Origin of the sequence: Nostoc sp. DedQUE07 (assembly GCF_034530975.2) — a bacterium.
In the GTDB taxonomy this organism is placed as follows: Bacteria; Cyanobacteriota; Cyanobacteriia; order Cyanobacteriales; family Nostocaceae; genus Nostoc.
Window position 1 is genome coordinate 1 of the sequence record NZ_JAVRCC020000062.1, and the last position, 42278, is coordinate 42278.

Annotated in this window: 16 protein-coding genes; 12 read left to right on the top strand and 4 right to left on the bottom strand. The window is 45.0% G+C overall.

Going from position 1 to position 42278, the window contains the following annotated elements; translation table 11 throughout:
- Positions 1-164: 164 nt before the first annotated feature.
- From RMZ95_RS29660 to RMZ95_RS29675, 4 genes are all read right to left on the bottom strand, one after another.
- Positions 165-5006, bottom strand: coding sequence for a thioester reductase domain-containing protein (locus RMZ95_RS29660; RefSeq protein WP_322686929.1), 4842 nt, complete (start codon positions 5004-5006; stop codon positions 165-167).
- Complete coding sequence (locus RMZ95_RS29665) at positions 5003-15898, bottom strand: SDR family NAD(P)-dependent oxidoreductase (protein ID WP_322686930.1); 10896 nt, start codon at positions 15896-15898, stop codon at positions 5003-5005. The genes RMZ95_RS29660 and RMZ95_RS29665 overlap by 4 nt, the downstream gene beginning before the upstream one ends.
- Positions 15899-16410: 512 nt before the next feature.
- Positions 16411-16842, bottom strand: a complete 432-nt coding sequence (locus RMZ95_RS29670; RefSeq protein WP_322686931.1) for an ATP-binding protein — start codon at positions 16840-16842, stop codon at positions 16411-16413.
- A 36-nt stretch (positions 16843-16878) separates the two neighbouring features.
- The gene (locus RMZ95_RS29675) at positions 16879-18336 is read right to left on the bottom strand and encodes a GAF domain-containing SpoIIE family protein phosphatase (protein WP_322686932.1); all 1458 of its coding nucleotides are present in this window, start codon (positions 18334-18336) and stop codon (positions 16879-16881) included.
- A 545-nt stretch (positions 18337-18881) separates the two neighbouring features.
- Here RMZ95_RS29675 and RMZ95_RS29680 point away from each other — a divergent pair.
- The 12 genes from RMZ95_RS29680 to RMZ95_RS29735 all read left to right on the top strand — a co-directional run bounded on the left by RMZ95_RS29680 (position 18882) and on the right by RMZ95_RS29735 (position 42102).
- Positions 18882-25331: a polyketide synthase gene (locus RMZ95_RS29680; RefSeq protein WP_322686933.1), complete on the top strand. Its 6450-nt coding sequence runs from the start codon at positions 18882-18884 to the stop codon at positions 25329-25331.
- Positions 25328-28063 carry a type I polyketide synthase gene (locus tag RMZ95_RS29685; protein WP_322686934.1) on the top strand — a complete coding sequence of 912 codons (2736 nt, stop codon included), beginning with the start codon at positions 25328-25330 and terminating at the stop codon, positions 28061-28063. Before RMZ95_RS29680 ends, RMZ95_RS29685 begins: the two co-directional genes overlap by 4 nt.
- 191 nt (positions 28064-28254) lie before the next feature.
- Complete coding sequence (locus RMZ95_RS29690) at positions 28255-29475, top strand: hydroxymethylglutaryl-CoA synthase family protein (protein ID WP_322686935.1); 1221 nt, start codon at positions 28255-28257, stop codon at positions 29473-29475.
- Positions 29466-30266: an enoyl-CoA hydratase/isomerase family protein gene (locus RMZ95_RS29695; protein WP_322686936.1), complete on the top strand. Its 801-nt coding sequence runs from the start codon at positions 29466-29468 to the stop codon at positions 30264-30266. The genes RMZ95_RS29690 and RMZ95_RS29695 overlap by 10 nt, the downstream gene beginning before the upstream one ends.
- Complete coding sequence (locus RMZ95_RS29700) at positions 30259-31002, top strand: polyketide synthase (protein WP_322686937.1); 744 nt, start codon at positions 30259-30261, stop codon at positions 31000-31002. Before RMZ95_RS29695 ends, RMZ95_RS29700 begins: the two co-directional genes overlap by 8 nt.
- A gap of 39 nt (positions 31003-31041) precedes the next feature.
- Positions 31042-31314, top strand: a complete 273-nt coding sequence (locus tag RMZ95_RS29705; protein WP_322686938.1) for a phosphopantetheine-binding protein — start codon at positions 31042-31044, stop codon at positions 31312-31314.
- Positions 31315-31643: 329 nt separating this feature from the next.
- Positions 31644-32756: a radical SAM protein gene (locus RMZ95_RS29710; protein ID WP_322686939.1), complete on the top strand. Its 1113-nt coding sequence runs from the start codon at positions 31644-31646 to the stop codon at positions 32754-32756.
- Between the two features lie 188 nt (positions 32757-32944).
- Positions 32945-34048, top strand: coding sequence for a hypothetical protein (locus RMZ95_RS29715; RefSeq protein ID WP_322686940.1), 1104 nt, complete (start codon positions 32945-32947; stop codon positions 34046-34048).
- The gene (locus tag RMZ95_RS29720; protein ID WP_322686941.1) at positions 34045-36240 is read left to right on the top strand and encodes a type I polyketide synthase; all 2196 of its coding nucleotides are present in this window, start codon (positions 34045-34047) and stop codon (positions 36238-36240) included. Before RMZ95_RS29715 ends, RMZ95_RS29720 begins: the two co-directional genes overlap by 4 nt.
- Before the next feature lie 62 nt (positions 36241-36302).
- On the top strand, positions 36303-39227 hold the full coding sequence (locus tag RMZ95_RS29725; protein WP_322686942.1) for an AMP-binding protein: 2925 nt from the start codon (positions 36303-36305) through the stop codon (positions 39225-39227).
- A 282-nt stretch (positions 39228-39509) separates the two neighbouring features.
- Positions 39510-40928, top strand: a complete 1419-nt coding sequence (locus RMZ95_RS29730; RefSeq protein WP_322672817.1) for a lipase family protein — start codon at positions 39510-39512, stop codon at positions 40926-40928.
- Positions 40929-40950: 22 nt separating this feature from the next.
- Positions 40951-42102 (top strand): efflux RND transporter periplasmic adaptor subunit, encoded by a 1152-nt coding sequence (locus RMZ95_RS29735; protein ID WP_322686943.1) that lies wholly within the window; start codon positions 40951-40953, stop codon positions 42100-42102.
- Positions 42103-42278 lie beyond the last annotated feature (176 nt).

Consider the following 42278-nt stretch of genomic DNA (forward strand, 5'->3'; position numbering starts at 1 on the left):
TTGGTGGATTAACATCGGAGCTTAATCGTAAGTGATTTACCGGACATGATATAATTTCTTACCACGTAAAAAACAACCAGAATCTACTTAACATTGCCAACTTTCATGCCTGAAGCCTGCTTATTTTCAACTCAGCATTCCTGCGTTGTTTTTTGCTGCTTAGTCTAAACTCCGCTGAAAAATCCACTTTTCTTGAAGTAGGCAAAGTAGATATTGAGTAATTCGGTGTTTATAGTTGGATAAATAATATTGGTGTCAGCAAGTCCAGTCAATGTATTTTGGCAATCAAATGCTGGTAACTGCACGTTTTTTAATAATTGTTCGTCTAACAATGGCAGGAAAGCATGTAAAGCATTTGGAATATTGTGTTTCGCATTGTGTAGCAATTTAGCATACCACTCATGGTAAGAAACTTGCTCTAGCGAATAGCCTAAAGACCGAACTAAGTCACACCATTTACCCCAAGACAGACAATCAGGAGAAACAAGGTGAAATGCCTTGGCGAAGGAGTCAGGGTTTTGAGAGAGGTGGACGATCGCTCTGCTACCATAATCAACTGGGGTCAGATCGAGGGGGAATTCCAAATCCGGCACCATACCTAGTTCGATACAGCCTTTAGTCAGGCTGCAAAAGAAGTCATCCACATTGGCGATTCCCGTTTGGCTGTGTCCTGAGATTGCACCAGGTCTGTAGATGCATACAGGAAGTCCGCGATCGCGTGCTTGCATAACTAGCTTTTCTGCTACCCATTTACTCTGTAAATAACCCCCTTGCAACCCTTGAAATTCTCCTAATTCATCGGATTCTTGAATGTAGTTCGCATTTGCATAAGCAGGAGCAGAGAAGATGCCCAGCGTCGAAACAAAATGCACGGGTTTGACTTTCGTTTGAGCGCCTAGACGCAAAATCGCCTGAGTTCCCAAGACATTGGCTGCTTTGAGTTTGGCGTAGGGATAAAGAAAATTGACGACAGCACCATTGTGATAGATGACATCAATTTCCTCGCTAAGTTGATGGAATTGTGACTCGTTCAGACCTAAGTTGGGTAACGCCAAATCACCAATGATTGGAACGATCCGGGAGCGAAACTTTTCTTGCCAAAGTCCGTATGCTTGTAAATGGCTTTGGATACGTTGGATTCCTTGTTTTACATCCTGCGCTCGCACTAAGCAATAAATATTAGCTGTGGTCTGTTGCAGGAGTTCGTCTACTAAATACGCACCGAGAAAACCGGTTGCTCCAGTTAAGAAAATCGCCTGGGGTTGAGCGATAAACTTGAATGGTGTAGTTGGACGAATTGCCGGATCTAAGACAGCTTCTGCTGCCAAATCGATCGCTAAATTGGCAGCCATTCCTGTCTGAGCGATCGCTTCAATTACTTGAGCCACTCCCGCAATTGTTGGGACTTCTAATAATTGATGAATGGGTATGGTTACATGGAAGCTTTCTCGCAACCGAGACAGCAGTTGCACTGCCAACAAAGAATTGCCTCCCAAGTCGAAGAAGTTATCGTAGATGCTGAGTGGGGATCTGTGAAGTAAGTTTTGCCACAGGTCAGCTAAGTGTTTCTCTGTTTCAGTGCGAGGTGCAACAAATGTCTGATGCTGTTGGTATTGAACTTGAGACTCTTCCATATACTGGAGAATCTGCTCTGGTGTATGCCAATCTGAAGCAATTTTTTGGAATAAGGCGGTGTAATTGGCGGATTGTTGGGGTATTGCCCGATCGCTTGGGGTTAAATTCCCTTCAGATGCCGAATGTATTGCTTCTTTGTCTAATCGTTCAGAAGCAATAGCGATCGCTCGACAATCATCTGCTGATAACTTATAACAATAGCTTTCTGCTAAACGTTCCTTGTCAATTGCTGTCAACTGTTCGAGAAAATCGCCAACAGGCTGGTTTTTGGAACTGGGTTTGTAAATAATATCGATTTGCTTTAGTCCGCGTGCCAGGGCAATTTTACCCAGGAAGTTGAGCATTTGATATTCAACTCCTCTGCCCAACACTCGACAACTGAGTAATAAAGTATCTACCACCAGGGCTGATGCTGTGGCCTGTACCATCATCATACCCACCAAACCATAATTACCAAAGCGGTCTTTTACATCCACAACATAGCAAGTATGAGTATCTAACAGGCAAAAGGTTTTGATTTCAGCCGACGTTCTGCGTAAGGTGGTGGTATTAAATTGATTTGTTCGCTGCGTTAGTTGAGCAACACGATCTACCTGGGAGGGCTGCATTTCCATAATATCCACTTGCAGATTGAGGCTATTGAGGAAATCTCGCAACGTGAGAGATTCGTTTGCCGCTTGCTGACGTTGGCGATTTTGCTGGTAAACAATCGTTCGCTGTCGATCCTCTACAGTGATCTTGAGACGATCGAATGCCCAGATATGAGCCAGGAATTCGGGAATTTCAGTGGCATTTGTGGGCAATTGCAGGGTTAAAACTTCTGGACAGTGATAGCGGACTTGTGCGCATTCGATCGGATTGTCATCAATAAAGATGAAGCTATCTAAACTCAGCCCTAGTTCTTGAGACAGCAATTTCAAGTTTTCTGATTTAGTCTGCCAATTAATTTGCCAAGCCGCCAAATGGTGACGCTTTAGCCGCATATCGGAGCGTTGATCTAATACAGCAAAGACATCTGCTTGATTATTTTTGCTGCACAAACATAGCAACATCCCGCGATCGCACTGCTGAATCATAAATTCTTGCAATGCTTGATAGGATGAATCTATGACAATACCTTCAACTCCATCCTCGCCACAAACACCTTGCCATAAGGTTTGATCGCAGTCTAAGACAATTACTTTATAAGGCGGTCTATGTAGGCAGTGAATTTTTCTCGCCAATATTGTTCCTAATGCTGTGAAGAATGCTGGTGTAAATGGAATATGTCCGATTTCATCGCTATAAGCATCATAGAAGTTAGCTACTGGGTAGCTTGTTGCTAACTCCTGATAATTAATAATATGCAGTCCACTAATATCGGCAAGTTCTGTTAATAACTTTGCTTCAATTTGTTGCAAAAAAGTTGCCATTTCTGCATCAGCAATTATTGAATTACTTGGCAACAAACAAAGCAAATGGGGAATTTGAGTTTGTTCGCATGATTGACGTAATGCTATAACTAAATCCTGAGTATTGCGCTCAAGGGAATTCTTTTGTTCGTTACAAGATAACTCTTGTGAATCCTGTAACCTAATCCAATCTTCTAATCGCACTAGAACAATATTGACTCCCGTTTCATTTTGCGATAACAGACTATCAGCAGTCAGCAGTTGTTGAAAAACCTGGTTATAGGGAGCAAAGGTAATTTCTGAGGGTAAATTGAGTTGCTGCATCCAGAATTTTAGAGAATCTGCAACCGAATCGGCGGTAAAAGTAGCTGCGATCGCCAACTTTTGCTTTTGATATCGGCTCCTAGCTAATCTTGCTTTTCTATCAAGGTCTATTGGTAGTCTCAATTCATTGAGGCGAATATCTTTTGATTCAACCCATTGTTCTAAAATTTGGAATAAAGCATTACCAAAAGCGTCGATTGTTTCACTTTCAAATATGTCGGTGTTATATGCAATTCCTATTTGTAAATCCGCTCCGACTTCGTAAATATAAGTATATAAATCTAAATCAGTCGGCCCCCAAATTCCCTCATCAATCAATGAAAACGTCAGATTGGGTAAATTTGTCAGGTCGCTCGGTAGTTGGCTGTTGACATAGCTTAATCCGGTGCGAAATGTTTGAAAAAAGGGAGTATCTTGGGCAACCCGACTCGACCCCATGACTTCAACGACTTTACCAAAGGGGACATTTTGGTGAGCATAAGCAGATAACAACACCGATCGCACTCGGCTAAGTACTTCGGTAAAAGTGGGATTGCCAGACAAATCTGTACGCAGCAACAAAGGATAGCCAAAAAAACCAATCAGAGATTCTACTTGCGGATGAACTCGACCAGAGGCGGTAAAGCCAATTAAAATGTCTTCCTGCTGAGAGCATAGGTAAATCAAAGCCTTAAACGCTGCTACGAAAGTCATAAAGGAAGTAATTCCCATTTGTTCGTGACTTCGTTGTTTGATTGCAGCCCACAAAAGAGGATCGAGTTTAAAAAACTTTCGCCGACCCTGGAAATTCTGGAGTGGCGGTCGGGGATGGTCGATGGGCAATTTTAATTCAAATGATGCCCCCTCTAGTTGCTGTTTCCAGTAAGCTAGTTCGCTTTTGAGTGCATCATTGTTGAGCCACTGGCGCTGCCATACGGCAAAATCTCGATATTGGATGGAAGGTTCTGGCAGTGGAGAAGGCTGTCCCTTGTAAAAATGACTGTAGACTGTCGCCAGTTCTCGAATCCATAAACCCATCGAGATCATATCGCTGATAATGTGATGAATGACGAGCAAGAGAATGTGCTCGCGTGCATTTAAGCGAATGAGTTTAATCCGCCATAAAGGAGCGATCGCCAAATCAAAGGGAGCTTCGGCTGCTTCATCGGCAATTTGCCAGAAAGTTTTTAATTGTTCGGTTGCATCTAAATGCTCAAGATTTAAAACAGATAATTTAAACAGTTCTGGTGCAGTGATATTTTGCACGGGATTCCCTTCCCACACCCCAAATGTTGTCCCAAAGACATCGTGGCGACGGAAAATTTCATTAAGACTTTTTTCTAGGCAGTTTAAATCTAAATCGCCATTCAGCCGCAAGGCTTGAGCAATATTATGAGCAGATTCTACAGCAGCTAACTGAGCCAAAATCCACAGGCGTTCCTGCTGGAAAGATACCGGCACGTTTTGCGTTTGTGAAAGCGGAACCAAAGGGATGGAAGCAGCCCCGATTTTGTTCTGATGTAGTAACCGGATTAGCTCTACTTTATTGTTAGCTAAAGCATTTCGGAGATCGGGAGTGATAACTCCTTTAGGTGCTTGAATGCGGAGTTGTTCTCCATCAACTAATAATTTCACTCCCCGGTCTGAAAGTTCGGCTAAAAGGGCATTTAGGTTCATAGTATTATTTCTTCCACATCCTCAGTAATTTCCATCGCCGAATTTTCGTTGAGTCCCTGTAAAGCTAGCTGTTTTAATAACAAGTCTGCTAGTTGGTTGATGCTGGAACCTTCAACAAACTTTTCTAAAGAAAGGTCAATTTTCAGTTCTGTGATGATCCGATTGCGGATTTCGATCGCCATCAAAGAATCTAGTCCGGCTTTGCTCAGTGCTTGATTAGCATCGACTCGATCCACAGAACAACCCAACACTTTGGCAATCTTTTCTTTCAGGTAAATGGTTAAAATCTGCAAGCGATCGCCAAAGTCATGAGTTTGCAATTGTTGCTGAATTTCCATCGGCGGTGGTGATGCCGATTGAGTAACCGCCAGTTGAGAAAACTCTGCCAAATATGCCGGACAATTCCCCTGTGAGAATTGCTGCATAAATGTCAGCCAATTGAGCGGCATCACACCTACTTGAGCAACCTCCCAAAAAAAGCTCTGCTCTAAAGCCTGTAAACCTTGGGATGGCGATATCATTTCCATTCCCTGATGTTGGAGTTGCTTACCGAACTGACGCTCGGCTGCTGCACCAATTTCAGCCCAAGCTCCCCAGTTAATACTCAATCCCGGTAATCCCAATTGATGACGATAATGTGCTAGAGCGTCTAAAAAGGCATTGGCAGCACAGTGGTTAGCTTGACCGGCAGAACCCAAAACAGAAGCAGCCGAAGAAAACAAGATGAAGAAATCGAGCGGTAGGGCTTGGGTTAATGCGTGCAGATTCCAAGCACCTTGTACTTTCGGTGCCATGACTTGATGAAAGCGCTCCCAAGTTTGCTGGAGTAAAACACCGTCATTCAAAACTCCGGCTGCATGGATAATGCCGTGTAGAGGCGGGTGGCTGCGGTCAATTTCTGCCAATACCTTTGCCACTTGTGACTGCACAGACACATCAGCTTGCATTACCATCACCGATACACCTTGTGCCTGAAGCTGTTGAATCTGGCGATCGCTCTGTTCGCTTGTCCCTTTGCGTCCCATGAGAACTAAGTGCTTTGCCCCACGTTCTACTAACCAATGGGCAATTAGCAGTCCCAGTCCCCCTAATCCACCAGTAATTAAGTAAGTACTATCTGAATGGATGGGGATATCTGCTCGATTATGAGAGTTACGATAAGGAACCAGTCTTGCCACTTGACGCATCCCATTACGGAATGCAATTTGGTTCTCTCGATCTGGTGATGTCAACTCTGCAAATAGTGCATCAAGGGGGTTTTGACTTAGCCGATAATTTTCTTGGAGGTCTAAATCTATCAAGCGAAGCTGGAGTTCTGGGTGTTCTTTGACGATCGCCTTCCCCATTCCCCATAGGGGTGATTGAACTAATCCAGCTTTATCGGCAACTGCTCCTTTAGTTATTACCCATAACTGAGGTGGTGTTATACCCATCTTTTTAACTAGCGCTTGCACCAAGTACAGAGTACTGCCACAGCCAATACGGGTTGCTGCTTGCAAATCTTCGACGCTTAAGGTTGGTGCAGTTTCTCCACTCTCTAGGCTCCACAAATGTACCACCCCTGAGAGACGCGATCGCTTGCTAAGTATGTGCGAAACCAACCGCTGAAAATCTTCCGGTTTCTGAGGATTAATCCTGAACTCGAACTCGCTCAACAGTTCGTATTCCTGTCCGGGAAAAACTAGAGTACAAGTATCTCCTCGTTCTTGAAACCGTCGAGCAAGTTTCTGACTGATACCTTGACTATCTGCTAAAATTAGCCAGTTTTGTGGTATATGGCTCTCGGTTCCTTTTTGGGCAACGATCGCAGCCTGAGCCAGGGAACCGATGATTTTGTTTTTAGGTGCGATCGCCACCGCCGATGTAAATCCATTCGCTTGCAACACATCTTGCCACTCGGCACTACTTAAGAGCGGGTAATTCGGTCGCAACCAGCGATCGGCAAACAACCACCAACCTGGGGTCAAGCCAAAGCTCAGATCCAGCCAACAATGGCGATCGGTGACTTCTAACATCACCAGAATTCCGCCTGGTGCTAATAAGCTGTGGACGTGGGCCAATGTTTGTTGTAAATCTGGTGTCGCGTGCAGGACATTGGCTGCCAGAATCACATCATATTGTTGCCCTTCCAAGCCTTGAGTCGCTGGATCTCGGCTGATATCTAAAGATTGATAGCGGACAAATGGGTAATCCCGAAACTTCTCCCGTGCTTTGGCTGCAAACAGCGGTGAAATGTCTGTGAAAGTGTATTCAGCTTGATAATTATTCAATTGCGGCAGAATGTAAGCGGTTGTGCTGCCAGTTCCCGCTCCAATTTCTAGCAAGCGGATCTTGCTTTTCTGTGGTACTCGCAGCAGTGCTGCGGAAACTGCCTTTTGCACCAATGTATTCATCACTCTAGCAGCTGGGGCATCTTGATACAGTTGCGTCAGCAGGGTGAAATCACCATTGGGAAATAGTAATTGTAGCGGGTCAAGTTTTCCCTGAAGTACCTCTGGTAAGCTGGCACCACAGCGTTCTACTAGGGCGATCTCAGTATCTCCGGTAGGGAATCGGGCTAACAATCGCTCTGGTTGCGGCGTTTGGCGATCGAGGGCGCTAATTACTTCCCAGTGATGTCTGCCGTTAGCACAATCAAGAGGTCTGAGCCACCCTGCTTCAGTCAAAATATCCAGAAACCGATGTAGCAGTTGGTGATACTGGCTAATCACCCCCAACTGTTCTGCTATTTCTGTAAAGGAAAACTGCAATCCGAGTTGAAAGTCCCATCCTAGTTGTTGTAAGGCACTGATTACATAAGACACACTGAGGGCTTCGAGTTGGGGTAAAAATTCCTCGTTTGATGAGGTTGTTGTTAAAAGTTCGGCCAATTGAGGAATCAGGTTTTGGCTGATGTCCTTGGGATTGAGCAGGTAATCCGGTGAGAGCGATCGCCCCATTTGGGCTTGAGGTCGCCACTCGATTTGATACAACCAATCTGGCGGAACTTGAGGAGAAGCTGTCAATGTTCCCGAAGCGACCCTTTGAAGTTGCAGACCTTCAACAACCGCTATCATCTCACCATCATCTGTAATTAATTGCAAATCGCTAATGAGTGTTTTGTTACTGTTCTGGCTAGGATGTACTTTGGCGATGCTCCATAGTCGGTTGCTGGGGCGATCGCAAACTTGCAATCGCTTGATGGCGATCGGCACATAAGCCTCTTTGCTACTATCTTGTGGGAATTTAGCTTGCAAAACCTGAAAACAAGCATCCAAAAATGCTGGATGAAACTGATAAACATCTGTTTCTAAAACGCATATTTGGGGTAACTCAATTTCCCCTGTCACTACTTCTGAATTCAACCACAACTGTTTAACTCCCCGAAAACTAGCACCATAATCAACTCCCCGTTGAAGAAACTGTTGGTAATGTTCGGTTTGGCTGTGGGAAGCTACTTGATTGGGGAGCCAGTGCGTTGCAGAAAGTTCCAGCGATGGTTTGAGATTGGATGCGGTGACATTTCCAGAAACATGCAGCATCCAAGATGGTGAATCTTCCTCATCTAATTCACAACTAAAAATTTCAAAGTAATATCCTTGTTGTTCTGTTGGCTGAAGAATTAGCTGGAGCGTCTTAATTTCATTTTCTGATAGAATTAATGCCCGTTTATATAGGACATTTTCTAAAATTAAATTTTTGGATTTCAAAACCTTCGCTGCTGCCCCTAAAACCATCTCTAGATAAGCCGTTCCTGGCACGATTACTTTGCCGTAAACGCGATGGTCAGCTAAAAAAGCGGGGAAATTAGAATTGATTTCGGTCTGGAAACGAATTTCTTTCGAGTCTGCCAAGTGCAATCTAGAACCGAGCAGAGGATGAGAAGATTTGAGATTTGCAGAAGGGATTTGAAAATTTTTGTGGCTACTGTCTTTGTTTGGTTCAACCCAAAAACGCGATCGCTCAAAGGGATAATTCGGCAATACTACGCGCCGATGCTCAGATCCCCGATGAAACTCCAACCAGTTCACCGATATTCCCTGCTCATACAACGCCGCTAAACTGGTCAACATCTGCTGCCAATCTGATTCTTGCGATTTGAGACTTGCCAGCCACAGATGTCCTGATTCTGGGATACACTGACGACCCATGCTTACCAAAATTGGGTGCGGCCCCACTTCCAAACAAGCCAAATTTCCTAACGCTGACAGGCTGACAATACTGTTAGCAAATTGCACTGGCTGCAACACGTGCTGCACCCAATATTCAGGCGTGCTAATCTCCACTCCTGCCAATTGCCCTGTGATATTGGAAATAAAGCGAATATTCGGGTTTGGTGTACGGTAGCTCACTTGCTGGGCAATCTGCCCAAACTCTGCCACCATTGGTTGCATCAACGGCGAATGAAAAGCATGGGAAACTTTCAGTGACTTTGTTTGCACTCCTGTTGCTTCTAAGATAGCCACAGCTGATGCGATCGCCCCGGCTGCACCAGAGATCGTGATTTGCCTTGGTGCGTTGATTGCAGCAATCGTTACCTCCGGCAATGAATCGATCGCTGCACAGACTTGCGCCAAATCAGTAAATACCGCTACCATTGCCCCTGTTTGCGGTAGTGCTTGCATCAATTTACCCCGTGCAGCAATGAGTTTCAATCCATCTTCCAGACTGAATACACCTGCAACAGTTGCAGCAACATATTCGCCCACACTATGACCCATAACAACACTAGGCTTGATACCCCAAGATTGCCATAGCTGGGACAATGCATATTCCAGAGCAAATAAGACAGGTTGGGTATAGCCCGTCTCATCCAGAATATGACCCCCTAAGTTCTTTTCCCTTTCCCCTTTCCCCTTTTCCCTTTCCCCTAATGGATACAGCACTTCTAACAATGGTTGCTCTAATAGTGAGTCCAGTATTTGGGCACAGCGTTCGAGGGCTTGCCGAAAAACAGGTTGGGTTTCGTAAAGTTCTCGTCCCATACCGATATACTGCGAACCTTGTCCAGTGAATAGGAAAGCTACCCCTGAAGCCTGAAAGCGAGTGCGCGAATTTTCGGCAATAAATGTTGTGAGTTGATTTCTCAATTGTGCAGGTGAATCGGCAACCAAAGCCAGCCGATAGTCAAAATGCGATCGCCCCACATTACTCGTATAACAAATATCCCTCAAACATACTTCTTTCTGAGACTCCAAAAACCCCACATACCGCCGAGCTAATTCCCGTAACGCTGTCTCAGTTTTTGCCGAAACCGTCAATAGGGATTTTGGATTGTCATCAGCATCATCCAATCTAAAATCTAAAATCGGCAATCTAAAATCGGAGGGTGCTTCCTCTAGAACAACATGAACATTCGTACCGCCAACACCCAAAGAAGTTACGCCAGCCCGCCGAGGTGTTTGGTCTGTTTGCCAGTCTGATAGAGTTGTATTTACATAAAATGGGCTGTTAGCAAAATCAATCTTGGGATTGGGATGTTTAAAATTTAGGCTAGGCGGTAGCAATCCGTGCTTGAGTGCCAAAACTGTTTTAATCAATCCTGCTATGCCTGAAGCTGTATCTAAATGTCCGATGTTAGTCTTTACAGAACCAATGGCACAAAATTGTTGCTTCTGTGTTTTGCTACGAAATGCCTGGGTTAATGCTGCAATTTCAATCGGATCGCCGAGAGTCGTTCCGGTTCCGTGGGTTTCGATGTAAGTAATAGTTTCTGGATTAATATCTGCGATCGCTTGGGCTTGGGCAATCATTGCTGCCTGTCTCTGAACGCTGGGAGCCGTATAGCTAATTTTTTGAGAGCCATCGTTATTAATCGCAGAACCCTTAATGACGGCGTAAATATGATCTCCATCGGCGATCGCATCTGCCAATCGTTTCAACATCACAATCCCAACGCCATTTCCGCCAACGGTTCCTTGGGAGTTAGCGTCAAATGCTCGGCAGTGACCATCGGGTGAAAGAATCATTCCTGACTGATAGCGATAACCAGATTTTTGAGGTACAGCGATCGCCGCAGCACCAGCCAGAGCCATATCGCATTCTCCCTGAATCAAACTCCGACACGCTTGATGCACTGCAACTAAGGAAGTCGAGCAAGCGGTTTGGACGTTGACGCTGGGCCCTTGCAAGTTGAATTTGTATGAAACCCGCGTGGGCAGAAAATCTGTACCATTGGCGATCGCTAGTTGCGAGTCGTCAACGTGTTCTAGGCGATCGCGATTTGGGTAAAGATTGTGATTCCAGTAGGTTCGACCTGCATAAAGATTCATCCCCATGCCTGCATAAACCCCGATTAACCCTGTATAAGTTGCAGGATCGTAACCAGCATTTTCGAGTGTTTCCCAAGCGCACTCTAGGAACAAGCGATGCTGCGGGTCGAGGATTTGAGCTTCTTTGGGCGAGATATCGAAAAATGCAGCATCAAATAAATCTATGTCAGATAAGATACCACTAGCTTTTACATAATTGGCATCATTCAAAGATGAAGAATCGATTCCAGCTAACTCCAGTTCTTCATCGCTGAAGAATGAAATCGATTCCACGCCATTACAGCAATTTTCCCAGAATTCATCGAGTGTTTTGGCTCCTGGAAAACGCCCAGACATACCGATGATGGCAATTTCTAATTGCTGGGTATCTTTCATCTTACCCACGCGATCCGATGGCGATAATTGCGATCGCTCCGGCAATGGCATTTGAGCTTGATTCAGAAACTCTGCTAAAGTCTGAATCGTTGGATATTGGAACAAGTCAATCAGTGACAGATGTTGCCCAAATTGTTTTTGTAAGCGATCGTGAACCCGAACCAAGGTGAGGGAACTGCCACCTAATTCAAAAAAGTTGCGATCGATACTCACTGAAGAAATGCCGAGTACGTCTTGCCATATTTGAGCTATCTGGCGTTGAATGTCAGTTTGCGGCAAAACGACTTGCCAAGGTTGGTTGTGCTTTTGATTGCTGCCAATAATTTTGGCAATGTCTATCGTACCCGTTTGTGTTAAGGGCATTTTTGCAAGGTGTACAATTTCACAATGGCTAGGAGTCCCAAAGCGATCGCTAACTCTCATTTGCTCCCAACCATCCAACCCTGCACCATCCACAGTGGTAATATAAGCGGTTAATTTCTCGACGTTATCGGCTTCTGTCTTCAGATATCGACGAATATGGGGATTACTGCCATCTAAACCGACAATCAACTGCGGTTGATGGCGCGATAAACCTGCCAGTAAGGAACGCCAACCCTGTTCTTGAGTAATACTCTGATACCCCAAGCGATGAGCTGCTTCCCGGCTGTGCATCGGGTTTCCTTCGCTCATACCAACATCATCCCACTGGCTCCAGTTAAAGCAGTAAGTCTCAGGATGGTAATGGTATTGCTGATACTGACAACAACCATCTAAAAAACTGTTGGCAGCAGCATAGGCACTAAAGGTTGCTCCGCCAAACACACTATTTACAGAAGAAAAGCCGATGAAAAGGGCATCTGGCCGATTCTGAATCAGTTGAAAAAGCGTCCAAGTGCCCTGAACTTTCGGACGTAGCATGGTACGAAAACTTTCTAGTGTAGCCACAGCTATCCAGTGATTTTCCATCACCGTCCAGTGGTGTTTGAGATCGCCTTCACCTGCGAGATGAATAATTCCTGCCAGAGGTTGATTCCATCTCAGCTCTGCCTCTGTGACAGCCTGTTGCAAGCAAGTTAAATCGCAGATATCAACAGATTTGTATAATAAATCACCACCTGTTGCTACAAGCGATCGATAATTTTTCAGTCGCTTGACGATCGCTGTATTCTGTTCGAGATGCTGCGACCATTCTGTTTCTGGTGGCAAATTTGTTCTGCCAACAATCAGCAATCGCACACCAAATTGCTTAAGTAAATATTGGCAAACTGAAGCCCCAATTCCACCCAATCCGCCTGTTACCAGATAAGTCTGTCCTGCTTTAATTGGTATTTCCTGGGTTGGACTAGCAAGCATATCGACTTTGGCGAGTGATGAGACTAGCCGTTGACCTTGACGATAAGCAATTTCACTATCACCTTTGGTAACATTTAGTTCTATTAAAATATAATTGGCATTTGTTTCCAGTGACCCAACTTCTAAGTCAATGTGGCGACAGTGCAACCAAGATAGTTCTAAAGGAATTGTTTTCAGTAATCCGATAAGTGTGGATTTTTCATAAGCGAGCGCATCATCGCTGCTAGTTAACTGGACGTTGTTAGAAATGACTTGTAACTGAATGTCTACATCTAGTAGTTGGTGTTTTTCCTTGGCATTTGCTAAGGCTTGCACTAAAAATAGAATGCTATATAGTCCTAAGTATTGAGCGCGTTCTAGTTCCTCTAGGCTAGAAACTTGACCCCTAAACTCGTTGTATGTCCATAAATGCAAAATCTGAGTGGGAATATCCGATGCCAAAGACTCTAGTAACTGCCGATAGTGATCGGGATTTTCGGGATTGATGGTAAAGCGATCGCCTTGCTCAGATTTGATAAAATCCGTACCTGCTGTAACGCAGATATAAGATTGATTATTGCGTTCGAGTTCTGTACACAGGTAATTTCCTAAACCTAAATCATCGAGAAACACGAGGAATTTCTGAGTCGGAAGTTTAACTGACTCCAAATGCTTGTGATTTAACTGCTTAACACACCAAATTCGGCGATAAAACCAGTCGGGTATTGTGTTGGCATTGCCAATCAGGATATCAAACTGACGCAGGATAGGTTTAAATTCACCTGATTCAAAGCGTTTAACCAATTGCGATCGCTGGATCTTGCCAATGGCCGTTTTTGGAATCGCAGCTTTTTCAACTGGAATTACATAGCTGGGATTGATCCCGCAACGTTGGACAATTTTTTGGCGAATGGTTTGCATCAACGTTGCAATTTCGATTTCATCCGCGCCATCTGCATGGAAGAAGATAGCTAGCTTTTCTGAACTTTCTCCATCGCGGACTGCAACTGCGGCAGTGTAGGAAACAACTACACCTGCAATCTCTTCAACAACTGCTTCGATTTCATGACTATAGTAATTTAAGCCGTTGACGATAATAACGTCTTTCTCTCTGCCCGTAATTGTTAAACGTCCTTGTCGTAAGAAAGCTAAATCTCCCGTCTTCAACCAGCCATCTTCTGTAAAAACCTCTGAATTCAGTTCTGGTTGACCAAAATAACCTGATGTTACTGTCAATCCTTTTACTTGCAGCCTTCCAATAGCTTCTTCTTCAACGAGCTGGTCTTGAGCATCAACTATCCGCAGAGAAAATCCGGGAATCGGCGCTCCAACTTCCACGAATGCATCTTCATCCGTGGTTGATTCTCTAGAAAAGTTGTGAGAGTAAGTCACTCCCGAACAAGTTTCAGCCATTCCCCAAACGGGATGTATTGCCGTAGTCGGGAGTCCGTGCGCTGTCAGCAATTCGAGAAATCTTCTTGCAGTTTTGCCGACAATGGCTTCTGCTCCGTTCAAGATGTATCGCACTGATGATAAATCCCAATGCCCCTGAGAAAGTTCTGCTTCGGCTGCATTGATTAGCCCATACGCAAAATTCGGTGCAAAGGTGACACTCACGCGATAATCAGACATCCAATCAAGCCATTTCAGGGGTTGTTGCAACACCCAATCGGTGACGGCATGAATTTGCTGACAACTTATATAGACATCCCGAATATGAAAATACACTAATCCGGCAACGTGATCGAGTGGCATCCAGTTTAAGGAAACATCTTCTTGGGTAAACCCGTTCATTTGGACACTCGCAGCCGATCGACAGATGAGACTGCGATGGCTTTGCATAACTGCTTTCGGCGTACCTGTACTGCCAGAAGTTAAAAATAGCACTGCCAAATCATCGGCCCCCGGAACATACCAGTTAGGATCAAGATGGTAAGATTGCAACTCATTGAGGGTAGCGATCGCCAAATTGCCAAGTGGCAAATCTGTCAGGGAACGTCTCAGTTCAGGTGCTAATCGCTCGCTAGTCAGGACTAAGCTTGGTTCTAGTCTTTCCCAGATTTGAGCTAATTTATTAACGAAACCATCAGAGCGATCGTAACTCTGAGGAACGGATAAAGGAATTGGGATAAATCCGCCCAAAATACAGCCCCAGAAGGCAGGAATGAAGTCTTGAGGCCGGTCAAATTGAAAAAGAATTCTATCTTGAGGTACGAGTCCTAATTTTCTTAAACCCGCCAAAATCCGTTGAGCTGCGTCTAATAAATCTTCGTAGGATTGGTTTTGGCAAGTATCATCGGGTTGGATGTAAGTAATTCCTTTTGAAGTTTGTAACGCTGCCCTTTGGAGTAGTTCGGCTAAGTTAGTGGTTGCGTCTGTTTCCAGTTGTAAAGGTTCGCCATGACTAATTGCTTTGGCTTTTCGCTGGGAAATCTGAGATTTTGAAGGCTCAATTTGTTGATTTACGCCAGAATCCTCTAATTGAAAATTGAGCTTTGTTGTTTGAGTATCCGCTAGTAAATCCCAAACGTGTAATGGTGGCAGTTGTTTTGTCTGGTCTTGTACGATAACTGCGACTTGCTCGATCGAGGGGAGCGATCGCAAAGACGACTCCCAGCGATCGACCAAATCTATGTCAATCACGGCTAAATCAGTTAGACGGCGATCGTCAATCAGTCCCTCACTAGTAAGCGGCAATCTGGATAACCAAACGTAGGATTGAGGCAGGATAGTGTTTGGCAAATGAACCTGCAAATATGCATTTAGCTGTGCCAACGAACATTTTCCTGATGCAACTACGTAGGCTACTAACCACATATCTGCGGTTTCTGTTTCTCGGATTAATACCCGACACTCTTCAATTTCTGGATGGTTCAGGAGCGCAGTTTCCAGTGCTGCTTGGTCTGCTAAGTTTGCCTGAAAACCATTGAGGGTATTAATTTTCTCCAACATCTATAAGCTCCAAACTAACTTAGACACGTTTGCTGTTGCGGGATGTCTTTACTTCTACAAGCAACCCTATTAGTTGGTGGTTTGATATAACAGGCAACAGCTAATAGGCAATAGGCTTAAAAGTTTTTGGTGTCGGGGTTTGACGATCGGTTGATGTCCTAACCTACCAAGGCAACTGCTATATATGCTTTTTTTGGCCGTTTTTGACATATTTGCTGTTTAAGGTCGCTACCTTGTGAATATTGAGAATACATGAAATTTTTTTGTAGTTACTAACTTCGTGACCATTTGTAACAAGTAACCTGAAAAGAGAATCTGGAAAAATTGGACTTAAAGGTTTGTAAATATTTGCTAGCAAGTTTTAGGAAGATTTTTGTCCAAAAATCATTCAGTTTTAAGTGCAACGGTGTCGAAAAACAAAACTATGTAAATAAAAATCAATTAACTTGTAAATTTTGTTGTATCTAGTTAAATTCATTGTTTTTTTATAATTTATATTCCTGCAAATTGACTTAACTGATTCCCAATCCGTCGTCACGATTTACAATTAAAATATTACAATTTTGGTTTCCGTCTTGTTGGTAAATAAACCGATCTACACTGTTAAGAGCTAGATAAACTCCCAAACCGCCAATCTGTCGTTGTTGTAGCGACTTGTTCAAATCATTTGGAGTTAACTTCTGGGTAGGATTGAAGGGAACACCAGTATCTTTAATCGTAATGCTCAAGGAGCGATCGTCAAAATCGGCTTTTAAAATCAATATGCCTTCGCGATTTGCTGCCTGATAACCGTAATTAATGATGTTTGTAGCGATTTCATCAACCGCCAAACGCAGTCTATAGGAGGTTTTTTTATGCAAACCTGCTTCCATTGCTGCTGCCATCACATATTCTGCGATCGCCTTTAAAGAGTCCAGTGTTCCAGGCACAGTTAAAGGTTCCATATTTTACAGATTGGGGGTAAGTGAAAGGATGAAACTTTAGTCTGATGCCTTTCTCTGCACAATCAGCATTGTGATGTCATCATACTGAGGTGCGTTGCTGATGTGAGCGAACAAATCAGTTGTAATGCGCTCTAGCAGGGGAGATGGCAAAAGTGCAGATCGATCTAGGAGCGATCGCAGTCGCTTTTCAGTAAAAAACTTACCGCTGGGACTACGTGCCTCAGTTACTCCATCGGTATAGCCAATTAAGATATCGCCTGGTTCCAACTGTACTTGTTGAATTTTAAATTTCATATTAGGCATCATCCCTACTGCTGGCCCGGTTGAGTTGAGACTGGCTTTGATACCAGTCTCACCGACAACAAACAGAGTTTCGTGTCCACCATTGATGTATGTGAGAATGCCAGTTGCCGGATCTAGCACGCCAAAAAACAGCGTAGCAAACATACTCATCTGCGCGTGCTGCTGGGCGATGTAATTATTCGTGAGCGCTACTGCTTTCAGGGGGTTAATTTGGTATAAATTGGTTGCCATCTCTGACTCCAGCAAAATCGATAATTCCGCCTCATTGGCAATAATAGAGAGTCCGCCCAAACTAATTTGTCCCGAAAAAATACGGATTAAGCTTCGGAACAAAGCCATAAATAAGGCAGCGCCTACACCTTTGTCGGCGACATCAGCAATAACTAGTCCCAAGTAGTCGCCAGGTAGCATAAAAACGTCGTAGAAGTCGCCAGCAACTTGACGCGCAGGAGAGAAAAACGTGGCAATCTCTAAATTAGGTAGCTGTGGGATTTCGTTGGGTAGAAAATCTCTCTGGATTTGCCGCCCTTTTTCTAATTCGTAGTTGAGCGCTTTGGAATAAGTTTCAATTTTCCCATAGAGCTGGGCATTTTCTAAAACTATAGCGATTTGGTCAGCAGTGAGCTGCATCAGATGGGCAATTTCTGGGCTAAAGTGCCCCGGTTCTGGGTGTAGTAAGGTAAGAATACCTAGAACCTCTTCATTCCTGAGAATGGGAACAGCTAATGCTGAACGTACAGTGTAAGGCTGATTGGGCAACTGCAACCAACGATCGTCGGTTTCAGTGTCTACGATCAATCCTATCTGGCGCTGTCTGTATACCCAACCAGCAAGCCCCTGTGCTAAAACGCAACCAATCAGGCGATCGCGCTCCGCTAGTGCTGTCTCCCTTTGCGTGAGGATACTATCGGTGACAGCACCCTGGCGATCTAGTAAAAATAGACTGCCTTTTTGGGCACCAGTAAGCTGACTACAAACATCTAACGTGTCTTGTAAAGTAGCTTTCAACATCTCTTCTTCGGGTGAAGCGCGGATGATTGTTGCTACTGAATGCTCCAGCAGCTTTTTTTGAGCTTGGAAAGCAGCTTTTTCTGTTTTTAATTCAGCTACCTCTCGCCGCAGGGCCTTCAGTTCCTCAATTAGCTGTTGATTCTCTGCTATGCCATTCTCTTCATAAGATCGTTGGATCATAAAATAGACCTGTCGCTTTATTATTGGGGTAAGATTCAGGACGGCGATCGCTTCACTAAATTGAATGCATCTGCTAATTTAAATAGAAATTCCACAATTCTCCTGCGATAACTCTTAAGTTATTTTGATATAAAAGTCATCCCTTAAATAGTTGAGAATTTATAAAATTTGTGCATAAAGAGTGAAATCTTGGTATTCTAAACAATACCAAGATTTTCTCGGAGAACACTAAGATTTTTTGGAGAACACCAAACCAAGATTTTCTCGGAGAACACCAAAATTTGTCAAAACTGATGGCTTCATCAGTCTGATAAATTTTTAATACCTTCATTAGACCTCTTGCATAAATCAAAAATAAGAAAGAACCCCACCCCGCCAAAGCTACGCTTTGTCTCCCCTCCCGAAGAGCGGGGAGGGGTTGGGGGTGGGGTGTTAGAGACTTTTGCAAGAGAAGAGGTCTATTTACTCGCAGATGTTGACTTTGCTTGTCAATTTGCCAGAGATTAGCGTTCTGAACAATTTCCAGGTTTTAGGAGTAGCCGTGCATGGAAAAACAACATACTAGTCAGACGCTAGTAGACGTATTGCGCTACAGAGCTATTGGGCAACCTCAGACGCTAGGCTATACCTTTTTGGTAGATGGTGAATCTGAGGGAAGTAGACTCACGTATGGAGCATTGGATCGAGAGGCAAGAGCGATCGCTACCTACTTGCAAACATTTGCAAAGTCAGGCGATCGCGTACTCCTGCTCTACCCACCTGGTTTAGAATTTATTACTGCCTTTTTCGGCTGCTTATATGCTGGTACGATCGCGATTCCTGCCTATCCCCCTCGGCAAAATCAGTCAATTGCTAGGTTGGGTGCGATCGTTTCCGACGCCCAAGCAACTGCCATCCTGACAACAACAGCACTATTGCCGCTCGTTAAGAACTACTTTGCAGACAATCCAGAACTAGCATCTCTAAAAGTCTTGGCCAGCGATGGGATTTCTGAGGCAATCGCACAGGAATGGCAAGCACCTAATATTGATGGAAATACTTTAGCGTTCCTGCAATACACCTCCGGTTCTACGGGAATGCCTAAAGGAGTCATGGTTAGCCACAGCAATCTACTGCACAATTTAGCCTACATCGACCAAGGTTGGAATCACACACCCAATAGCGTGATGGTGACGTGGATTCCCTTCTTTCACGACATGGGGCTAATTTATGGAGTACTCCAACCTTTGTACTACGGCTTTCCTTGCTATATCATGGCGCCGGTGTCCTTTATTGGGCGTCCGATTCGCTGGTTGCAAGCTATTTCCCGCTATCAGGCAACCCATAGCAGCGCACCCAACTTTGCCTATGAACTATGCCTTCGGAAGATTACCCCAGAACAACGTGCTAGCCTAAATCTGAGTTCTTGGCAAGTTGCTTCCAATGGTGCCGAGCCAGTCAAAGCGGAAACACTCCAACGGTTTGCTAAAGCATTTGCTTCTTGTGGATTTCAAAAAACAGCTTTTTGTCCAGCATACGGGCTAGCTGAGGCGACCCTGAAAGTAACTACCGTAGAGGCACAAACTCAGCCAATAACGATCGAGGTAGAGACAACCGCACTGGCACAAAATCGGGTAATGCTGGCAACAGCAGAGGATTCCAAGACGCGGCTTTTAGTTGGATGTGGCAAGAGTGAACAGGGCGATACCCAAATTGCGATCGCTCATCCTGAATTGTTGACGCGATGTTTACCGGATGAAGTCGGCGAAATTTGGGTAGCGGGAGCGAGTATCACCCAAGGCTATTGGCAGCGATATGAGGAAACAAAACATACATTTGCAGCTTATTTAGCAGATACAGGAGAAGGCCCGTTTCTCCGCACAGGAGACTTAGGTTTTTTACAAGACGGCGAACTATTTATCACCGGAAGACTCAAGGATTTAATTATTATTCGAGGACACAATCATTATCCTCAAGACATTGAACTCACAGTTACAAATAGTCATTCGGCTTTGGGAACGCAGGGAGTAGCCGCATTTACTATCGAGGTAGACGGTGAAGAACAACTCGTTGTGGCCTGTGAAGTCGAGCGAACTGCTATGCGGAAGCTTGATGCAAGTGAGGTAATTGGCTGCATCCGACAAGCAGTCACAACACAGCACGAGTTAGAAGTTCATGCCGTCTTGCTGTTGAAACCAGCCAGTATCCCTAAGACTTCCAGTGGGAAGATTCAGCGCTATGCTACCCGCGCAGGATTTTTGGCGGGGACTTTGGAAGTGGTGGGACAGTGGAGGAAGGCAGGGGAGCAGGGGAGCAGCACTTCGGCTACGCTCAGTGACCGGGGAGCAGGGAGCAGGGAGCAGGGAGCAGGGAGAAGTCGCAAGTCAGGAAACAAGGGAGCGGCGGAAATTCAAGATTGGTTGGTAAATAAGATTTCTCAGCGACAAAACATTGCACCCCAATCTATAGATCCGCGTGAATCATTTGCTTATTATGGGTTGGATTCTATTGCCGCAGTCAGCCTGTCAGCAGATTTAGAAGATTGGTTAGGTTGTCAGTTGTTGCCTACTTTGGCTTACGATTACCCGACGATCGCAACTCTATCAGCCTATCTCACAGAAATATCCCAACGGCGAGAATCTCCAGAACCCAGACGCAATCTTAAATCTGTGGAGGCGATCGCGATTATTGGTCTTGATTGCCGCTTTCCTGGAGCTAATAACCCAGAAGCCTTTTGGCAATTACTACGAAATGGTAAAAGTGCCATCGAGCAAATTCCCGTCAATCGTTGGGATTCTCATCTTTTCTATAACCCCATCCCCGCCCAACCAGGGAAAATGAGTACTCGTTGGGGTGGATTTATCGAGCAAGTTGACCAATTCGACCCCCAGTTTTTTGGCATTTCTCCTCGTGAAGCCGAGCGGATGGACCCGCAGCAAAGGCTGTTACTAGAAGTGAGTTGGCAGGCACTAGAAAATGCTGGATTAGCAAGCGATCGCTTGACAGGCAGCAACAGTGGTGTATTTATCGGCATCAGTACCAATGACTATGCTCGCTTCCAGTTCGATCGCTTGTCTGATATTGATGTCTATGCCAGCACAGGTAATGCTCTGAGCATTGCCGCTAACCGCCTATCCTATCAGTTCGATTGGCACGGGCCTAGTTGGGCGGTCGATACTGCCTGTTCTTCATCTCTGGTTGCAGTTCACCAGGCTTGTCAGAGTTTGCGTTTAGGAGAATGTGACTTGGCTTTGGCAGGTGGTGTGAATTTAATTCTCACCCCCCAAATGACAATCGCCCTCTCCCAAGCAAGATTCATGTCAGGGGATGGTCGCTGTAAAACCTTTGATGCAGATGCAGATGGTTATGTCCGGGGAGAAGGTTGTGGAATCGTAGTGCTGAAGCGTTTGACTGATGCGATCGAAGATGGAGATAATATCCTGGCGCTGATTCGCGGCTCGGCAGTCAATCAGGATGGTCACAGCAATGGGCTGACTGCTCCTAGAGGAATTGCCCAACAAGCCGTTATCCATCAGGCGCTTGTTAATGCTGGAGTCGCACCCGCAGCGATTAGCTATGTTGAGGCTCATGGGACAGGTACAGCCTTGGGCGACCCGATTGAAGTTAATTCGTTGCAATCAGTGCTGATATCAGGTCGTTCCGCAAAGCAACCTTGTGCGATCGGTTCCGTGAAGACTAATATCGGTCATTTAGAATCAGCAGCCGGAATTGCAGGGTTAATTAAAGTTGTACTGGCTTTGCAACATCAAGAAATTCCCGGTACGCTTCATCTCCAGCAGTTAAATCCGAAGATTAACATCCAAGACACGCCTTTTTCAATTCCCCGCGAGACTCAGAAGTGGTCTGGTGTTGGGGAGCAACGTTTTGCAGGAGTAAGTTCCTTTGGCTTCGGCGGTACGAATGCCCATGTTGTTTTGGAGGAAGCGCCGGAAGAGAGTAGGGAGGCAGGGGGAGCAGGGGGGGCAGGGGAAGCAGAGGAGCAGGGGAGCAGGGGAGTAGCTTCACACCTCAAATCGGTGCTGACGCTTTCGGCAAAAAGTGAAATAACGTTACGGGAATTAGCTCGGCGGTATGTGGCATTTTTGGAGTTTAATTCAGAAGTATCTCTAGGGGATATTTGTTATACGAGCAATGTCGGGCGATCGCATTTTCACCATCGACTAGCTCTGGTTGCAGAATCTTCTGAGGAATTTTGCGAGGAACTAGCAACGTTCATTCATAACTCACCACCTTCTAGAATAGGCGATCGTTGTCAAGGAGTTGCTTTCCTGTTCACTGGTCAAGGTTCGCAATATATCGGTATGGGGCGGGAACTTTACAACACGCAACCCGTTTTCCGGCAAGCCATAGAACGCTGTGCTGAAATCTTACAGCCATACTTAAACCAGCCTTTGTTAGAGGTTCTATATCCAAGTAGTGAGTTAGACAACCCAACTCAAGCCTCTATTAATGAAACTGCTTATACCCAACCTGCTTTATTTGCATTGGAATATGCATTGTCCCAGCTATGGCAGTCTTGGGGAATCAAACCGAGTGTGGTGATGGGACACAGTATCGGCGAGTATGTTGCCGCTTGTGTAGCAGGAGTGTTCAGTCTGGAAGATGGACTGAAGTTGATTGCTGCACGAGGAAGACTGATGCAAGCGTTACCGTCTGTGGGAGCAATGGTAGCGGTTTTTGCCCAGTCGCAAGAAGTATCGAGCATTTTTGATGAGTATTCAGATTTGGCGATCGCCGCAATGAACGGCGCACATCTGATCGTCTCAGGTGGATCTGAATCTATGACATCGGCTGTGGTTAGGTTAGAAGCAAAGGGAGTGAAGACAAAACCACTTGAGGTTTCCCATGCTTTTCATTCGCCGTTGATGCAACCGATGTTGGCGGAGTTTGAGCAAATTGTCCAGCAAGTAAACTACTGTCTGCCAAACCCCGATATTCGCTTTATTTCTAATCTCACAGGTCAACTGGCAAAAGCAGAGATCGCCACGCCTGAATATTGGGTGCAACATGTGATGCAGCCAGTCCGGTTTGCTGATGGAATGACAACTTTAGCAGAACTAGGAGCCTTAGCGTATTTGGAAGTAGGGCCGCAACCGATTTTATTGGGAATGGGTCGCCAGTGCTTACCGAGTAACGATTATGTCTGGCTTCCCAGCCTCAAAAAGGAATCAAATTCACAGCAGATGTTGTCCAGTTTGGCAACTTTGTATGAATGTGGAATATCAGTCGATTGGGTAGGCTTCCATCATGACTCTCAACATCGTCGGGTAGTGTTGCCCAATTATCCCTTTGAGCGATCGCGTTTCTGGATGGAAACTGCATCTAGTAGCGTGACTGCTAGAGAATCGCTCTGTTCGCCAGCAGAAATCAAGCGTTTGCTCGTGCCCCAGTTGGCTGAATTGACAGCCCAACTTAGTCTAAAAAACTATGGGGAAGCTCTAAGTACTTTGGAATCACTGAGTATCCTTTATGTAGTGGCGGCATTCCGGCAGATGGGGTGGAATTTGCAACTAGGCGATCGCTATTCCATCCCCCAACTCACCAAACTAGGAGTCATCGAGCAACATCAGAAACTCGCTTTGCGCCTGTTGGAAATGCTGGTTGAAGAAGGAATTCTTCAGCGAATTGGTAATCAGTGGGAAGTAACTCGAATACTGGAGTTACCCACACCAGAAGCGCAACTGGATAATTTGCGATCGCAATATCCCGAAGCAAATGCAGAACTGACACTGCTAGAGCGTTGCGGTTCGCACCTGGCTCAAGTACTCCGAGGTGAAACTCGCCCCCTGGAGTTGCTATTTCCCCAAGGCGATTTGACAGCATTAACCCAGCTGTACCAGGATTCTCCCGGCGCAAAGGTGATGAACGCCCTAGTCCAAAAGGCAATTTCAACCGCGATTTCTAGTGATACAGTCAGCATTTTGGAAATTGGAGCGGGAACCGGCGGAACAACTGCTTACCTCCTACCTCATCTTCCAGCAGATCGAACGGAATATGTGTTCACAGACTTAGGAACGTGGTTCACTGCCAAGGCTCAAGAGAAATTTCGGGATTACCCATTTATCCGCTATCAGTCTTTAGACATCGAACAAGACCCCCAATCTCAGGGATTTTCTAACCATCAATACGACATCATTGTGGCAGCAAATGTCCTGCACGCAACTGAGGATTTACAGCAAACCTTACGTCATGTTCGCAGCCTGTTAGCACCGGGAGGATTATTAGTGTTGCTGGAGGGAACAAGTCCCCGACGCTGGTTAGATTTGGTCTTTGGATTAACGCCAGGGTGGTGGAAATTCTCAGACTACGAGTTGCGACCATTCTACCCTTTGTTAGCGGTGACTGACTGGCTGGAATTGTTGGCTGATTGTGGGTTTCAAGGGGCTGTGCATTTGGCACCTGATTGCGAAGCGATCGGCGATTCATTCCAACAGGTTGTCATCTTGGCTCAGAGCATCAGCACCGATAACCCAGTTAACCACAATCATCTTCCATCGCCCATTGCTACCACCATCAACACCCCACAATCAATATTTCTCCAATCGCTAGTAACCAAGCCTCCACGAGTGCGACAGGAGGAATTAATTACTCATGTCCGCTCACTAGTAGCCAAAGTTTTAGGCTTAAAGCAACCCCAGTCCATCGGTTTGCAGCAAGGATTCTTTGAATTAGGGATGGATTCATTAACTGCTACGGAGTTGAAAGACCAATTGCAAAATAGTTTAGGCTGTTCGCTTTCCCCAACTACACTATTTGATTATCCGACGGTGGCAGCGTTGGCGAATCATCTGGAAACGCAAGTGTTGTCGTTAGATCCACAAGCATCAGCCCAGGAGGCTAACTCTAACTCAGAGAGTGTCCAGCAACAAGTTTTACTGGAAGAATCATCATTAGAAAAGAGAGCGAGATTGTCATCGCCAAAGCAATCGCTTGACGAAATTGCAGATTTGCTGGCTGCAAAACTAGCATCAATCAGAGAGGGAAAACTGCTATGAGTCGTCCTTCAGAAACCAGAGATTATGGGCAATTGATGCAGAACGCATTGCTGGAGCTATCAGCCTTACAAGCAAAGATCGATACCCTCGAACATGCTGCAACTGAACCGATTGCAGTCATCGGTATTGGTTGCCGCTTTCCTGGAGGAGTTAACTCTCCAGAGGAGTTATGGCTGTTATGCAAAAATGGTGGTGATGCGATCGCCGAAGTCCCTAGCGATCGCTGGGATGTAGATGCTTACTACGATCCCGATTTAAGTAGTTATGACAAAACTAACACCCGTTGGGGTGGCTTTTTAGCAAACATCGATCGATTCGATCCTGCCTTTTTCGGAATTTCCACGAGCGAAGCAGCTACCATTGACCCCCAACAACGCTTGCTATTAGAAGTCAGTTGGGAGGCATTAGAAAACGCTGGCTACGACCCCTTACAATTGGTTGGTTCTCAGACTGGCGTATTTGTGGGAATTGCCACTTGTGATTATTACAAAGCCATGACCGCAATTCCCACGAGAGCCGGCACCGGAATTGCTAACAGTATGGCGGCAAATCGGCTGTCTTACTTTTTGGATGTCCGAGGCCCTAGTGTGACAATCGACACTGCTTGTTCGTCGTCCTTGGTTGCTATTCATACCGCTTGCCAAAGTCTGCGGCATCAAGAGTCAAATCTGGCATTGGTGGGCGGCGTGAATATTATGTTGTTACCGGAGGTGAATATTACCTTTTCCCAGGCTGGCATGATGTCATCTGATGGACGTTGCAAAAGCTTTGATGCTACAGCCGATGGCTACGTCCGAGGAGAAGGATGTGGGGTAGTTATCCTGAAGCGTTTTTCAGATGCAGTCAAAGATGGCGATCGCATTTTAGCGTTACTGCGGGGAACCGCCGTAAATCATAACGGTCGCAGTGTTGGCCTAACTGCACCAAATGGGTTGGCTCAACAAGCAGTGATTCGGCAAGCATTGGCAAATGCGAAGGTGGCATCCCATGAAATTGATTATGTTGAGGCACATGGTACGGGTACTCCAATGGGTGATGCCATCGAGCTACAAGCAATCTTCGGGGTGCTAAAACAGGGGCGAAACCTCGACCAACCCTGCGGACTCGGTTCTGTGAAAACTAATATTGGCAATCTAGAAGCTGCTGGTGGGATTGCCGCATTCATCAAAACTGTCCTCTGTTTGCAACACGGAGAAATTCCCCCTCATCCACATTTCAAAACCATCAATCCCCATATTGACATCAAGTCAACACCATTTTTGATTCCCACAATCGATCGCCCGATAAATATCAAGCCTCGATTTGCTGGTGTTAATTCCTTTGGCTTTGGCGGCACTAATGCTCATGTAGTACTGAAAGCAGCTCCAGAGGAGAGCAGGGGAGCAGGGGGGGCAGGGGAGCAGGTTAAATCGCTGTTGACGCTTTCGGCAAAAACTGAGACAGCGTTAAGGGAACTTGCAAGTTGTTATGCAGATAGTTTAGAAAACTATGCTGCTCAATCAATTCCTGATATCTGTTTCACAACTAATATCGGTCGATCGCATTTTAACTATCGTCATGCCATCATTTCATCAGGCGATTTACCCCATTTAATCTCCCAACTGAGGACATTCGCCACTAGCAAACAGACGACAGGACAGCTACAGCCAAATCGCCTGAAGATTGCATTTTTGTTTGCTGGACAAGGTTCGCAATACCTTGGTATGGGATGGGAACTTTACAATACCCAGCCTATTTTCCGTGCTGCCTTAGACGATTGCGATCGCATCTTACGCTCTTATTTGGATCGGCCACTGCTGGAAGTACTGTATCCATTAAGGGAAAGGGAAAGAAACTCAGCGCCTCATCTTCTAGATGAAACTGCCTACGCCCAACCTGCTCTATTTGCCGTAGAGTATGCCTTAGTGAAATTGTGGCAGTCATGGGGCATTGAACCCGATGCGGTGATGGGTCATAGCGTCGGAGAGTATGTAGCAGCTTGTGTGACAGGTGTATTCAGCTTGGAGGAAGGACTGTACTTGAGTGCGGAACCGGGACGACTGATGGCAACACAAGCTAGAGAAGGGCAAATGGTGGCGGTGTTTGCAGCTAAAGAGATTGTAGAGGAGGCGATCGCATCTTACCAGGATGCTGTTGCCATTGCCGCCTTTAACGGCCCTACCCAAACGGTGATTGCGGGGGATAGACAAGCGGTTGCAGCAGCGATCGCCCGTTTGGAATCCGATTTTATTATGACTCGCGAGTTGAATGTTGCCCACGCGTTTCACTCACCCTTAGTAGACCCGATTCAAAATGCCTTTGAGCAAACTTTGAGGCAAATGCAGTTTCATCCCCCTTGTCTACCCTTTATCTCTCATCTTTCGGGAGAATTCGAGGCAGGGGTACTAGATGCTAACTACTGGCGCTCCCAACTGCGATCGCCCGTGCGTTTCGATCGAGGTATCCAGACTTTAGCAGAAGCAGGGTATAATATTTTCTTGGAAATTGGCCCAACAGATACCCTAGCAAGTATGGGTAAGCGGTGTCTACCTAAAAACACTGCTACTTGGTTGTCTTCTTTAAGACAAGGGCATGATGACTGGCGATCGCTCCTCGACACCTTAGCTACTTTATACGAGAAGGGTACAAACATTAATTGGTCAGAATTTCATCGAGATTCTCCCAGACAACGAGTTGCCCTGCCCACTTATCCTTTTCAGCGCCAACGCTGTTGGATTGACAATGAATTTTAGATTTTAGATTTTAGATTTTTTGGTTCATGCCCAGCCCCGCTTCAATTTTAGATTTTAGATTGCCGATTTTAGATTAAAAATTCCTCAATCCAAAATTCCAAATCCCAAATCCAAAATTGATTGACTCTCTTTGAAGAACTTCCAAATAAAAAATACCCCACTGTTCCCAGTCAGCAATTAGCCAACATTCTATGCCTATAGGAATCGAAAAACTCAATCTGTACTCAGGGCAGTTCTATCTAGATATTGCCGATCTTGCCGAAGCGCGTGGTAAAAACTTCCAGCACATTGCCGATAGCTTAATGTGCAAAACGCGATCGGTTTATCCGGTCTATGAAGATGCTATTACTCTGGCGGTGAATGCAGCCAAACAACTCTTATCACCTCAAGACCTGGAAGATATCGAACTACTAATTGTCGGTACAGAATCTGCGGTTGATTGTGGTAAATCCCTATCCACTTGGGTACATCGGTTTTGTAATTTGTCTCCTAATTGCCGTAACTTCGAGGTGAAACATGCTTGTTACGGTGGCACTGCGGCATTCAAAATGGCCGCTTCCTGGGTAGCTTCAGGGGCGAGACCTGGAAAAAAGGCATTGGTAATTAACACGGACTTCAGCAGCGTCACGCTCAATACCGACCAGGAGTTTATCTGCGGAGGTGGTGCAGTGGCGATGCTCGTTAGCGCCAATCCCCAAATTCTCGAAATTGAACTGGATAAGGCGGGTTACTGGACAAAGGAGATTTCTGACTATCTGCGCCCCACTTTCAACACCGAAGTTATCAAAAGTGAAACGAGTCTTTACTCTTATTTAGATGCTTTGGAGGGAGCATTCAGTCACTACGAGCAAATCGTGGGTTCTGTAGACTATGATGCTGATTTCAAAAAACACATTTATCATGCGCCCTTTCCAGCAATGACATTTCAGGCACATCGCACCATACTCAACCGATTTGAGGCGGTAGGAAAAGCGGCTGCTAAGTTAAGTTTTCAATCAAAAGTTGCAGAAAGTATACATTTTGCTCAACAAGTTGGTAGTTCCTATGGGGGTTCCAATTTTATTTGTTTGTTAAGTCTTTTAAATTATGCCAAGGATCTTAATCCGGGCGATCGCATTTCTTTGTTTGCTTATGGTGGTGGCTGCCAAGCAGAATTCTACAGCGCCACCATTGGAAAGGCTGCAACTGAAATTGTCCGATCGCTCAACATTGACGAACACCTCAATCAGCGACTTCGTTTATCTGTTGCAGATTATCAAGCTAGTGAATTGACCCGTGAAAAATATAGCGATCGCCGGGACTTTAACTTAGAAAACTATTTAGATGAACGCTATGAAAAACGCTATCGAGGTCAAGGTTTACTTGTGTTAAGCAATGTTGAAAATTACTATAGGCAATATAAATGGAGTTAATAGTAGAGACCGTCCGATATAAAATCGATTCAGGAGTTGCCCAGATTGCCTTGGTGCAGCCCCAAACAGGTAATACACTCAATCCATCTTTAATCGATCGACTTAGTCAAGCGTTACAAGCTGCGATCGCTGATTCATCTTGTCGGGCGATCGTGCTTCGGGCTGAGGGAACTGACTTCTGCAAAGGACTTGACTTGGAATGGATATTACAGCAGGGAGGAAGACCTCAAATAGAACTGTTTCAAGCCTTTATAAATTGTCTGCAACTGATTTGCCATTCTCACTTGCCTGTAATCGCCTGTGTTGAAGGTAATGTTACAGGTGGAGGACTAGGTTTAGTTGCGGCTTGCGATCTGGTTATTGCCAACGAGAACGCAATATTTATGTTGCCAGAAGTCATCATTGGCATGATTCCGGCTCTGATTGCACCGTTCTTGCTGCGTCGTTTGACCATAGCACAACTCAATTATTTAACCCTCAGCAGTCGGGGTATTGACAGCCTAGAAGCCAAAGCATTTGGGTTAGTGGATGAAGTTGCAACTGAAGGTATGGCTACCACCTTGAACCGACAATTACAACGGCTATTTCGTTCTTCTCCCGAAGCGATCGCTGCCAGTAAACAATATTTTGAACAACTCTATGGGTCAGATTTGCAGCGACAAACCAATATTGCCCTAAATCAACTTGTTTCATGGTTAGCACAACCGGAGGTATTAGAAGGAATTCAAAATTTCACCGAGGGATTCTCGCCACCTTGGTTTCAAAAGTACAGGGGAAAAACCCATGTCTAAAGTTTTGCTGGCCAATCTAGAAGACGGTATCTTCCAACTGCAAATCGATGACCCTGAAAACGAAAATCGTTTGAGCGAAGAACTATGTGATGAATTAATGACAACCCTGACCGATCTAGCGACAGAACCGAGCCTGAAAGTCTTGATTTTGAGTGGGCGATCGGATGTTTTCTGTGCCGGAGCCAGCTTGGACACCATCAAACAAGTTGTGAGTGGCAATGCAGATGTCAAAGATTTATCACTGCCCAACCAACTACTCAGCTTTCCCGTACCAATTATTGCAGCTTTGCAAGGTCATGCTGTGGGAGGTGGCATAGCATTAGCACTCTACTGCGATATGGCGATCGCATCCGAAAACAGTCGGTACGGAGTTAATTTTACAGATTTGGGATTTACTCCCGGAATGGGTATCTTATCTGTCTTACCAGCAATGGTTGGACATCACTTTGCTAGCGAGATGCTCCTCACCGCCAAGCTCTACAAAGGTAAAGAACTCAAGGAACGAGGTTTATTTAACTACATAGTTCCAGCTGAGGAAGTTATGACTTTAGCCTTGGATATGGCACGGAGAATTGCCGAAAAACCCAGACATGTTTTGGAGATGGTAAAAGACACCCTGTGTCTACCCCGGCGTCAAGCTCTCCAAGCAGCATTGTCCCGCGAACACCTAATGCACAAAATCTGTTTTGGGGTTCCAGGGACATTAGCACACATCGAAGCGGCCTATTTAGCCTAAATTTTGTTTTTTGATTTTCAATATAGGAGACAAGACATCATGGATCGAGAGCAAGTATTAAATGTCGTAATTAAACATATCAAGCTCAACATAGATGGACTGGAAAATGTTGAAATAGATCCACATAAAACAATTGGAGAATATGGAGCTAGTAGTCTTGACGGCGTAGAAATTGTTTCTGCTTGTATGCGAGAACTCAAAATAAAAATTCCCAGAACAGAAGTTTCTAGCTTTAAGACAATCGATGACTTGGTGGAACTATTCGCCAAGTTTAAAGACGAAGCTTCTCAAGAAGTTAAAGTTACGCAATAAAAATTCCCCAGTCAATATTGTTTTAAGGTACAAGAAGCGATAAATCGCTGTCTCTACAACAACGATCGCTCCTTCGTATAGACGGCGATAAATCGCGTCTTTGTAATCTATAACTTTCATCAAAAAACCTTAACCAGTGAGTTCGACAAGTGCTATTTTGACCTCTCCCCCAGCCCCTTTCCTACCAGGAGAGGAAAGCAAAAAATTTTCTTTTCTCGTTACTCTTCCCTCTCCTAAAAGGCGAGAGCGGCTGGGAGAAAGAAGTCTGTCGAACTCACGTTAACCAAACGGTATTGCAGTCCCCGTTCTTTTTCCAAAAGCAGGTGAAAATGGTTACTCAAACTGTCGAGTCCGATGTCCAAGATTCATTAATGGAATACTTGGAAGATCCGTTTTTAAATCACCTTTTTAAACAAATCAGAAAAGCTGAACAAATTAGAGGGATATCAGTTGATTTAACCCATGCGTGCAATCTTCGGTGTCAGGGATGTTATTTCTTTTTAGATGAATTGGATCAGTTCAAAGCACCCAAAGATGAAGCCGAATTTGATACATTTATTGCCGACGAAAAGAGCAGAGGAACAAATTTTATTACAGTGGTTGGGGGAGAACCTAGCCTGATGCTAGAGCGATTGCAAAAGCTTTACCATAATTTTCGGTTAATGGTTGTTACCAATGCCCTGATCAAAATCCCTTATGAGGGATTTGAAACAATGCCGATCGCGATCTCTCTTTGGGGCGATCGTGAAACTGACAAGACACTCCGAGGAGGTGGTAAACTTGATGTTTTCAGCAAAGCTTTAAAAAATTACAAAGACGATCCGCGTGCTATTTGGCATTACACTACTACACCAGGTAACGCCCATGAAATCGCTAGCGTTGTCGAGCAGTGCGTAGCTAACGGTAATCGCGTCTTGTTTAACTTTTACAGCGATCGCATTGACTTAGGAGGAGTTTACGATCATAATCTGGGATTTGCAGATGTGCGGCGTGAGATTGATAAAGCGATCGCCCGCTACCCTGACAAAATTTTAATGACTTCGTACATGAGCAGCGTGTTTACCACACAGCAACTTTACGATGAAACTTGGGGTTATGAAGTTTGCACCAGTCTCACTGTAGATCATGAAATTAATCAAAACCGGATTAAAAATGGTAAACGTTATAACCCCCATTATCGCGCTTACAATCCCGATCTGAAATCAACTCGGCGTTGTTGCACAGGTGATAATCAAGATTGCTCAACTTGTTACCAAACTTGGGCGCAGGTTGGTTGGATCATGATCAATCTAGAACGACACCTCGCCTCCAAACAAGAATTTACTAACTGGCTGACTACGACATACCTGTTTTACCTGATGTGTCGCATGGTTGACTTTGAATCTGGCGTGCAACTTTTACCTGAAATTCATCAACGAATCAAGAGTGCTGAGTTTTGTTAGCGGATAGCTAAGGTTTAGCCTGTGCTGAGTAAAAAACTGCCCGGAAGAATCAAAGCTAATACCTGTGTACATCAATATTGAGTAATTTTCCTTACTCAAGACTCAGCACAGAGGAAAGTAAATTGCTAGTAATTCAGGATCTATTCGTTTCTATATTGCTCGGTTTTTCGCAAAGGAAATAAATTGCTATGGCTACTCAAGTAATAGAAACCGAGGTACAAGATCCTTTAATGGAGTATTTAGAAGACCCTTTTCTGTATAACCTGTTCGCACAGATTAGAAAAGCGGGCGCTATTAAAGGAATCTCTGTAGACTTAACTCATCTATGTAATCTGCGGTGTGAGGGTTGTTGTTTTTTCACCGATGACTTAGATCAAAATGCAGCACCCAAAGACGATGCTGAGTTTGAGGCTTTAATTGCACAAGAAAAAGCTAGAGGCACTAACTACATTACGGCAGTTGGGGGTGAGCCTACCTTAATGCTGGATCGATTGCGAAAGCTGGCGCAAAATTTTTGGATGATTGTTGTCACAAACGGGATGATCAAAATTCCTTATGAGGGATTTGAAAATACAGCTATTAGTGTTTCGCTTTGGGGAGATAGCGAAACCGATAAAAAGCTGCGGGGAAAAGGCAAGTTAGATGTTTTCAGCAAGGCTCTCAAAAATTACAAAGACGACCGTCGAGCCTTTTGGTACTACACAACGACCGCTGGTAACGCCCATGAAATTGAACGGGTTGTTGAAAAATGTGTCGAAAACGGTAATTGCGTAATGTTTAACTTTTACGGGGATAAGGCAGGGTTAGGAGGTGTTTATGATAATCAACAAGGGTTTGCAGATGTGCGTCATGAAATCGACCGGATGATTGCCCGCTATCCCGATCGCATCTTGATGACCTCCTACATGAATCAAGTATTTACTACAGGGCAAATGTACGATGAAACCTGGGGCTATGATGTCTGTCCTTGCATTAGTGAAAATCGCCCAGAGAATGCAGCCCGATTCCAAAATGGTAAACCCTATAATCTTCACTTTCGTGCTTACAATCCTGATGGCAAATCAACCAGGACATGCTGCACCAGCGAACATCCCGATTGCTCAACCTGTTACCAAACTTGGTCGCAGATGGGCTGGATTATGCTAAATATGGAGCGGCACTTAGGTTCTAAGCAAGAATTTACCAACTGGCTGACGACAATGTACGTGTTTTACTTGGGTGCTAGAGCGATTGATTTTGAATCTGGCGTTCAGCTTTTGCCTGAAATTCATCGGCGAGTGAGTGGGATATGAATCAAGAACCGATCGCGATCGTTGGTATTGGTTGTCGCTTTCCTGGAGGTGTCCAAAGCCCAGCTAGCTTCTGGAACCTATTGCAAAATGGCAGGGATGCAATTACCGAAATACCTGGCGATCGCTGGAACGTTAACAAATTTTATCATCCCGATCCGGTAGAACCAGGTAAGATATATAGCCGCTGGGGCGGATTTCTCGACCAAATAGACCAGTTTGATGCCAAATTCTTTGGGATTTCTGGTGCGGAAGCGGCTCGGATTGACCCCCAACAACGACTCTTGTTAGAAACAACGTGGGAGGCGCTAGAGGATGCAGGACTTGTGCCAGAACATCTAGCTGGCAGCGATACCGGGGTTTTTATTGGGGTACTTAACCGGGATTACAATTACATTCAATTGGGGGAGCGCGATCGCGATGCGATTAATGCCCATACCATAGTTAGCTCAAACCTCAACTTGGTACCAAATCGCATTTCTTACTGCTTTGACTTCACAGGCCCCAGTCTACCGATTGACGCTGGCTGTGCCTCGTCATTAGTCGCCGTTCACTTTGCTTGCTCTAGTCTCTGGAATGGGGAATGTAGCCTTGCCCTAGCAGGTGGGGTCAATGTCATCTTCAAACCAGAAGTCAGCATCGCCATGAGTAAGGCATTTTTACTGTCTGCGGATGGTCGTTGCAAAACTTTTGATGCCGCAGCAGATGGTTTTGTTCGGGCTGAAGGGGTGGGGGTTGTTGTTCTAAAGCCGCTATCTCATGCCCTCGCTGACGGCGATCCGATTTATGCAACGATCCGCAGCAGTGCTGTCAATCAAAACGGTCGAGGCAGCAGTTTTACAGCCCCCGAAGCTTTGGCACAACAAGCAGTCATGCAAAAAGCCTATCAGCGGGCAGGAATTCTCCCTCAGCAGGTGCAGTATGTAGAAACTCAAGGCTCCAGTTCGCCGATGGGGGATGAGATTGAAGCCAAAGCGATCGGGGCTGTCATCGGCAGCGATCGCGCTTTGGGCAATGAATGCGCCATCGGATCTGTGAAAACAAATATTGGACACATGGAAGCGGCTGCCGGCATTGGCGGACTGATTAAAGTAGCGCTAGCAGTTGACCATCGTCAGATTCCAGCCAATCTGCATTTTCAAACCCCCAATCCCAAAATTCCTTGGCAAGAACTGCGGTTGCGCGTGGCACAATCCTTGGAACCACTAACAAATAAGGATAATCAACCACCAATCGTCAGTGTGAATGGTTTTGGTCTGGGAGGCACGAATGTTCATGTGATTCTGCAAGGTGTAGAATCCTTGCCAATTGATACTGCGATCGCTAACCAACCACAACTGTTTTTAATGTCAGCTCGTAGTCCAGAGGCTTTGAAAGCCTTTGCTAAAGCTTATATTGAGTTTTTTACTGCCCAGGATAACCCGACAATTTCATTGGCAGACATTTGCTATACAACTAGTCTGCGCCGCAGCCATCATTCCTACCGTTTAGCAATGGTAGTTGATTCTAAGAAACAACTAGCCGAGCATTTAATGGCTTTTCTCGCACAAGAAAGCCGCCCCTCGATGTTTTCCGGCTATGTAGAGCAACACAAAAACAGTAAAGTAGAGGAGAATTCTGCTAGTGAATGCGCTCAAATGCTGAATTCCTTAGCAGAGCGCTATACCCTAGAAGATTCCATTGATTGGAATGCTCTTTATCCTCATGGTGGTTGTTTTGTCCGTTTGCCGTCCTATCCGTGGCAACGACAGCGTTACTGGCACGAATCAGAAGCCTCACGGCAAGATAGATTAGGAGAATCGAATACAGCCCAAGCCTCTAGTGTGGTTGATTCTAAGATTGCCGAACAGATTGATATTATAAAGCAATGGTCAGTAGCGATAAATAGCCAACGCACCGATTTATTAAGCACTTACATTCAAGCACAAATTGTCCAAGCCTTAGAGTGTGAGCCTGTTCAAGTTGATGTCCAAAAGCCACTTAATAGTATGGGCATCGATTCTCTGATGGCTGTGAGTCTGAGAAATCACATTGTCACCAATTTAAAGATTGAACTGCCAATCGAACAGTTTATTGCTAGTCCTAGCATTGCGGAATTAGCTCAAGCTTGCCACGAACAATTAATTTTGAAAAATTTGATACCAACTATTCAGATTGCTAATTTTGTTGAGGAAATAGAGGAGTTAACACTTTAGCCTCAGTTTGGTATTGAGACGAGTACAAGCAAAAGCAGATCGGGTTTTGGAGAGGGCTAAATATGGTATTGAATGAATTGTTAACATCTAGTTTGTCAGTCAAAAATTTAGTAGAACTGACGCGTTATCGCGCCGAACAACAGCCCGATCGCCTCGCCTATAGTTTTTTGCTGGATGGAGAAAAGGAAGTAATTAGTCTCACATATCGAGAACTGGATCTATCGGCACGAGCGATCGCAGTGCAACTGCAAACTGTCAGTGCCAAGCATGAGCGTGTCCTGCTTCTCTACCCGCCTGGTCTTGATTTCATTACCGCCTTCTTTGGCTGCTTATACGCTGGTACGATCGCCGTTCCTGCTTATCCGCCTCGACAAAATCAGTCGATCTCCAGGCTGATGGCAATTATGGCAGATGCCCAAGCTAGGGTTGCCCTGACTACAACTTCCCTGCTTACAACCATCGCTACTCAATTTAACCACCATCCAGACCTGACCACAAAACAGATTTTAACTACCGACACCATCGCTAATCAGCAAGCAGAGTTTTGGCACGAACCCGTACTCGATCCAAACGCGATCGCATTTCTGCAATACACCTCTGGCTCAACCGGGATGCCCAAGGGGGTTATGGTCAGTCATGGCAACTTACTGCACAATTTAGAACTGATTCACCAGTTTTTCCAAACCACTCCTAACGAATTAGGCGTATCCTGGCTGCCCCCTTATCATGATATGGGCTTAATCGGCGGCATCCTCCAACCCCTTTACGTCGGCTCCTCAATAATTTTGATGTCGCCTGTTGCGTTTTTGCAGAAGCCATACCGTTGGTTAGAAGCAATTTCCCGCTATCAAGCGACGATTAGCGGCGGGCCGAATTTTGCCTATGACTTGTGCGTGCAGAAGATTCAGCCAGAACAATTAGTGGGTCTTGACCTGAGCAGTTGGAAAGTTGCTTTCAATGGTGCTGAACCAGTTCGTGCCCAGACCCTAGAGCGATTTGCTACCAAGTTTGAGCCTTACGGCTTTCGCCCTGAAGCTTTTTATCCTTGCTATGGGATGGCTGAAGGCACATTGTTGATTTCCGGGGGGGTAAAAGAGTGCTACCCAACGGTGTGTAATGTAGAAAGTGCTGCTCTCGAACAAAACCAAGTTGTGCTGTGTGCAGAGCAACAGCAGCATAGTATCAAGATTGTTGGGCAAGGTAAGACGGGGTTAGGTCAAACAATTGCGATCGCCAATCCGCAATCTTTCCAGAGATGTCCAGATGGTACAGTTGGAGAAATTTGGGTTACAGGAGCGAGTATTGCTCAAGGATACTGGCAGAAACCCCAAGAGACGCAAGAAACATTCTATGCCTGTTTAGACGATACAGATGAGGGTTCGTTTCTGCGAACGGGCGACCTGGGATTTCTACATAATGGTGAATTATTTGTTACCGGGCGACTCAAGGATTTAATTGTGATTCGAGGTCGCAACTACTATCCTCAAGACATTGAACTGACGGTGCAGGAAAGTTATTCGGCTCTCCGACAAGGCTGTGGAGCAGTGTTTGCCATTGAGGTAGAAGGAGAAGAAAGAATCGTCGTTGCTCAAGAAATCGAGCGCACCTACTTAAGAAAGCTCAATGCAGATGAAGCGATCGCGGCAATTCGGCAAGCGGTGTCACAGGTTCATGAGTTATCAGTTTATGCAGTGTTGCTGCTCAAGACTGCCAGCATTCCCAAAACATCGAGTGGTAAGATTTCCCGTACTGCTTGCCGCAATGGATTTCAAACAGGTAGTTTGGACATGATTGCTGCTGACATCTTGCCCCAATGGGATGGCAAAAATAGCGAATATAAACTCACAGCAGCAGAACTGTTAGCGATCGCTCCCACACAAAGACAACAGCACTTAGAGTCTTACATTCAAGCAAAACTAGCCAGGGGACTGAAAGTTGATTTAGCGAAACTCCATCCCCAACAACCCTTGCATCAGCTAGGCCTCGATTCCTTGACTGCGATCGAGATTAAACATCAAATCGAAGTCGATCTAGAAGTCAATGTTCCTGTGGTCAAGTTTCTAGAAGGTGTGACCATTGCAAATCTCGCTGCTCAAATTCTCAGACAATTGACTGGAGTAAATTCTCAGCAGCAAGGCGAAAAGCTACCCTTTTTCTGCATTCATCCGGTGATGGGTGTCGCTTCCGTTTATTCCGACCTGGCAGAGTTATTGGGTCAAGAACAACCTTTCTATGGGCTACAATCTGCGGGGATTACTGGCGAAAGCAAATCAAAAGATTGTATAGAAGACATTGCTGCTGAGTACATCCACGGTATCCAACAGGTGCAGTCAGAAGGCCCCTATTGTCTAGGAGGTTGGTCTTTTGGCGCGCTGGTGGCATTTGAAATGGCCCAACAGCTACAGCAAGCAGGGCAGACCATTGCTTTACTTGCACTGATTGATACTCCCGCCTTTTGCGACAATCGCACTCAGAATTTCTTCCAGATGGCTAAATTTCTCCTGAATTCCGTGCTTCGCAATCTTGGCCCTTATCTGGATGAAACAGTAGACCATTTTCTGACTGCTGTCGAAGAACGACAACTCACCCAACAGATTGCAACTAAGACCTCGAAGCCATTGGATTTTTTGGTTGAGCCAGGAAGTATAGCTAAGGTTGTCGCCCACCAGTCCAGGCTGAGTAAGCTTTTCCAACCAGCTGCGCGACGGCTATTTCAAGTCATACAAGCTAACAACTCAGCCCTCCTCAAATACAAGCCGCAGCCTTATCCAGGTAAAGTTACCCTATTTCGGACGAGCAAACAAACTGGAAAAAATCCCCAAGATGCAACCCTTGGCTGGGGCGATCTAGCAATGGGAGGAATTGAGATTCACCAAATTCCGGGAAACCATCTGAATTTAGTTCTCCCGCCCCATGTAGAGGTACTTGCCGAAAAGCTAAAAGCTTGTCTCGATCGCGCGCAGATTCAAAAGATGGAGGTGTTGTAGATTTTCCCTTTTCTAAGAGGCTTGTATTAGCTTGATAATACTATCAGGAGATTTATAAAAATAAATAATAACCAAAATGTTCGCTTTGATTACTGATAGTTATAAAACAGCACTAACTGATATTATCCTATCAAGTCTCCATCTATATTCAGAGGATAAAAATCAAGCAATAAGTAGAACGGCTTCAAAAAACCAAACTATGTAAAGAAAAATAAAATAGGCTGAAACCCTTTTATATTCTGCCCGATTCCACTAATCAATATTCACAGCAACCTACTTCTTATGAGTATACCTTTAAAGCTTCGCAGTGGTTTTAGCTTTGATGAAGCGATTTTAATGGCTAAGTTCTCCAAACGAAGTTATGAAATATTTCAAGTCGGAGGAGGCTCTGTTGAAGATGCCGAAGTCCAAGATATCTATAACTCTCTGTATAAGAATGAGGGCTGGAAATTAGTTCATAGCTTGCAAAATAATGAAAATAATATCCGAGGTTTCATTTTTAAACGAGAAGAAAGTAATCAATTTGCGGTGATTTTTCGAGGCTCGATTGTTACCGATCGCGGTCAAATTGAATTAACGGATATTTTGACCGATCTCAATTGGTCATTAATTAACTATGGTTCTCTACCAGATACGCGAGTCAAAGTTGCACGGGGATTTTTTGAAGGATTTGAAGCGGTCAAAGACGAACTTGCTGTTTTTTTCCAGGTTCTCTTAGGTCAAATTAATGCTCAAGATTTTGAGACATTTCAAACCTTGAATTCTGGCAAACAAATTGCTATTGCCCATGCCATTGCTGCGGCTGGAGGAATCCGATTCGGACTGGCCTTTGAGCGCCGATTAAAAAAACTAATTTCGGAAGTCTTCTCTTATGATGCGATCGGCAACCTGAATCGAGCCTGGAGTTTTGCCCGCGATGAACTGTTGAACTTTGAAGATATCTCTAGAGAAATGAGTCAGTTATCGAATAGTCGCAGGGCTGACGCTAGCTTAAATTCTATATCTAAGATACCTAAAAATACCAGCCGCCTTGAGGTTTTCGTGGGCGGTCATAGTTTGGGCGGTGGTTTAGCTCAACTCGGCGCTCTGTTCTTAAAACGCCGCTTTAGTTCTTTAGGAGAGTTAGCTTTACGAGTCAAAGTATACACCTTTGGATCTGTGAAAGTTGGCAATCGGCATTTTGCCAATTACTACAACGAACAATTAGGAGAAGGATTTAGTTACCGCGTCGAAAATCAACTCGATCCGTTTACTCTAGTACCCTTTAGCCTTCCTTTCCCTTTAAGTATGGTTGCTGGCAATGGCTTGAGATTGGGGGAACTTTACTTAGGCAATTACGAACATGTGGGAGAAGTTCATCACGTAATCGGACTGGGAAATCACGGTGTCTCTCTGAATTTTGGGGGAGCGGCAGAATTTATGGGAGGTGTTCCTTTCCCTCACAGTTTCGATACCTACATTCAACTGCTGCAAGAAGACAAAAAACGGTGGCATCAGTTGTGGCAACCCATTAGAGGAATTCTCAGCATCTTTTTACAAGAAATGCTCCAGGAACAAGAAGCTGGGATTGTGATGACCACCGAAGAACAAATACGGGGAGTTCAAGAACAGACATCTGAAGAAATTCGGAATCTCAAGCAATCTCTAGACGAACTTAAAAGCGAAATTCAGCGATCGGGGCTGAACTTGAAGAACGAATAAGAACTGGTAACTTTTGCTACTTATGACCCCTACTGTTACTGCTCGCAATCTTAGTATCTTTGCTGGTCTACTTGCCTTAAGTATCGGGGCTGGATACGTTTTCCTGTTTAAAGTATCTAGCCCGTCACCCGCCAACAACGCCTCGTCATCTTCGTTATCGTTGCCGCCTAAAAAAACAAAAGTCCTGGCATTGGGGCGGTTGGAACCAGAAGGGGAGATTACCAAAGTTGCAGTTCCAGTGGGGGCGCAGATTGATAAATTAAAAGTTTCTGAGGGTGATTGGGTTAAAGCCGGACAAGTTTTGGCTGATCTCAAAAGTCACCAAGAAATGCTGGCTAAACGAAATTTGGTTGCTAGCCAGTTAGAGGAGGTGCAAAAACAGATACAAACAGATAGCTCCCTCAATAAAATTGAGATTGGTCAGGCACAAGCACAGATTAGTCAGATTTCTACTCCTCGTTTGCAAGAAATTAGCTCTCAAGAGGCTGCTGTTCGCCGATCGCAAGCAGAGTTGGATCAAGCAATTATCATACGCGATCGCTATGCAAAACTTTATGCTGAAGGTGCAGTTCCTAAAGAAGATTATGAGATTAGGAAGTTACTGGTTGTACAAACTCAAGAGAATTTAAGTCAAGCCAGAGCCAAGTTAGATCAATTAACCGCGACCCGCACAGAAGATATCAAAGTAGCTCAAGAGAACCTCAAACGCTCAGAAATGAATTTAAAGCGAGTCGCTAGCCATAGTGGGTTGACTTCAGCCATCCAAAATTTAAAACTGGCCCAGGCACAGTTAGAGCAAACTATTATCCGTGCGCCCAAAAACGGCCAAGTCCTGAAGATTTACACCCAGGCTGGAGAAGTGATTTCCGATCGCGGGCTTCTGGCTCTAGGCAACACACGTAATATGTATGTAGTGGCAGAGGTTTTTGAAACAGACGTTAAGTTGATTAAAGTCGGACAGCGAGCAACGATTACCAGTCCGGTTTTTGAAGAAAAAATGACTGGCACTGTCGCCAAAATTGGTCAACTAGTGTTCAAAAACGACATTATTGGGGACGATCCGACAGCAAAATCAGATGTCCGAGTGGTAGAAGTGAAAATCCGCTTAGATCGAAGCAAACTTGTCTCCGATCTCAGTAATCTGCAAGTAGATACCGAGATTGATTTAAATTAATTCGCTAAAGGTTTTTCAAAAGGGAACAGGGAATAGGGAATAGGGAATGGGGAATGGGGAATAGGGAATAGGGAATGGCACGAAGAAAAGCTGAAAGCTCGTCTGGGCAGGGTGTTGGAGGTAGGGTGTTGGGTGTAGGGAAAAATCAAGAAAAGTAAATATGAGTGGGGATACAA

Bases quoted from the DNA above. Each gene is read 5' to 3' on its own strand.
- RMZ95_RS29660 (WP_322686929.1), bottom strand. From the start codon at position 5,006: ATGAACCTAAATGCCCTTTTAGCCGAACTTTCAGACCGGGGAGTGAAA.
- RMZ95_RS29665 (WP_322686930.1), bottom strand. From the start codon at position 15,898: ATGTTGGAGAAAATTAATACCCTCAATGGTTTTCAGGCAAACTTAGCA.
- RMZ95_RS29670 (WP_322686931.1), bottom strand. From the start codon at position 16,842: ATGGAACCTTTAACTGTGCCTGGAACACTGGACTCTTTAAAGGCGATC.
- RMZ95_RS29675 (WP_322686932.1), bottom strand. From the start codon at position 18,336: ATGATCCAACGATCTTATGAAGAGAATGGCATAGCAGAGAATCAACAG.
- RMZ95_RS29680 (WP_322686933.1), top strand. From the start codon at position 18,882: ATGGAAAAACAACATACTAGTCAGACGCTAGTAGACGTATTGCGCTAC.
- RMZ95_RS29685 (WP_322686934.1), top strand. From the start codon at position 25,328: ATGAGTCGTCCTTCAGAAACCAGAGATTATGGGCAATTGATGCAGAAC.
- RMZ95_RS29690 (WP_322686935.1), top strand. From the start codon at position 28,255: ATGCCTATAGGAATCGAAAAACTCAATCTGTACTCAGGGCAGTTCTAT.
- RMZ95_RS29695 (WP_322686936.1), top strand. From the start codon at position 29,466: ATGGAGTTAATAGTAGAGACCGTCCGATATAAAATCGATTCAGGAGTT.
- RMZ95_RS29700 (WP_322686937.1), top strand. From the start codon at position 30,259: ATGTCTAAAGTTTTGCTGGCCAATCTAGAAGACGGTATCTTCCAACTG.
- RMZ95_RS29705 (WP_322686938.1), top strand. From the start codon at position 31,042: ATGGATCGAGAGCAAGTATTAAATGTCGTAATTAAACATATCAAGCTC.
- RMZ95_RS29710 (WP_322686939.1), top strand. From the start codon at position 31,644: ATGGTTACTCAAACTGTCGAGTCCGATGTCCAAGATTCATTAATGGAA.
- RMZ95_RS29715 (WP_322686940.1), top strand. From the start codon at position 32,945: ATGGCTACTCAAGTAATAGAAACCGAGGTACAAGATCCTTTAATGGAG.
- RMZ95_RS29720 (WP_322686941.1), top strand. From the start codon at position 34,045: ATGAATCAAGAACCGATCGCGATCGTTGGTATTGGTTGTCGCTTTCCT.
- RMZ95_RS29725 (WP_322686942.1), top strand. From the start codon at position 36,303: ATGGTATTGAATGAATTGTTAACATCTAGTTTGTCAGTCAAAAATTTA.
- RMZ95_RS29730 (WP_322672817.1), top strand. From the start codon at position 39,510: ATGAGTATACCTTTAAAGCTTCGCAGTGGTTTTAGCTTTGATGAAGCG.
- RMZ95_RS29735 (WP_322686943.1), top strand. From the start codon at position 40,951: ATGACCCCTACTGTTACTGCTCGCAATCTTAGTATCTTTGCTGGTCTA.